Raw genomic sequence first — 57,671 nt, 5'->3', positions numbered from 1 at the left:
AGGTGACAGGTGTCCACGGCGGAGACACGAACCCCCCTCGTAGCGGGACGCCCGCGGCGGACGATCCCCACTGCGGGAGGAGATCCCCACTACGCCGAGGAGTGCGCATGTCCCGCTCAACCAGGCTGCTCGCGGCGGTCGCCGCCGCGACGCTGGCCCTGTCCGGCACGGCGGTCGCGCAGGTCGCCGACCCCGCCGTCGTGTTCTTCAGCCCCAGCACCCGGGTCGGGCTGGAGGTCGGCGTGCCCGTCCTCGTCACCGGCGCCACGGTCACCCCGGACACCGCCTCGGTCGTGGCCACCGAACTGACGTTCGACGGCGGCGCCACCTGGGTCCGGGCGACGCCGGTGCGGGTGCTCGGCGGCCTCCGCGTCGACTGGACGTACCTGTGGACGCCGGAGGCCGTCACCGACGCGGTGGTCGCCGGGCGCGCGGTCACCGCGGCGGGACCCGGCGCGGCGGGCGAGACGCTGGTGCTGCACGTCGGCGGCGAGACCGTGCCGCAGCCGGTGGACTGCGCCGTGCGCTGCGAGATGTACACGCCGTACGCGGCGGAGGTCCAGGACCACGACACCCTGCCGGTCGAGGTGGGGATCAGGGTCCGGGTCGACCGGCCCGGCCTGGTCCTGGGCGCCTCGCTGGGCCGGGGCGCCTACCGCGGGCCGATCCTGCTGCGCCTGTGGTCGGACGGCGTGCTGCTGGCCGAGCAGCCGTGGGACCACCCGGGCCGGATGGCCGAGATCGACTTCGCGACCCCGGTGCCGGTCGTGCCCGGTCAGGACTACGTGGTGTCGTACTACACGCCGCAGGGCGGGTACCTGGTGGCCGAGGACCACCTCACCGGGACGGTCGTGGACGCGCCGTTCACCGCGCCGCACGACGGCGTCCACGGCGCCGGCGTGTACCGCTACGGCGTGGGCGGCGGCTTCCCGACGGACAGCTACCGCGACAGCCACTACTTCGTGCAGCCGGAGTTCCGCGGCTGACGGGCGCGGGCGGGACCGCGCGGTCCCGCCCTCCCCCGCTCAGCCCTTGATCACCTCGCGCAGCCGGGTCGCGAAGCCCTCCGGGTCGCCGGCGAACCCGACGTGGTCGCCCGGGAACATCGTCGGCGCCACGCCGAGCGCGGCGGCCAGGGCCCGCGACGTGCGGTCGCACAGCTGGCCCGCGGACTCCTCGCCGATGCCGACCACGATCCGGGTCGGCGCGGCGCGCAGCACGTCCGTGTCGGGCACCCACCGGGTGGTCGGGACGAGCATGGCCGAGTGCTGGTAGTCGGCGTCCGCGACGTCCTGCGCGGACCGCTCGCCGCCGACCATGTGCCGGAACACCTCCTCGGGCAGGTCGATGTCCGCGAGCGCGAGGAACTCGCGGAACGCGCCCTCGTGGTCGCCCGCGAGGTGCGTGGCCGCGATGCCCGCGGTCCGCGCCCGCAGCTCCGCGCGCTCGTCGAGCAGCTCGTTCAGCGGCGGCTCGTGGGCGATGACGGTGTCCACGAGGTCCGGGCGGGCCTGCACGAGGGCGAGCGCGCTGACCGCGCCGCCGCTGGAGCCGAGCACGACGGCCGGGCCGGCGTCGACGTGCTCGACGAGCCGGGCGAGGTCGTCGGCGCGCAGCTCCGGCGTGGCGTCGCGGTCCCGGTCGTCCACCGCGCTGCGGTTGATGCCGCGCGGGTCGTGGTGAGCACGGTGTGGTCGGCGGCCAGCAGGTCGGCCAGCGGTTCGAACGACCGGGCGTCCATCGGCGCGCCGACGAGCACGACGAGCGGCCCCGTGCCGCGCAGCTCGTAGTGCAGGGACGCGTCCGGGACGCGCAGGGTGTGGGTGGTGGTCATCCGGTTCCTCCTGGTAGCGGGGGGCGGCAAGCCCGTTCGGGGTACTGGACTCCGTCCGTCGGGCAGAATCGTCGGTCGTGAGCGAAGTTTTTCGGCACCTGCCCCGGAGGACCCCGACGTGGACCTCGCGCGAGGCGGTGACGACGCCGCGTTCACCCGCCTGGTGCGGCCGCTGCGGCGCGAGCTGCACGCGCACTGCTACCGCGTGCTCGGCTCCGCGCACGACGCCGACGACGCCCTCCAGGACGCGCTGCTGCGCGCGTGGCGCGGCTTCTCCCGGTTCGAGGGGCGGAGTTCGCTGCGCACGTGGCTCTACACCGTGGCGACCCACGCCTGCCTGGACGTGGTGGCGAGCCGGGGGCGGCGCGCGCTGCCCGTCGACCTGGGCCCGGCCGCCGAGCGCCTGGTGCTGCCCGACGAGCCGCGCACCGACGTGGCGTGGCTGGGCCCCTACCCGGACCCGGTCGGGCCGGACGGCGCGGTGACGCGGCGCGAGGCGGTGGAGCTGGCGTTCGTGGCGGCGCTCCAGCACCTGCCGGGCAACCAGCGGGCGGCGCTGCTGCTGTTCCACGTCCTGGGGTTCTCGGCGGCCGAGGTCGCCGAGGCCCTCGGCACGACCACGACGTCGGTGAACTCGGCGCTGGCCCGCGCCCGCCGGGTGGTGGCGGAGAAGGCGCCCTCGGTCGGGGAGCAGCGGTCGCTGCACCGCGTCGGCGACGTGCGGCTGCGGGAGGTCGTCACCGGCTTCTGCACGGCGCTGGAGCGCGGTGACGCGGACGCGATGGTCGCGCTGCTCACCGAGGACGTCACCTGGTCGATGCCGCCGCTGCCGCACTGGTACCGGGGCGTGGACGCGGTGATGGACTTCGTCGTCCGGGTCCCGATGACCGGCTGCGGGTCGTGGCGGCACCTGCGGACGAACGCGAACGGGCAACCCGCGGTGGGGTGCTACCTGCGCAGGCCGGGGTCGTCCGGGCCGTACGAGGCGTGGACGGTGAACGTGCTGGGGCTGCGCGGCGACCGGGTCGCGGAGGTGGTGTCGTTCATCGGGCTGGAGCACTTCGCGCTGCTGGGCCTGCCCGTCTCGCTGCCCTGAGCCGGGTCGTCCGCGGCCGGCACGCCCACGATCCGCTCGTACCCGGCCCGGACCTCCGACGAGGACGACCGGTCCTCGTCCGGCGACCGCCGCGACGTCGAGGCGCCACCCGGGCGTCGCGGTCGGCCGCCTCGACGTGCCGGCGCGGCTCGGCCATGGCGTCGTCGTGGCGCACGGGCGGGTGCTATCCGGCCGGCGGCTCCCGGGCAGGACCACACGTGCCGCCGGTCCCGCCGCGTCACCTGCTCCACGGGGGCGAGCGCCCGCCCGAGCAGGCCCTTGGTCACGCGTGCGGGATCGATGCCCAGGAGTTCCACCGTGCCTGTTTTCCGGCGTGACCAGGCACTACGCACCACGACCAGGTGAGCCCGTGATCGCCCGATTGGGCTCTTCGAGTGAATCTTGTGTACGGCGCGTCGCAATGGGAACCCGGCCAGGTGGTTGTGCACCCTGGGGAGGCGGTCGTGCGCGGAGAGTTGGTTGCCTTAGCCGCGGTCCTGGGTCTGGTCGCCGCCGGGTGCGGCGGTGTGGGCGCCTCACCGGGCGACGCGCCCAACGCCCTGGTCACCATGGGGTTCGGCCTGCCCGACGAGCACGCGACGGCGCGCGTGGCGCTGTTCCGCGAGGCCAACCCCGAGGTGGACCTGAGGATCGTCGAGGGCGCGTTCGACGAGCAGCAGTTCCTCTCCGCGGTGGCGGCGGGCGAACCTCCCGACCTCGTCTACGCCGAACGCCGCAAGCTCGGCGGCTACGCCGCGCGCGGCGCGGTGGAGAGCCTGGAGGACTGCGTCCGGGAGCAGGGCGTGGACGTCGGGCAGTTCCGCGAGGCCGCCGTCCGGCAGGTCACCTACCAGGGGCGGGTGTACGGGCTGCCCGACTTCGCCGGCGTCCGCCTGCTCCTGCTCAACAACCCCGTGCTGCGCGAGGCGGGCGTGGACCCGGCGTCCGTGTCCACGGCGGACTGGGACGCGCTGACCGCGCTCACCGACCGGCTCGCGCGCCGGGACGGGCCGAAGCTCCAGCGCATCGGGTTCGACCCGAGGATGCCCGAGTTCCTGCCGATGTGGGCCGCCGCCAACGGCGTGCGGCTGGTCGGCGACGACGGCCTCGACGTCCGGCTGGACGACCCGCGCGTGGTGGAGGCGGTCCGGTTCACCGCGGACCTGGTCGAGCGGCAGGGCGGCTGGGCGTCGTTCAAGGCGTTCCGCGACACGTTCGACCAGTTCGGCGCGGCCAACCAGTACGCGACCGGTCGGCTCGCCGCGATGCCGATGGACTCCTGGTACCTCAACACGCTGGCCGCGAACTCGCCGGAGGCGGACATCGGCGTCGCGCCGTTCACCGACCGGGAGGGCCGGCCGGTGACCGAGCTGGGCGGGCAGGCGTGGGCGATCCCCAAGGGGTCGCGGCACCCCGACGCGGCGTGCCGCTTCATCGCCACGATGACCGCGACGGAGACGTGGGTGACCGCGGCGACGGCCCGCCGCGACGCCCTGGCCGCGGCCGGCAAGCCCTACGGCGGCACGTTCACCGCGAACCGGGCCGCCGACGAGCGGATCTTCCGCGACGTGTTCGACCCGAAGGGGAACCGCATCCTCGAACGCGGGGTGCCCGCCGTGCTGGCGTTGCAGGACGTGGCGTTCGCGGTGCCGCCGAGCCCGGCGGCGAGCGACCTCGTGCGCGCCTGGGAGGGCGCGGTGAACCGGGTGCTCACCGGGGGTCAGGGCCCGGCCGAGGCGATGGCCCAGGCCCAGCGGGAAGCCGAACGCGCGCTCAAGCGCGCGGGCGGGCGGTGACGCGGTGGCCGCGGGATCGGTGACCTCGCGCGAGGCGCGGGCCGGGTGGTTGTTCCTGCTGCCCTGGATCGTCGGCTTCCTGGCGTTCACCGCCGGGCCGATGCTCTACAGCCTGTGGCTGTCGCTCACCCACTACGACATGCTCAAGCCGCCCACCTACGTCGGGCTGGAGAACTACCGCGAGGCGGTCGCCGACGAGCGGGTCGGCACGGCGATGTGGAACACGGTGTTCTTCACCGTCCTGCACGTGCCCGCGCAGATCGCGCTCGCCCTGGGCCTGGCCTCCCTGCTGCGCCGCGCGGGCCGGACGGCCGGGTTCTTCCGCACGATCGTGTACCTGCCGGTGATGACGCCGCCGGTGGCGCTGGCCGCGCTGTTCCTGCTGCTGCTCAACGGGCAGAACGGCGCGGTCAACGAGTTCCTGTCCTGGTTCGGGTTCACCGGGCCGAACTGGACGACCGACCCCGCGTGGATCAAGCCCGGCCTGGTGGTGATGAGCCTGTGGACGGTCGGCAGCACGGCGGTGCTCTACCTGGCGGCGCTCACCCGCGTGCCGCTGGAGCGCTACGAGGCGGCCCGCCTGGACGGCGCGTCCCCGTGGCGGCAGTTCTGGCACGTCACGCTGCCGGGCATCAGCGGCACGGTCTACTTCACGGTGGTGGTGAACACGATCGCCTCGCTCCAGGTGTTCACCGAGGCGTACGCGATGTACTTCGGGGCGCGGGCCAAGCAGTCCGCCGAGGGCGACGCGGCGCTGTTCTACGTCATCCACCTGTTCCAGGAGGCGTTCGGGTCGCTGCGGATGGGCTACGCCTCCGCGCTGGCGTGGTTCCTGTTCGCCGTCATCGCGGTGGTGACGTTCGTGCAGGTGCGGGTGTCGCGCCGGTACGTCCACAACGAGGGTGAGCGGCCGTGAGGCGCGTCGGGGTTCTCGCGGGGCTGCTGGTCGTCACGCCGGCGTTCGGCTACCCGTTCTGGTGGTTGGTGAGCGCGTCGCTCAAGGACCGGGCGCACGTCTTCGACAACGCGCTGCTGCCCCGGCCCTTCTCACCGCAGAACTACGTCGAGGTGTGGCAGGCGGTGCCGCTGACGACGTGGATCGGCAACAGCGTCGCGATCGGGCTGGCCGCCGCCGCGTCGGCCACGGTGGCGAGCGCGCTGGTGGCGTTCGGCTTCGCGATGTTCCGCTTCCCCGGCCGCGACGCGTTGTTCGGCGTCGTGCTGGCGACCATGATGCTGCCCGCCGCGGTCACCATGGTGCCGGTGTACCTGGAGTGGCACGCGCTCGGCCTGGCGACCACGCAGGTGCCGCTGTGGGCGCAGAACCTGTTCGGCTCGGCGTTCTACATCTTCCTGCTGCGCCAGTTCTTCCTCGGCCTGCCGCGCGAGGTGTTCGACGCGGCCAAGGTGGACGGCGCGGGCGCGTGGCGGCTGTTCACCGGCATGGCCCTGCCGCTGGCCCGGCCGGGGCTGATCGTGGTCTTCGTGTTCGAGCTGAAGGCGGCGTGGACCGACCTGGTCAAGCCGCTCATCTACCTGCGCGAGACCGAGCTGTACACGGTGCCGCGCGGGTTGAAGGCCGTGCTGGACCGCTTCGGCGAGGGCGGCGAGGAGCAGTGGGAGCTGGTGCTGGCGGCGAGCACGATCGCGACCGTGCCGATGATCCTGCTGTTCCTGGTGGCGCAGCGGTACTTCGTGCGGGGCACCGTGACGCAGCACGTGGAGCAGTGAGGCGGCCGTCCACCTGGGACACGACGGTCACGACGCGTGGCCGGATGTGCCGGTTGCCTGAGGGGTCACCCGATAAAACGAGATGTTGATTACACCGCGTCAATGCATTGTCCGGACCTCTCGGTCAGCGAGGATGACAGGGTGACCAAGGCACAGAAGATCGCGGCGGCGTGGTCGGTCCTGCCCGCCGCCGATTTGAGCGACGAGGTGAAGCACCTCGTGCAGACGCGCGACGCCGGCGCCCGGGCCATCTGGGCCGCGGTGCGCGAGGACGCCGTGCTCGCCGCCCGCGTGCGCGGGTCGTTGGCGGGCCTCAAGGCCGAGTACCGCGGTCACCGGGACGAGGCCATGTGGTTGCTGTGGGTGAACCAGGTGCAGCAGCAGCTGGCCGTCCCGGCCACCGAGCCGGCGCCCGCGGCCGTGCCCCCGCGGGACGAGGCGCGGGACGACGAGCCGACCGCGGAGATCTCGCTGCCCGCCCCCGCCGCGCCGCGCCGGGCCGTGGCCGCGCCCGCCCTGCTGTTCCAGGAACCGCTGTCCTCCTGACGCGTGACGCCCGCCCCCCATCGGCGCCTGTGCGGCGCCGTCGCGCGCCCTAGGCTCGGCGGTGTTCCCGCGTGGAGGGAGGGCCCGTGGCCGAGGACGTGGCGCGCAAGGTCGACCGCGGTCCCACCGCGGTCGGCTGCCCGGTCCGGCACGACCCGGACGGCGTCTGGCGGATCACCGGTTACGCGGCGGGCCGTGCGTTCCTGCGCGCGGGCGACACCGTGCAGGCCGGGCTGGGCGTGCAGACCGTCGCGAGGATGCCGCCCCGCATCCGCCGCCCCGTGCTGTACCGCGACGGCCCCGAGCACCGCGAGGACCGCAGGCAGACCGCCCGGTTCTTCACGCCCCGCCGCGTCGACGAGACCTACCGGCCGATCATGGAGCGGGTCGCCGACGAGCAGGTCGCGCGGCTGCGCGCCGCGGGCGAGCTGGACCTGTCCGACCTGGCGTTCCGGGTGGCGATCGACGTCACCTCGGCCGTCCTCGGGCTCACCCGGGGCAAGCCCGGCATCCAGGCCCGGCTGGAGCGGTTCTTCCCCGAGAAGTTCGACACGCCGGGCTTCACCAGCCTGACCGGCGTCCGCACGTTCGTCCGGCACCTCACGAGCATGCTGGCGGTCTACTGGGCCGACGTGCGCCCGGCCGTGCGCGACCGCCGCGCCCGCCGGCGCGACGACCTGGTGTCCCACCTGCTCGACGAGGGCTGCACGGCCGGTGACGTGCTCGGCGAGTGCGTGACGTTCGCCGCCGCCGGCATGGTCACCACGCGCGAGTTCATCGTCGTGGCGGCGTGGCACCTGTTCACCGACGACGCCCTGCGCGCGACCTACCTGACCGCCGACGAACCCGGCCGGCTGGCCGTGCTGCACGAGGTGCTGCGGCTGGAACCGGTGATCGGCCAGGTGCGCCGCCGCACGACCGCGCCGGTCACCGTCGCCGGCGTCACCGTGCCGCCGGGCGCGGAGGTGCACGTCCACGTGGACGTCGCCAACCTCGACCCGGCCGTGGTCGGCAACGACCCGCTGTCGCTCCGCCCGGCCCGCCCCCTGGCCGACGGCGGCGCGGCGACCGGCCTGTCGTTCGGCGACGGCGCGCACCGGTGCCCGGGCTCGCACATCGCCGTGCTGGAGACGGACGTCTTCCTGCACCGCCTGTTCGCGGTCGACGGCCTCCGCATGGCCGGCGGGCCGGCCGTGTCGTTCAAGGAGGACATCGCGGGCTACGAGCTGCGCGGCCTGCGGGTCGCGGTGGACCGCTGACGCCGATGGGCCGCTGACGCCGACAAGCCGGCCGACACCGGTCCGGCGGCCGGGCCGGTCAGCGCTGCACGACGGTGGTCAGCTCGGTCAGCCCGCAGATGCGCAGCACCGGCAGCAGCAGGCGGCCGGCCACGATGCGGATCTGCCCGGCGTGCGTGAACAGGGCGTTGAGGGCCGCGCTGTCGAGGTAGGCGACCCCGGTCAGGTCGACGGTGAGCGGGGTGCCCGCCCCGACGCCCTCGGCCAGCGCCCCGGCGAACTCCGCGACGTTGGACAGGTCGATCTCGCCGGTCGCGGTGAGCGTCGGCGTCCCGTCGGCGTCCCGGGAGTTGGTCACGGTCAGATCGGTCATGAGATCCTCGTGTGCATCTCGACGGTGGTGCCGTCGGCACCGTGGTGGATGGCGACGTCCTGCATCAGCGCCCGGATGAGCCGGATGCCCCGCCCCCGGTAGGTGTTCTCGCGGGGCGCCCGCCACCGGCCGCCGTCCGTCACGGTGAGGCGCAGCCCGTCACCGGTGAGGGCCACCCGCAGCCCGACCACGCCGCCGCCGGACACCGGGTAGGCGTGCTCCACGGCGTTCGCGCACGCCTCGCCGGCCGCGATGAGCACGTTCTGCACCTCGTCCTCGGTCAGCTCGCAGCTGCGCAGCCAGGCTCGCAGGGCGTGGCGGACGGGGGCGAGCCGCGCGGTGTCCGCGGGGAAGTCCACCGCCAGCGGCGCGGGGTGGCGGTAGACGAGCAGGGCCACGTCGTCCTCGAACCCGCCGGGCGGGGCCAGGTCGGTCATCAGGCGGGTGGCCAGGTCGTCCACCGGCGCGGTCCGGGCGGCCCGCACGGCGGAGCACACGTCGTCGATGCCGTCGTCCAGGCCTCGGCGGCGGCGCTCGACCAGGCCGTCGGTGTAGAGAACGAGGGTCGATCGTCCCCGCACGACGGTCCGCGCCTCGGTGCGCGGCCGGTCCGGGCACACGGCCAGCGGGACGGACCGGCCGCCCTCGAGCAGGTCGGTGCCGCCGTCGCGGTGCACGAGCACGCCAGGCGGGTGACCGGCCGCCGAGTACACCAGTTCGCCCGTGGCCGGGTCGAGGACCGCGCAGAACACGGTCGTGGACAGCGCGCCGGGCAGCGTCGCGGCGAACACGTCCAGGGCGCTGAGCGCCTGGGCCGGCGCCGGGTCGCGCAGCAGCAGCGCCCGGCACGCGCTGCGCAACTGCCCCATCACGGTGGCCGCCTCCAGGCCGTGGCCGACGCAGTCGCCGACGACGATGCCGATCCGCCCGTCGGGCAGCCCGATCGTGTCGTACCAGTCGCCGCCGACCTTCAGCGGGCGCGTCGCGGGCTCGTAGCGCACCGCGAAGCCCTCGGGCAGGTGCGACGGGCCGAGGATCGCCCGCTGGAGGGCCAGCGCCGTCTCGCGCTGCTGGTCCATCCGGTGCACCCGGCGCAGCCCCTGTGCCAGGTGGCCGGCCAGCAGCGCCAGCAGCGTCCGGTCCTCGGCGGAGCACGGCCGGCTCTCGCCCAGGTCGACCCACAGCACCAGCGCGCCGCCCGGGTGGTCCAGCGCGATGCCGGCCGCCCCGGTGCCGCCGACGGTCAGCGCGGGTCCTGCGCCCAGGTCGAGGATCGCCCGGCGCAGCTCCAGCGGCAGGTCGTCCCAGTCGGCGGGGCCGTCGGAAGCCACCACCTCGGGCGGGTCGGCGGCCACCGCGACCGCCAGGACGCGCCGGGCGCCCCACAGCGACGCCAGCTCCTCCACCGCACCGCGCACCGCCTCGCCCAGGCTGTCCGCCCCGGCCAGGCGCACGCTGAGCGCCGCCAGCGCCAGGTCGCGCTGCACGGCGTAGTGCTGGGCGGTGACGTCGCGGAACGTGCCGACGACCATCTGGCGGCCCGTGTCCGGGTCCTTGACCCGGCTGAACGCGACGGCCACCCACAGCCGGTGGCCGTCGCGGTGGGTCACCGGGATGGTCGCGGTGCCCCGCCCGCCCTCCATCATCCGGTTGACGGCGGCGTCGGCGCGGGCCAGCGCCTCGGTCTCCGCGCCCTCCTCCAGCCACCACGGGTGGGGCGGCGGGTACGGCAGCCCGTCGGGCCCGTAGCCGAGGATGTCGGTGAACGCGGCATTGACCTCGACGACCGCGCCCCGCTCGTCGCAGACGAAGAAGCCCTCCTGCAACGAGTCGATCAACGCCGCGCGCCACGCCGCGTGGTGGTTGCGCAGCCGCGTCAGCTGCACGACCGCCCGCACGCGGGCCAGCAGCTCGGCCGCCGAGAAAGGCTTGACCAGGTAGTCGTCCGCGCCCGCGTCCAAGCCCTCGATGGCCGCCTCCTGCCCGGCGCGGGCGGACAGCAGCAGCACCGGCACACCGGCCGTGCGCGGGTCGGCGCGCAGCGCGGCGACCAGCCCGAGCCCGTCCAGGCGGGGCATCATGACGTCGCTGACCACCAGGTCGGGCGGGGCCGCGCGCACCGCGTCCAGGGCCTCCTCCCCGTCCACCGCGGTGGTGACGCGGTAACCGGGTGCGAGGAGCCTGCGCAGGTAGTCGCGCATGTCGGCGTTGTCGTCGACGACCAGGACGTGGACGGGCGCCTCGTCGCCGCCGGCCGGGGTGTGGTGCAGCACCGCGCCGTCCACCTCGGCCGTCGCGCCCGCCGTGTCGTCGGCGGGCAGCCAGCGCATGGCCTCCTGCACGAACGGCTCGGCCGTGGCGGAGACGACGGCAGGGCCGGCCCGGGGCACCAGGTCGTCGGCGGGCAGGTGCTCCTGGCCGAGCGGCAGCCGGACGGTGAACGTCGTGCCCTCGCCCTCGGCGCCGGTCGCGGCGATGGTGCCGCCGTGCAGGCCGACCAGCTCGCGGACCAGGGCCAGGCCGATGCCGCTGCCCTCGTAGGAGCGGGCGCGGGCGTTGCCGATGCGGTGGAAGCGCTCGAACAGCCGGAGCATCTCCGCCTCGGGGATGCCCACGCCGGTGTCGGCGACGGTCAGCACGGCGTGGTCGCCGTCCTGGCGCAGCGCGACGCGCACCGAGCCCTCGAAGGTGAACTTGAGGGCGTTGCTGAGCAGGTTCAGCACCACCTTCTCCCACAGCTCCCGGTCCACGTGCACCGGGCCGTCCAGCGGGGCGCAGTCCACCTCGAACCGCAGGCCCGCACGTTCCACGGCGGACCGGAAGACGCTGGCCAGCTCGGTGGTGAAGGCGGCCAGGTCGACCGGCTCGTAGTTCGCCCGCATCCGGCCGGCCTCGATGCGGGAGAAGTCGAGCAGGGTGTTGACGAGCTTGCCCAGGCGCAGGCCGTTGCGGTGCACGGCGTCCAGCTCCGCGCGGGCCGGGTCGTCGACGGGCACCCGCTCGCGCATGTCCTGCACCGGGCCCATGATCAGGGTGAGCGGGGTGCGGAACTCGTGGCTGATGTTGGAGAAGAACGCGGTCTTGGCGCGGTCCAGCTCGGCCAGCTCCTCGGCCCGCCGCTGCTGCGCCTCGTAGGCGAGCGCCCCGTTGACCAGGGACGCGGTCTGCCGCGCCACGAGCTGGAGGAACGACTCGTACGACTCGTCCAGCGCTCGCGCGGCACCCGCCGCCAGCACGATCGCACCGACCGGCCCACCCCCCGCGTCGCCCGGCAGCGGCAGCACGACGGCCTCGGTCGGCGGGCTGCGCCAGTCACCGCTCGGCAGGTCGCCCGGCAGGTCGCGCAACACGGCCGGCCTGCCGGTGGCCAGCACCTCCCGGATCGGCCACGGCTGGTCGACGTGCACGCCGGCGGGGCTCGTCGCCACCTGTTCCGGCTCGCCGTCCCGGACGAGGTGCAGCGCGGCGAACGGCACGTCCCGGCTCGACCTGCCCAGCACCCGAGCCACCATGCCGCACGCCTCGACCGCGCTGCGCTCCTTGCCCGCCAGCGCGCCCAGGTCCTGGAGCACGGCGAGCCGCCGTTCGCCGACGACCCGCTCGGTGGTCTCGCTGACGGCGGTGAACACGCCGCGCACCACGCCGTCGTCGTCGTGCAGGGGGCTGTAGGAGTAGGTCCAGTAGGTCTCCTCCCAGTAGCCGTGGCGCGCCATCGACAGCGGGAGGTCCTCCGACCAGGTCGCCTCGCCGGAGTCCATCACGGACCGCAGCATCGGGCCGATGGTGTGCCAGATCTCCGGCCACACCTGCTCGCCCGGCTTGCCCAGGGCGGGGTGCTTGTCCCCGAGCATCGGGCGGTAGGCGTCGTTGTGGAGGAACAGCAGCTCCTCGCCCCACCAGACGATCATCGGGAACCGCGAGGTGAGGCAGATCCGCACGGCGGTGCGCAGGGCGGCGGGCCACGTGCCGGGGTCCGCGCCGTCCGGCCAGCGGTGCGCGCGCATCCGCGCCGCCATCTCGCTGCCGCCCGGGAACAGCAGTTCGGCGTCGTGTGGCTCTCTGTCCGGCACCTCAGCATCTTCCCCGTTCCCGGGGAGATCCACACGGCGAACCGCCGCAGTCTCCACGACGGTGGGCGTCGCAGGAGGACCATGGCCCGCACGTCCTCCTGCGACGAACTGCCGGCGGTCCCGCGACGACCACCGGCGTGCCCACCGGGTGGCCCGCCGGCGCCGAGCCGGAGCGGCGGTACCGGCGGTGGTCGACGCCGCTGTCCGACGACGGGCCGGAGGCCGGCCGAACCGGGTGGTGACGGCTCGGCCGCCGAGCCGGCGCGGGTGGTGGCGTGCCGTCCGGGGGCGCGGGTACGCGGCGAGCGAGGCGGTGACCCGGCGGGTGGCACGCCCACCGCGACCGCGGCGCCGCTCGTCGCTTGCGCCTTCGGGGTGGTGGCGCTGGTCACGACGGCTGTCTCCCGTTGACCTGGCACCCGGCAGCGGTTATGCACGGTTGTGGACGTTGTCGGGAACGAACCCCGGTTCGGGTGGCGGATGCTGGGCGTGTACCTCGCCGCCCAGGTGACGATGGTGCTCGCGTCGGCGGTCGTGCTGCTGCCGTTCTCGACCGGCGATGCCTCCGGGGAGCGGCTGCCGCCGTGGCCGCTGCTGGTGCTGTTGGTCGTGCCGATCTCGCTGGCCGTGGTGGTCGTGGTGGCGGGCACCCGGTGGCTCGGCGCGGGACCGGCGCGCGGTCGGGCGGCGCGCGAGCTGGCCGCCCGGTGGGACTGGCGCGACCTGGGCGTGGGCGCGGCGCTGGGCGCGGGCGGCCTGGTGCTCACCCTGCCCGCGGCGGCGCTGTGGACGCGGTGGGTCGGCGCCGACGAGGCCGGTTCGGCGGTCGGCGACGCGTTCAGCGGGCTGACCTTGGAGCCGACGGCGGCCGTCGTGGCGTTCCTCGCGGTGTGGCTGATCGCGCCGCTGGGCGAGGAGGTGCTGTTCCGGGGCGCGCTGTGGCGGGCGCTGGAGCACTGGGGCTGGAACCGCTGGGTGGTGTTCGCGGTGACCACGCTGGTGTTCTCCCTGGTGCACCTGGAACTGCTGCGCACGCCGTTGCTGGTGGTGCTGTCCATCCCCATCGGCCTGGCCCGGCTGCTGACCGGGAACCTGCTCGCGGGCGTCGTCGCCCACCAGGTCAACAACTTCCTGCCCGCCGTGGCGCTGCTCCTGACCACCACGGGCGTGCTGCCGGCGGCCGGGCTCCCCTGAGCCGTCCGGTCACCCGGGCCGGCGACCCGTGCCGTTCCCCCGCGTGGACGTGACCGCCTCCGGGGCGACGGCACGGACCCCTAAGGGGCTCGTGGGGCCGTACCGGCGGCGGGTAGACACGGACAGCGAACCCGGTCCCGAAAGCCGAACGAGGAGATCACCGTGGCCACACGTCGGCCGACCACCCGCGGCCTGTTCCTCGCCCTCGTGGTGCTCTGCCTGGCGCCGGTCCCGGCCGCGGAGGCGGTGGCGGTGGCGGTGGCGGGACCGAAGTACGCGGTGGCCGGTCTGCACCGGCCGGTCGAACTGCTCGTCGACAAGTGGGGGGTGCCGCACATCTACGCGGCCGACACCGCCGACCTCTTCTTCGCCCAGGGCTTCAACATCGCCCGTGACCGGCTGTTCCAGATCGACACCTGGCGCCGCCGCGGCCTCGGCACGCTCAGCGAGGTGCTCGGGCCGTCCTACGCGGAGCAGGACCGGGCCGCCAGGCTGTTCCTCTACCGCGGCGACATGGACGCCGAGTGGGCGTCCTACGGCCCGGAGGGCAGGCTGGCCGCCACCCGGTTCGCCGAGGGCGTCAACTCGTACGTCGACTGGCTGGCGCGCAACCCCTCCGCGCTCCCGCCGGAGTTCGGCAGGCTCGGCTACCGGCCCGCCCGCTGGCGCCCGCAGGACGTGGTGCGGATCCGCACGCACGCCATCGGGGAGAACCTGATGTGGGAGGTCGCCCGCGCGAAGCTGGTGTGCCTGGCCGGCCCCGGCGCGAGCCGCTACCTGCGTTCCCTCCACCCGGCGCACGAGGCGGCGGTGCCCGCGGGGCTCGACCCGTGCTCGGTGCCGGACGACGTGCTCACGGTGTACAACCTCGCGACCGCCGCCGTGTCCTTCACCGGCGGGGGTGTCCGGACCAAGGACATCGCCGACGCGACCTCCGGCAGCAACGCCTGGGCGATCGGGCCGGGCCGCACCGCGTCGGGCCGGCCCATCCTGGCCAACGACCCGCACCGCGGCGCGGACGCCCTGCCGTCGGGCCGGTACGTCGCGCACCTGTCGGCTCCCGGACTGGACCTCGCCGGCGCGGGCGAGCCGTGGAACCCGGGGATCGCCATCGGGCACAACGGGCGCATCGCTTTCGGCCTGACCAACCTGCCGATCGACCAGACCGACCTCTACGTCTACGAACTCGACCCCGGCGACCACACCCGCTACCGCTACGGCGCCGGCTGGGAGCGGATGACCACGGTCACCGAGACCATCCCGGTGCGCGGCGGCACGCCGGTCGCCGGCGAGCTGTCCTTCACCCGGCACGGCCCGGTCGTCAAGGTCGACGAGGCGGCGCACCGGGCGTTCGCGGTCCGCACGGCGTGGACCCAGCCGGGCAGCGCGGCGTACCTGGGCAGCCTGAACTACCAGCGGGCCGGGAACTTCCACGAGTTCACCGCGGGCATGCGGAAGTGGGGCACGCCCGGCTCGAACCTGACCTACGCCGACGTGCACGGCGACATCGGCTACGTCCCGGCGGGACTGACGCCGCGGCGCACCGGCGCCGGCTACGACGGCCTGCTGCCCGTCCCCGGCGACGGGCGCTACGACTGGAACGGCTTCCACGCGAACAGCGAGCTGCCGGGACAGCACAACCCGGCGTCCGGGTTCTTCGCCTCGGCCAACGACTTCAACATCCCGCCGGGTCACCCGGTGGTGTCCAACTACGAGTGGCAGCTGCCGTACCGCAAGCAGCGCATCGACGAGCTGATCGGGTCCCGCCCGGACGCGACCGTCACCGATTCGCTCGCGCTGCAGAGGGACGAGAAGTCGTCGGTGGCCACGCGGCTCCTCGCGTTCGTGCGGGGCCTGTCCTCGTCGGACCCGGACACCGCGCGGGCGCTGGAGCTGCTCCGCGGCTACGACGGCGTCGCGTCGGTGGACTCGCCGGGAGCCGCGCTGTTCGAGACGTGGATCATGAAGTACCTGCACCGCGCGTGGGCGCACGCGGTGCTGCCGCAAGCCGCGGCGGACGCGCTGGTGCGCACCATCAACCCCGACTTCAGCCTGGTCATCGCCTCCTTCGAGGACCCTGCGGGGTGGCTGGGCCCGGACGGCGCGGCGGTGCGCGACGAGCTGGTCCTGGGCACGCTGCCGGTGGCGTTCCGCGACGTCGCCGGCAAGTTCGGCGCCGACACGTCGACGTGGCGCTGGGGTTCACTGCACCACCAGGAGTTCGCGCACCCGCTGGGCGGCCCGAACGTCGGCCCGACCCCGGTCGGCGGCTCGTACCACACGATCCACCCGTCGTTCTTCCACCCGCTGACCTACCGGCAGGTCATCGGGGCGACGTTCAAGATCGTCCTGGACGTCGGCGACTGGGACGCCTCGGCCGCGATCAACGCCCCCGGGCAGTCCGGCGACCCGCGCAGTCCGCACTACCGCGACCTCAACGCCCTCTGGGCCTCGGGCGGGTCGTTCCCCCTGCTGTACAGCCGGGGCGAGGTCGAGCGGAACCTCGACGTCCGGATCAGGCTGGAGCCGGCCGGGTGACGGGGGGAGTCCGTTCCCCGGCGTGCGGGACCGCCGCCGCGGCCTGGGACAGGCCGGGCACCGCGAGGACGAACGGGGCGATCGCCGCGGCGAGTCACCCGACCCGACGCGGCGATCGCTCCCGGCGGGGTGTCGCGGCCGAACCGGACCCGTCGTCCGGCAGGAGGACCGCGCCGCCGCCCGCACGACGCCGGGCGACCGGGCCGCTGGTCCTCCTGCCACGCCGGCCCCTGCCGGGCCGGTGCCGCGCGCTAGTCCTTCCAGGGCAGCTCGTCGCGCATGCCCTCGTGGATGGCGTAGGCGTTCTTCACCGCCGCCTTCAACGCGCCCTCCACCCACCGGCGGTGGCGGCGGTCGCAGGCGTCGTTGGCGAACCACACCCGGCCCACCGGGCGGACCACGTCCTCGTAGCTGCCCTCGCTCATCTCGAACGCGCGGAACAGCGGGCCGATGCCACAGGCGAACCAGTCGAGCGCCCAGTCCTTGTAGACGCCGAACTCGAACGTGTCCCGCGCCTCCGGGTGGATCTTGACCAGGTCCTCCAGCGCCTGCTGCACGCACTCCTCGCCGGCCAGCGGCGTGTACGGCATGCTGTCCTGCTCCCAGCAGTAGGACGCGATCATCACGCCCTTCTTGTACCGGGTGTCCTGGCCGGCGGGCGGGTAGACGATGTTGCGGATCGCCAGGTCGGTCACCGTCAGGCCGTGCGTGATGCCGTACGAGGTCTCCCACCAGCGCTCGCTGAACTGCATGAACAGCTTGTGCGCGCGGCCGTAGTAGGTGTTGCGGATCGCGTACCACTTGTCCGGGTCGAGGCCTTGGATCTCCATGTGCCGCAGGCTCGCGAACGGCACCGTGACGACCACCTCGTCGGCGACGACGGTGTGCGAGCGGCGACCCGAGCGGTAGTGCACGCGCGCCTCGCCCTCGGCCTGGTCGACCGCGTGCACCTGCGCGCCGAACCGGATGTCGTCCATCAGGTACGGCTCGAACGCGCGCGGCAGCGAGTCGGCCCCGTCCACGATGTACGACAGGTCGCCGAAGACGTCCTCGTAGTAGTGGGAGAACCACTCGACGAGCGAGAAGTGGTAGCGGCCCTCCAGGTTGAACAGCGGGCCGAGCATGGACAGCGCGCCGTCACCGAGGCCGCGCTCCTTGAGGTAACCGAGCAGGGTGTACTTGTCGTAGTCGATGAGGATCTTGTGCCACGCCTTGTCCGGGTCTTCGTTCTCCATGATGTCGACCAGCGGTCGCACGGTGTGCCGCAGCAGCTCGTGGGGCGTCTTGTCCGCCTCGCCCGGGGACAGGTCGAAGTCGAACGAGGAGCCGGTGAAGTCCTTGCGCCGCACGCCCCTGCCCTGGAGGTACACGAACGTGTCCTCGTCGTACATGGGGAACGGTTTCGTGGCGAGCTTGAACTTGTCCCGGATCAGCCACTGCACGAGCGGGTGCTGCTCGGGGAAGCGCATGGCGCCGAACTCGCCGTACATGTCCCCCGCGAAGTCCCGGTGGGTCAGGATGCGCCCGCCCAGCCGGTTCTGCCCCTCCAGGATCGTCACCTGGTGCCCGGCTTCCTTCAGCAGCAGGGCCGCCGTCAACCCGGCCATCCCCGCACCGACCACCACCACCCGCCGTCGCGGCGCCGAGCTCTCCGGCAAGCCGTCCTTGAGCAGGTCGAGCACGTCCAACACCATGACCACACCTCACACCGTCGGTCTGACCGTCCACTGGAGACAGGGGGTGGCCACCCGGTGACGACCGTAGCGCCGGGTGCGACCGCCGGCCAACGCCCTGATGGGGTGGTTCCGGCGAGCGCGGACCGGTGGCCCGTGGGCCGGCGGGTGCGGCCGAACGGGTCGGCGCGTCCCTCGTCCGGGTGTCGGACCGGCCGGGATTGTCGGACCCCGTCGCTAGCGTGCGGGTCATGGCGATCACGGGGGAAGCGGTGGCCGAGGACGAGGCGACGGCCCGGTTGCGGGCGGCGTGCCTGGCGCTGCCGGAGGCGGTCGAGGAACGGGCGTGGCGCGGGACGCGGTGGCGGGTGCGGGGCCGGACGTTCGCGCACGTGCTGGAGGTCGAGGACGGCGACCCGCCGTCGTACGCGCGGGCGGCGGGGACGGACGGGCCGGTGTGCGTGCTGACGTTCCGGGCGGAGGGCGCGGAGCTGGACGCGTTGAGCCACGCGGGGCACCCGTTCTTCACGCCGGCGTGGGCGTCGAACGTGGTGGGCGTCGTGCTGGACGGCGGCGTGGACTGGGAGGAGGTGGTGGAACTGGTGACGGAGAGCTACTGCGCGTCGGCGCCGAAGAAGCTGGTGGACCTGGTCGAACGGCCGTGACGGCGTGGGCGAACTTGCCAGGTCGACCACAAGACATCTAGAGTTCTAGATGTGTCAGTCGACAACGAGCCCGCCCTGATGCGGGCACCCGACGCCACCGGCCGCTTCGGCCGGTTCGGCGGGCGCTACCTGCCCGAGGCCCTCGTGCCCGCCGCGCGGGCGGTGGAGGCGGCGTTCCGCGAGGCGTGGTCCGACGCCGCCTTCACGACCGAGTACCGGCGGCTGCTCGCGACCTACGTGGGCCGGCCGACGCCGGTCACCGAGTGCGCCCGGCTGTCCGAGGTGCTGGGCGTGCGCGTCCTGCTCAAGCGGGAGGACCTCGCGCACACCGGGTCGCACAAGATCAACAATGTGCTGGGCCAGGCGTTGCTGGCCAAGCGGATGGGCAAGCGCAAGCTCATCGCCGAGACCGGCGCCGGGCAGCACGGCGTGGCCTCCGCGACCGCCGCCGCCCTGCTCGGCCTGTCCTGCACGGTCTACATGGGACGCACCGACGCGCGTCGCCAGGAGCTCAACGTCTTCCGCATGGAACTGCTCGGCGCGGAGGTCGTCACGGTCGCCTCGGCCGCCGGCACCGGCACGCTCAAGGAGGCCACCAACGCCGCGCTGCGCGCGTGGGTCGGCGAGACCGAGGACGCCCACTACTGCCTCGGCTCCGCCCTCGGCCCCCACCCGTACCCGTGGATGGTGCGCGAGTTCCAGCGGGTCATCGGCGACGAGGCCCGTGCCCAGTGCGCGGAGCGCCTGCCGGCCGCCGTGCCGGACGTGGTCGTCGCCTGCGTCGGCGGCGGGTCGAACGCGGCGGGCACGTTCGCCGGGTTCGTCGACACCCCGGCCGCGCTCGTCGGCGTCGAGGCGGCCGGCGGCAGCGCCGTCGACAAGGGCGTGCCCGGCGTGCTGCACGGGTTCCGCTCGCACTTCCTCCAGGACGAGGACAGCCAGGTCCTGGAGGCGCACTCGATCTCCGCCGGGCTGGACTACCCCGGCGTGGGGCCGGAGCACGTGCACCTCGCCGAGACCGGCCGCGTCCGGTACACCGGCGTCACCGACCACCAGGCGATGCGGGCGCTGGAGCTGCTCACCCGCACCGAGGGCATCCTGCCCGCCCTGGAGTCGGCGCACGCCCTGGCGTGGGTGGTCGACGCCGCCGCGACCGGCGAGCTGCCCGCCGGGTCCACCGTGCTCGTCACGCTGTCCGGTCGCGGCGACAAGGACGTCCAGCAGATCAGGGAGTACTTCCGATGAGCGTCGCCACAGCCGGCCTGGAGCAGCACCTGAGGGCGGCGGGGCGCCCGCTGCTCGTGCCCTACCTGATGGCCGGGGTGGTGCCGGACTGGCTCGACCTGGTGCGCGGCGTCGTCGACGCCGGGGCGGACGCGGTCGAGATCGGCCTGCCGTTCTCCGACCCGATGCTCGACGGCCCCACCGTGCAGCGGGCGGCGGCCGTCGCGCTCGACCGGGGCGCGCGGCCCAGGCCGCTGCTCGACGAGCTGGCCGGGCTGGACCACGACGTGCCGCTGGTCGTGATGACCTACGCGAACGTGGCCGAGACGCTGGTGCCGTCACGCGGCGTGGCCGGGTTCGTCGACCACCTGGCGGCGGTCGGCGTGCGGGGCGCGATCGTGCCGGACCTGCCGCTGGAGGAGTCCGCCGAGTACCGGGCGCGGGCCGCCGACGCCGGGGTGGCGGCCGTGCTGATGGCCGCGCCGTCGTGCGACGACGACCGGTGCCGCCGGATCGCGTCCGCGTCCGCCGGGTTCGTCTACAGCATGAGCTCGATGCGGACCACCGGCGAGCACGACGACCTGGCCGCCACGGCGGGCGCCCACTCCCGCCGCCTGCGGGCGATGACCGACCTGCCGGTGGTGACCGGTTTCGGCGTCTCCACCACCGAGCACGCGGTGCGGGCGTGCGCCGACGCGGACGGGGTGGTCGTCGGGTCGGCGCTGCTGCGGATGCTGGTCGACGGCGCGCCGGTCGCGGACGTGGTCGACGCGGTGGCCGCGTTCCGCCGGGCGCTATCCTCGGCCCGCCCGGAGGTGGCTCCGGGGGTGTGACGAGTCGGGTGTGACGGGTCGGGAGTGGCGTGGAGCGCAACGACCGCGGGTTCCGGGGCCGCGTGCCCAAGTACCTCGCGATCTACCGGGTGCTGGCGGAGCGCGTCGAGGCCGGGCACTACGAGCCGGGGACGCCGCTGCCCGCGCAGCGGGAGCTGGCCGAGGAGTTCGACGTCTCGCTCATGACGGTCCGGCAGGCGCTCCAGGCCCTGGAGGCGGACGGCCTGCTGGAGACCCGGCACGGCGTGGGCACGTTCGTGCGGCGGCCGTCGTTCTCCTACGGGCTGACCGGTCTGCGCAGCCTGTCCCAGGAGCTGGTGGAACAGGGCATCGAGCTGTCGACGGAAGTGCTGGGCGCCTCGGTCGTCCCCGCGCCCGCCGACGTGGCGGGTCGGTTGGGCCTGCCCGCCGACGCGCCCGTGCTGGCCGTGGAGCGGCTGCGCGGCACGTCCGCCGGCCCGTTGGTGCTCCAGACCTCGTACCTGCCGGCGGCCGTCGGCGCGCGGATCGACGTGGACGCGCTGGGCGGCCGGTCGCTGTACCGGCTGCTGGACGAGCTGGGCACGCCCGTGCGGCGGGCCAGCGAGACCATCCGGGCGGTGGCGCTGACCGACGCCGAGGCCGCGTCGCTGGACCGCTCCCCCGGCTCGCCGGCCCTGTTGAGCTGCCGGCTCAGCCGGGGTGACGACGACGTGCCGCTGGTCGACGACCGGGCGCTGCTGGTGGGCGACGACACCGTGATCACCGCGGAGCGCGCGGTGACGGGGACCGATCTTTCCTACGGGCACGTGACGCGCGGTCCCGAGCGGTAACGTGCCCCGGACACGGGACACGACGTACGGCTCACCGCGACGGCGGCTGCCGCGGGAGGAGCGCGTGGTGCGGTGGATCGGGAAGCTCGTCGCCCAGTGGATGGCCGCCGGGTACCTGTCGTTGCCGGCGGTGTACCTGTGGATGTCGCGGAACGATCCCGACCGGTTGGCGGGGAACGACTTCCTGCTGATCAACGCGTGCGTCGCGCCGGTGGCGGCGGTGTGGGTCGTGCTGCGGCACCGGCGGGTCCGGCTCGGGCCCTGGTGGGCGGCGGCGCGCGTGGTCGTGCTGCTCGCGCTGTCGGGCGCGGTGACGTGGTACGCGATGGACCCGATGCACCTCGGCGTCCACGAGGTGGACCCGTTCCGGATCTCCGCCGTGCTGGCGTTCCTGTGGGTGTGGATCATCGGGTCGCGGCTGCTCGACCGGGCCCTGGGCGCGCCCGGGGCGTCGCGAGGCGGCGGCGCGGTGGTCTGGCGGGGCGAAGCCGACCGGCCGGAGCGCGGCGAGGTCTGGTCCGCCCTGGTGCCGTTCGAGGAGGGGTCGTACGACGAGGCCGGGCAGCGGGCGAAGGACCGACCGTGCGTGGTGGTCAGCACGTTCGCCCGGCACGCGTACGTCCTCAAGGTCACCAGCGTGGACCAGGGCGACCGGCCCGGTTACCTGGCACTGCCCGCCGGCTGGCACCCGTGGTCGGAGAAGGCGAGCTGGATCAAGCTCGAACCGCTGGTCAAGGTGTCCTACCTGGACTTCCGGCAGCACGTGTGCGACGCGCCCGACCTGGCGTGGGCCGCGATCGAGGAGCGGTACCCGCCGGGCGCCACGGCCCAGCGGCACACGCCGAGCGTGAAGCGGCGCGCGGCGCGGCGGACCTCCCCCCGTCCCCGCCGGGGCGCCCGCACCTGATCCCGGCGCGCCCGTCCGGTCCCGTCACGCCCGCCCGACCGCGGCCAGCCACGTCCGCAGCACCGAGGCGCGGGTGAACTCCCGCACGTGCAGGCCCGCCCGGAGCCAGGCGACCGGGAACTCCTCCCCCGCGTCGCGCACCACCCGGCCGAACGCGTCGCGCTCGCGGTCGCGGGAGGCTGCGGCCAGGGCGGCGAGGAGGTCCGCGGTCGCGGTCAGCCCCGTGGCGCGCAGGGCGGCGACCTCGCGGCGCGCGGAGGCCACGGCGGCCACCGCCCGACCACCGAGGGTGATGCGGTGCAGGACGTTCTCCAGCGGGCGCAGCGGTGCGGGGACGCGGTCCACCGGGTCCGGGCGCGCCGGCAGGTCCGGGGCGGCCCCGCCGGCGACGTGCGAGCGCTGGAGCCGGTCCAGACCGAGGTCGACGTGGTGGGCCAGGTCGTCGGGCAGGGCCAGGTCGCCCGACGCGGCGAGGGCGGTGGCGGTGCCCGGGCGGTCGGGGAGCAGGCGCGCCACGACCCGGAGCCGCAGGCCGGGCGCACCGGCCAGGACGGCGAGGTTCTCGCGGACCAGGGCCGTGTGGCCGACCAGGTCCAGGTCGCCGTGCGCCGTGGCGAAGCGCAGCGCGGGACCGACCGCGCCCAGCACCACGCCCTCCGCGAAGAGCAGGTCGGCGCCCGCCGGGCGGTGGGTGTCCGGGACGGTGTGCGCGTGGAAGGCGCGGTGCACCTGGTCGGGCAGCGGTTCGGCCCAGTGGCGGGCGAGCGGGTCGTCGGTCCACGGGGTGGGTTTCGCGGCCACCGCGCGCACCGCCTTGCCCGCGCCGAGCCGGTGGTCGGGTGACGCGGTGCCGCCGGACAGGAGCAGCCCGGCGCGGCCCAGCGCGCGGTGGGTCAGGCCGGACTCGCCGACCGCCACCGGACCGCTCGCGGCGGCGGCCACCCGTTCCGCGCCGCCGGGGGTGACGGCGGGGACCGTCCAGAGCCGGCCCGAGTCGTCGACGAGGTGCGTGACGACGCCGCCGTAGCCGGAGGCGCTGACGACCGGTTCCGTGCACAGGCCGTGCAGGCGGAGGGCGCCGATCGACCGGTACTCGCGCCGGGCGGTGCCGCGCAGCAGGGCGGGATCGCCGATGCCGGTGCGCAGGTCGTGGCACAGGAGCATCAGGTCGACGAGTTCGGCGGTGAGCGCTTCGCGGTCGAACGACGAGTCGCCGGCGCGGGCGGCGGTCAACGCGGCGGCGACGCGCAGGCCGGCCGACGCGGCCCGGTGCAGGCCGGCGACCCGCGCGGTGTGGACGGCGCGCAGCAGACCGGCCCGGACCACCGCCCCGCTGCCGGAAGCGCCGGCGCGGAGGACGGCCGAGCACCCCTCCCACACCGCTCCGGCCGCCGCCCGCTGCTCCTCGGTGACGGGTACCAGGGCGGTGTCGGAGTCGGTGGAGGTGGAGTCGGTGGTGGGGCCGGTCGCGGCCGACACCGACGGATCGACCGGATCGGCCTGACCGGTCGGGTCGGCCGGGTCGCCGATCTCGGCGGCGGCGACCGCGATGCCCCGGTGCAGGCACTTCGGCGCCAGCAGGCAGGTGCAGGACAGGTCGTCCGCCGCCGCCAGCACGCCCGCGCGCAGGGTCCAGGTGAGCGTGGTCTCGGCGTCGAGTTCCGCGCGCGCCGCGTCGCCGTCCGCCGTGACCGCCCACGACGCCGCCCGGTCCAGGGCGGCGTCCACGCGCTTGCGCAGGCGCGGCGGGAGGGCGTCGAGCACGTCCGCCACCACGGCGGGGGCCACCGGGGGCACGGTCACGAGCGCACCTTCTCCCCCACCCAGCGGGCCAGCTCCTGCGGGCTCAGCGCGGCGATCGGCATGCCCGCCGCGACGAGGGTCCCGGCCACGGACGTCGAGTAGCGCGCCTTGCCCGTGTCGTCCAGGCTCGCGCACCCCAGCACGGTCACGCCCGACGTGACCAGTTCGCGCACCTGCGCGGCGAGCGCCCCCACCGGGCCGCCCTCCTCGAAGTCGCTGACCAGCACCACCATCGTCCTCTCCGGCACGGTCACCAGGGAGCGGGCGTGCCGCAGCGCGCCCGCGATGTGCGTGCCGCCGCCGACGCGCACCTCCAGCAGCAGCGACAACGGGTCGGCCACCCGGTCGGTCAGGTCGACGACCTCGGTGGAGAACGCCAGGAAGTGCGTGGTCAGGGCGGGCACCCCGGCGAACACCGCCGCGGTGAGCGCCGACCACACCGTGGACGCCTCCATCGAGCCCGACACGTCGACCACCAGCACCAGCCGCCAGTCGCTCGACCGGCGGCCGCGCGTGCGGAACACCGGGCGCTCCGGCACGACCACCACCCGGCCACGGTCGTCGCGTCGCGCGGTGGCCAGGTTGGCGCGCACCGTGCGCGGCAGGTCGAGCCTGCCGCCGGGCCGCCGGGTCGGCACGGGCAGCTGGATGCCGGTCAACGCGGGCCGCACCCGGTTCGCCAGCTGCGCGGTCAGCTCGCGCACGAGCCGCGCCACCAGCGGCCGCAACCTGGCCAGCGACTGCTCGGACAACCCGCCGGCCAGCGACAGGACGTTGCGCAGCAGCTCGACGGACGGCCGCACCGACGCCGGGTCGATCTCCAGCGCCGCCTCCAGCCGCCCTCCCTCGGCCGCCGCGGCCAGCACCTCTTCGCGGACGCCCTCGCCGAACAGCTCGGCCAGCTCCTCGGACCACTCCCGCACGTCGGGGAACGGGGACGACCGGTCGGCCCCGAGCCCCCCGGCCGCCGCGCCCTCCCCGCGCTCCGCCCCGTACAGCTCGTCCAGGGCCGCCGCGTACCGGACCGCGCCCGCCGGCCGGTCACCCCGCGCCCCGAGCACCAACCGCCAGCGCACGCTCGCGGCCAGTTCCCGCTCGGCGTGCGCCGGGGCCACCGGCGCACCGGGTGGCGCGGGCTCCTCGGAGCCCGGGTGGACGGCCGGTCGGGGCAGGTCGTGGGCGCGCAGGTCGTGGGCGCGCAGGACGTCGGCCGCGGCGCGTTCGGCCGCCAGCCACACCGCCAGCAGTTCGGGGTCCGGGACGCCGGCGGCGTCGACCCGGTCGCCCGTCCGCTCCTCGACCGCGGCGAGCACCCGGGCCCGGGCGGCCGGGCCGATCGAGGTGAACGCGCCGCGCAGGGCGGGCAGGCGGTCCAGGAAGTCCCGGTCCGCCAACGCCTCGACCCGCTCCAGCAGCGGGTCGAGGGCTTCGGGCGTCTCCAGCAGCGGACCGGCCGCCGCCAGCACGCCGGTCAGCGCCAGCTTCAGCGCGCCGCGCCGCTCGGGCGTGCCCGCACCGTCCACCCAGGACGCCACGCGCTCGCCCAGCGCCGACGCCGGCAGCAGTCCCGAGAGGACCCGTGCCGCGCCGGCCGCGCCCGCGATCAGCGGGGCGCCCTCGTCGGACAACCGCCGCAGGCAGGCCGCCAGCCGCACCCCGGTGCCGTGCGCGTCGTGCCGCCGGGCCAGTTCCACCAGCGCCCGCGCGTCGGCCACGTCCGTCGACCCGACCAGGCCGTCCAGCTGCGCGACCGCCGCCGTCTCCAGCTCCGCCGCCAGCAGCGGGTGCGCGTCCAGCACCGATCCCGGCGTGCCGGGCAGGTGCCCGGCGCGCAGGCGGTCCAGCAGGTCCAACGCCGCCAACAGCTCCGGCAGCGTCCCGGCGGACGGCAGCACCGACGCCGCGTCGCCCAGCAGGTCGTGCACGACCTCGGGCAGCCCGCACCGGGCCGCGTCGACCAGGTCGACGAGCACGTCGGCCGGGGTGTGCCCGCCGCGTTCCGCCCGCCGCGCCCGACGCGCCCGCAGACGCCCCAGGGCGGCCATCGGCAGCGTCGCGCCCCACAGGCCCGCCACCGGCAGGGTCGCCGCCGTCGCCGGGGTCCAGGCGACGGTCCACCGGGTGCTCAGGGCGTCACCGCCGCCCACGCCGGTGGTGGCCGCCTCCTCGCCGTACGCCACGCCCAGCACGGCCAGCCGCCGCAACGCCACCTCGCGGCGGGCGTCCAGCGCCGACCGCAGCGGGTCCAGCCGCAGCGTCGCCGCTTCGCGCGAACCCGGGCCGGGCAGGCGCAGGTCCGCCACCAGGTCCTCCACGGCCGGGGCCAGGCCGGACCTCGGCGTGCCCGGCGCGAGCACGCCGGTGCGGTGGCCGACCAGCACGTCCCCCGCCGCGCGGGCCACCACGCGACCCCGGCCCAGGGGTTCGGCGTGGGTCAGCACGGTCTGCACCGCCTCCACGACCTCACCGCGGCCGGGCGCGGGCAGGCCGCGCAGGCGGGCCAGGTCCCCGGCCAGGCGCAGCGCTTCCCGCGCCTCGCCGGGACCGGCCGGGTGGCCCAGTTCCCGGACGCGGACGCAGATCCGCACGATCGCCGACGCGGCGGCGGCCTCGATCGCGGCCGGGTCGCCCGCCGCCTCCAGCACGGCCTGCTGCCACTCGGGGTCGCGGATGCCCGCCGGGTAGCCGGACCGCTCGTCCAGCAGGGCGAACCCGTACGGCACGAGCGAGGTGACCACGTCCGACCCCGGCGGCGCCTCCTCCGCCGGGGCGCCGGACAGCAGCGCCGCCGCGTGGAAGGAGCCGATCACCGCCGCGCACGGCCGGTCGCCCACCTCCGCCACGACCCGCCGCATCCACGCCTCCCGGCGCAGGTCGAACGGGTCGACGTCACCCGCGTCCGCGCGCAGCGCCCAGCCGACGTACAGCGCGGCCCGCCGCACGGCCTCCGGTTCCTGCCCCGGTGCGGCGACCTCGACCAGCCGGTCCCACAGGTCGTCGCCGTCCCGGCCGGTCACGGCGCGGCGCAGCGCGTCGGTCAACGGCGCGGCGCCGCGCCCGCCCGCCCCGTGGCCGGGGCCGCGCAGCGCCAGCGGCAGGTCGCACGCGCGCACCTCCACGCCGTGCCGGAACGCCCACCGGATCGCCGCCAGCTCGGGTGAGAAGTCGGCGAACGGGTAGAACGCGGGCGCGCCGCCGTCCCGGTGCGCGCCGGACAGCGCGACCGGCGCGACGAGGTCGGGCGCGGCCAGGTGCGGCAGCCACTCCCCCAGTTCGGCGGGCAGCTCGACGAGCAGCACCTCCGGCTCGCACGCCTCCAGCAGGGCGGGCACCACCGACGCCAGCGCGGGCGAGTGGTGCCGCACCCCGATCAGGTGGGGCGTGCGGTGGCCGACCAGCAGCTCCAGCGCGGACCGGTCAGGCGTCGAGGACATCGCGCAGTTCCCACAGCCGCCGCCACGTGCGGGCGCCCGTCTCGGCCCTCCGCCGCACCGCGCCGTCCCAGTAGCCCAGCAGCCGGGCCGCGTCACCGGGGTCGTCCTTGCGGACCACGCCCAGCAGGTGCCCGGGCAGCAGGGACAGCGGGTCGCGGTCGCCGGGGAAGTACGCGTCGGCCAGGCCGAGCGAGGTGGCCACGGACACCGCCTCGGCCGTGCTCATCACGGTGGACGGCCGCTCGACCGCCCACCCCTCCTGCGACACCCCGTTGCGCAGGTCGCGGAACGCGGTGACCAGCACCTCCAGCACGACGTCGTCCACCGTGAACGGTGCACCGACGCGGTGCAGCGCCGCATCGGCCTGCCGCCGCACCAGGTCGGTCTCCGCCGCCAGGTCGCCGATCGGCCCGACGGCCTCGAAGTTGAACCGCCGCTTCAGCGCCGCCGACATCTCCGACACGCCCCGGTCGCGCAGGTTCGCCGTGGCGATCACGGTGAAGCCGGGGGCGGCGTGCACGGTCGCGCCGTCCGTGCCGGACAGCTCGGGCACGGCGATGCGCCGGTCGGACAGGATCGACACCAGCGCGTCCTGCACCTCGGGCAGGCAGCGGGTGACCTCCTCGACCCGCACCACGCCGCCGCCGCGCATGGCGGTGAGCACCGGCGACGGCACCAGGGCGCGCGGTGACGGCCCCTCGGCCAGCAGCAGCGCGTAGTTCCAGCCGTAGCGCAGCTGGTCCTCGGTGGTGCCCGCGGTGCCCTGCACGACGAGCTGGCTGCTGCCGCACACGGCCGCCGCCAGCAGCTCGGAGAGCATCGACTTGGCCGTGCCGGGCTCGCCGACGAGCAGCAGGCCGCGCTCGCCCGCGAGCGTGACCACGGCGCGTTCCACCAGGGCCCGCTCGCCGACGAACTTCTGGCTGATCACCAGCCGCTGCGGCAGGCCGGCGACCTTCTTCGGCAGCGCCAGGGCGTCGCCGCTGCCCATGACGAAGGTGACGACGGCGCGCGGGGTGAGCCGCCAGCCCGGCGGGCGGGGGCCGTCGTCGTGGGCGGCGAGGAAGGCCAGCTCCTCGCGGTGCGCGTCCTCGGCCGGCTCGACCTGCCTCGGGGCAGCGGTGGTCACCTGCGTCCTCCGGTCTTCAGTTCCTCGTAGGCGGGCGCGTCGCCGTCGAGCACCCGACGCCAGGCGCGGGTGAACAGGTCGGCGACCGGTTCGAGGGGCACGACGACCCAGCTCGGGCGGGTGGTGAAGCCGAACATCGGGGCCTTCCACGACTCGACCGGCAGGTGCGGCGCGCCGAGCGCGAGCCACCCGCCGGGCAGGAACAGCGACCGGCCGGCGCGGGCCCGCTTGGCGGTCAGCACCAGGTCGGTCGCGCCCAGCTCGGCGCGCGCCTTCTTCAACCGGGCGGGCTTCCACCCGGTCCACCGCGCCACGTTCGCGTCGGTCGGGTCGGGCAGCGCCAGCAGCTGGAGGTAGAGCGCGGCGGCGTCCTCGGACAGCGCGAACCGCTCCGCGACCTCGCCGACCAGGTACGGCACGGACACCGTCGGGTCCTGGAAGTACGCGGCCGGGTCGACGCCCTCGGGCGCGGTCACGGCGCACGCGGCGGTCACCGAGTCGTCGTGCAGCAGGCGGAGCTGGTCGAGGACGGAGGTGGAGCCGGTGGTCGTCAGCACGGCGGCCAGCTGCTTGCCGTCGCCGACGGCGAGCAGGCCGGGGCGCAGGCCGAGGCGGCAGTAGTGGTCGTTGACCCCGCACACCTCCAGCCACGGCCGGTGCCGCACGACCTCGCCCGGCGCGGGCTTGTCGACGCCGAGCAGCGCGGTCAGCTCGTCGGCCGAGGTGTAGTGGCCGACCTGCACGGCGAAGCCGGGGTCCTCGGTGCGGTCGCGGGCCAGTTCCAGCGCCCGGGGCAGCGCCGCGCGCAGCGGCGAGCCGGCCGGCAGGCGGTGCGCCAGGAACAGCAGCACCTGCGCGACCACGTTCAGGTGGTGCCCACCGAACCCGCCCCGGCGGTGCGCCTGCAGGGAGTTGTCCTTCCAGCGGATGTCCGCGTCGCGGGTCAGCCAGTCGGTCCGCTCGGGGTCGACGACGCCGGCGATGTGCTCGGACGCGCCGCCGGTGGCGAGCAGCTTCACCGCGTCGGCCAGCACGTCGTCCGGCACGGGCGTGCGCAGGCCGTGCTCGGCGACCCACCGGGCGGCGACGGCGTCGACGTCCGGGCCGCGGTCCCACAGGTCGGCCGGGTCGGCGGGCACCGCGGCGGCGAGCAGTTCGAGCCGGAGGTTGCGGTCCAGCCGCCGCAGCCGGTCCTTGCCCGCCTTGGCGCCCGCCGGGGAGAGGCCGACCTGGCGACGCTGCTCGGTGGTCAGCAGGGTGTTGCCGTACCGGGCGACGTTGGGCATGCCGGCCAGCAGCACGATCGCCTCGGCCGTGCTCAGGCCGGTGCGCTCGACGAGCGCGCCCACCGCGTCGGGCGACCACGGCGCCGGACCGCGTTCGGCGAGCAGGTCCGCGAACCGCCCGATCCGCTCCGCGCCGAACCCGTGGTCGACGACCGCCGAGGACAGGAGCCGCCAGTCCTCGGGCAGCGCGAAGTCCCCGCTCGGGCTGTACTGGAGGCCGCTGTAGCGGTTGCCGTCGGAGGACCAGTTGACCTCGGACAGGGCGGTGAAGCCGTCGCCGGCGGGCACGAGCCGGTGGTGCGGCGACTCGTGCTTGCCGGGCACCTTCACCGCGACCACGCGCCAGCGGCCGGGCGCGTCGGCCAGGCCGGAGCCGGCGACCCAGCGGAGCACCTGCACCAGCGGTCCGCGCTCGTCGTCCGGGGTGAGCGGGGAAGCAGCCCGGTAGGCCAGCGCGGGGAGGTGCGGCAGCGCCTTGAACCAGGACTCCCCGTCGATGGCGGGCAGCGCGCGCCGGGCGCGCGGCGGATCGGCGGCGGCGGCGGCCAGCGCGGCCAGCACCTCGGGCAGCGCGGTCGGCGTCCGGTTGTCGGAGTTGCGCCAGTGCTCGCCGATCCAGTCCAGCGCGGTGAGCAGCGCGGTCTCGGTGACCGCGGGCCCGGTCGGCGCGAAGGTCGACTCGACCGCGCGGGCGGCCTCGGCGACCTCGGCGTAGCGCCGGTAGGAACGCCGGACCTCGGCCGCGCGGCGGACCACGTCGCACACGCCGACGACGAGGGCCGGGTCGGTGAGGCCGGGCAGCGCGTCGGTGATGGCCCGGGTGTACTCGTCGTGCTCGCCGCGTCGCAGCGCGGCCAACCGGTCGACGGCGGCGACCGGCTTGGTGGCGTCGGCGGCGGCCATCATCGCCTCCACGGCCTCGCGGGTGACGGCGCGCAGCGCGGCCGACCCCGCCTCGTCGCGCGGGCGCAGGGCGTGCCACCAGTCCAGGGGCGGCACGAACGGCGTGCCCATCGCGTACGGCGGTCGCCGGGCGATCGCGGACACCGTCCCCCACACGGTCCCGTCACCGTCCTCGAACGACACGGAGTCGCCCCGGCCGGTCAGCGCGACCTGCGCGCCCGGGAGCCGCAGCAGGCCGACGGGTTCGCGCTTCGCCAGCCGCACGCGGCGGCCGTCGACGCCCTCGCCGGTCCACGAGCCGTCCGCCTCGCGGCGCACGCGCCAGCCGTGCAGGCCGTCCGCGACACCCAGCGGGCTGCGCTCGGTACCGGGCGCGGCGGGGCGCAGGTCGCAGCGGGACAGGTCGACGCGCGCGCCGTCCTCGGCGAAGTCCTCCAGGAACCGGGGCCTGCTCGCGCGGCCCATCGCGCCGGTCGCCGGGTCCACCTCGCGCCAGCGCGGCTCGCCGTCGTGGTCGGTGGTCCACACGGTCGTGCCGTCGCCGTGCGCGTCGCGCGCCTGCGGCAGCGACGTGTCACCGGGGTGCACGACCCGGGAGCCGCTGAACCGGCCGCCGCCGGCCAGCGCGATCGACGGGTGGGGCACGTTGGGCCGCCAGCTGTGCCGGTCCTTCCCCGTCACCGCGAAGATCCGCTCCGGGGCGTCGCTCCAGTAGCCCAGCTCGCCCTCCTGGGCGTGCCAGGTGACCAGCAGGACGCCGTCGAACCAGGAGGCGTTCGCGTCGCGCCAGGTCGGCCTCCGGTCGGCCGGGATGCGCGAGACGTGCTCGGCCAGGACGCCGTCCGGGCCGACGACGACGAACCGGTCGCCGCGGGAGAGCACCAGCGCCGGCCAGCCCTCCCCGGCGATGGCGATCGGCTCGTCCTTCACCCCGCCGTCGAGGAGCCGGCCCACCGCCTCCTCCAGGGCGGGCCAGCCCAGCTCGTCGAACAGGCCCGCGCGCAGCGTGCGGTGCAGCGCGGCGGCCACGTCGGTGCGGGCCACGGCCTCGGCCGCCCCGGGCACGTCGACGTACGCCTCGGGCACCTGCAACGGGGCCAGCTCGTCGAGGTGCCGGTACAGGTCGGGCAGCCCGGCGGCGGTCACGTCGGCGGCGCGCGCGGTGAGCCAGTCCCGCAGGGCGGTGCGCAGGCCCGGCACGGCGAGGGCGTCCAGCAGGACGTCCCGGTTGACGGTGACGGACCGGGCGTGCGCGCGCAGGTGGGCGGCGAGGCCCCGGCCCAGGCCCGGGCCGAAGCGCTCGGAACCGGCGAGCGCGACCAGGTCGCGGCGGCCGGGTTCCTCGTCCTTCACCCAGTCCCCCACGTCCAGCTGCTGCCCGCCGCGCTCGACGTCGGCGATCGGGACACCGCGTTCCACCAGCAGGTCGAGCAGGTCCAGCTCGCCCTGCCGCCAGTTCCGCAGCACCCGCACCGGCACGCCGTCGGCGACCAGCCGGTCCGCCATCCGCGCGGCCAGGTCCAGCAGGGTCGTCGAGCGGTGCACGCCGCGCCAGCCCGACGCGCGCACCTTGACCACGCCCGACAGCCACTCGGCCGGGTTCGCGCCGCTCGTCGGCGCGACCAGCTCCCCGGTCGCGCCGCAGCCCTCCAGGACGTCGAACCACGTGTCGAGCGCGGCGGTCGAGTCCGGCACGAACTCCAGCAGCCGCGCCCGCACGTCGGGCTCGCGCAGCGCCAGCGCGACCAGGGAGTCGCGGTAGGACTTCCAGAACCCGGCGCCCGCGCTGCCGATCGCGGTGCTGTCCAGCACGGCGCGCAGCAGGCGCTCGTCCTCCTCCCGCAGCACGCGCTTCGCCGCCTTGGCCAACCGGCGCAGGTCCTCGGGCATGCCGGTGTAGGGCGGCAGGCCGCCGCGGGTGCGCTCCACGCACAGCGTGAAGAACAGCTCGTAGGCCGCGTCGGCGTCGTGCTTGCGGGCCAGGCCCTTGGCGTGCGCGGACAGCGCCTTCGCGGTGAGCGCGCCGGCGAAGGCGAACTCCAGGAACACCTCGCGGGTGCGCTCCGGGTCGACGGCGAGGTCGTGCACCTCCTCCGCCTCGCGGGCCTTGCCGAACATGCTCGCCGCGTAGGTGGTGTTGCCGTGCTGGAGGAAGATCCGCCCGGCCTGCTCGTAGAAGGTGGGCAGGAAGTGCGGCGCGGAGCGGCCGAGCATGTCGCCGAGGACGGTGAAGCCGTCCTTCGCGGCGCCGGCGCGGGACTTCGCGGTGCGCGCCAGGCGTTCGACGTCCTTGACGAGGTTGAGCGCGTGGTGGGCGTTGGCGGGGTCGTTGACCAGGGCCCACGCGGGGAAGCCGAGGGCGCTGCGGCGGCCGGTGCCGACGTCGGCGGTGCGCACTGGCGCGTCGAACCCGAGGTACTCGCAGGTGAGGTCCTCGACCCCGCCGAGCACGGCGGGCACGAGCCGCACCACGACCCGGTCGTCGAGGGCCGGGTGGGTGTAGTGGCGGGCGGTGACGGTGTCCCGGTCCTCGCCCGGGGCGACCACGCCGGGCAGGACGGCTCCGGCGGCGATGAGCTGCTTCTCGTTCACGCGGGCACCGCTTCCTCGACGACGCGCCCGGCGTGGATCGCCGAGGCCATGCGCATCCCCTCGGACCACGCGACGGGTCCGACGTCGGTGAGGGCCAGCGCGGTTCCGTCCTCCAGCGCCCAGCGCAGCTCGCCGGTCCACGTCTCGCCCTCGGGGTAGTCCGAGCCGAGCCAGTAGCGGGCCTCCACGACCCGCCCGTCCTCGAAGGCGGAGTACACCGCGGAGCCGCCGCGCACCGGGTAGCCGAGCGTGCGGCACCGGCCGAGCGCGTGGTTGAGCTGCTGGAACTTCCCGCCCGAGAAGTCGTCCACGGAGGACTTGCCGGTCCGGGAGGCGGGCTCGGGCCGGTCGAAGGTCTGCCGGAACAGCTGCTGCACCTTCTGCTCCACGCCCAGTTCCGCGCCGAACTCGCGCAGCTCCTCCAGGTCGTCCAGCAGCACGGGGTGCGGGACGCGCACCACGTCGGCGGTGACGCGCGCGGTCTCGCCGTCGAGGGTGACCACGCCGAGCCCGCGCTCCGGGTCGGCGTCGCGCAGGAACCCGGTCTCGTCGCCCGCGGTGACCACCAGGTCGCGCAGCACCGCGGCCCACGCCGCGTCCGCCCACGCCTCCGCGACCAGGGCGACGGGCACCGGCAGCGAGCGCGTCATCCAGCCGTCCACCGCGGCCAGGCACTCGGCCTCGTGACGGGTCAGCCACTCGGCGAGCTGGCGCAACCGCACGACCTGCGCGTCGTCCTTCAGCGAAGCGGGTACGGAGGAGAGCAGCTTGCCCTTGCCGTTGCGGCACTGGACGCGCCCGTTCTCCCCGAGCCGCACCTGGTACCCGGATGCGGCGTCCAGCCAGCCCACGGTTCCTCCTGCGAGTCGATGTGCGACGGTGATGGCGGGAGGCTAACCGCGGGGTCCGACAAGAAGATCGGGTCGGGCGGTTCGCAATCGGGCCGTGACCGCCGGCGACTCGGTGGTCGCCGACCGCGACCACCGAGTCGCCGACCGCAGTTCTGCGGTCGGCGAGCCCATTACCTCAAGACTTGCCCAAATTCACTATTGTTGTGATGCGCGTCTCCCTAGCCTTGTGGCATGAGACTGCTGCTGTGGACCGCACTCACGTGCGCCCTGGCGGTCGAGGGGGCCATGTTCCTGCCGCTGCTGGCCGGACTGGTGATCGTCGGCTGCGCCGCCGAGAGGCCGACCCGCCACCGCGGGCCGCGTCACGCACGCCTGTGACCCCCGCGGGTTCGGCCCCGCCTCCGGCCACCGGCCACCGGTGGCCCCGCGCGGGGTGCCCCCGGAGGTGTCCGGCGACGACACGGGGGTGACGGCGCACCACGCGCGGAATCCACCGCTCGTGCCGAGCGGCTCGTTCCGTCGACCGTGACAAGTCCTGCCGGGTCGCGGCGTCCGAAAACTTGCAGCCGGTGCTGCGTCGATCAGCGGTTCCACCGCGCGCGGCGCTCCACGACGATCTGATCCCCGTCCGAAGCCCCGGAGGTCCCGATGCCGACCGTACCGTCACCCGCCTGGCGCGCGCTGCTCGTCACCACGACCGCCGCGGCGGCCCTCGTCGCCGCGCCCGCCTCCGCCTCGGCGGTCACGTGCAGCGCCAAGGCCAACGCGACCCAGTCCGGAGCCACCATCGTCGGCCGCGGCCACACCCTGTGCCGCGGCGTGCCCGGCGGCGAACCGGTCGTCGTCTACGACGACGAGGTCGCGGTCCAGCGCCTCGACCCGAACACCGGCGCCTGGCACGTGCTCGCGACCGGCGTGGGCACCGCCACGTACCCCTGCGCCGGCACCGTGACCAACACCTTCCGCGCGGTGACGCCCGAGCGCACGTCGCTTCCGGTCACGGCCTCCTGCGGTTAGCCACCGCCCTCCACCACGAGGTGGTCGCCGTCGCGGGAGCCCGCACCTTCGCCCGACCCGGTGGGGGCCCGCGGCGGGACCCGCGGGACGCGCCCGGCACGGCCTAGGCTCGGCTCGTGACCGACACCCGCCTGTACCGCGACGGCGTCCTGGAGGCCGAGGGGTTCCCCGTCGAGGAGGTGGCCGACCGGCTCGCCGACGACGTCACCGTGTGGGTGGACCTGTGCGGCCCGTCGCGCTCGGAACTGGCCGGCCTCGCCCACGAGCTGGGGCTGCACGAGCTGGCCGTCGAGGACGCCATGCAGGAGCACGAGCGACCCAAGTGCCACATCTACGACACGCACGCGTTCCTCACCACTTACGCCGTGCGCCTGGACCAGACCTCCGGCCGCCTCAGGACCTGCGAGGTCGACGCGTTCGTCACGCCCAAGGCGCTGGTCACCGTCCGCGCCGACGACCACTTCGACATCGGGGCCGTCACCGACCGCTGGGACGCTTCGGCGCACCTGGCGGGCAGCGGCGTCGGCTTCCTCGTGCACGGTCTGCTGGACGTCGTGGTGGACGGCCACTTCGACGCCGTGCAAGCCCTGGACGAGCACATCGAGGAGCTGGAGGACCTGGTGTTCTCCGAGCAGCCGAGCAACCGCGACGTGCAGAAGCGGGCCCTGGCGATGCGCCGCTCCCTGGTGACGCTGCGCCGCGTCGTGCTGCCGATGCGCGAGGTGGTGAACACCCTGGTGCGGCGCGACCAGGCCGTCGTGGACGCCACCATGGCCCCGTACTACCAGGACGTGTACGACCACGTGCTGCGCGCCTCGGAGTGGACCGAGTCGCTGCGCGACCTGGTGGCGACCATCCGCGACACCCAGCTCAACATCCAGGGCAACCGGCTGAACCTGGTCATGAAGAAGGTGACGGGGTGGGCCGCGATCATCGCCATCCCCACCGCCGTCACCGGCTTCTACGGGCAGAACGTCCCCTACCCGGGCTACGACCAGCCGTGGGGCTTCTGGGTGTCGACCACCGTGATGGTGGTGCTCTCGGTGGGGCTGTACGCGTCGTTCAAGCGGCGGGACTGGCTGTAGGTCCGCTCGAACTCTGGGCGTTCCACGGCGGGCGCGCGGCTAGCGTCCGCGACATGGCGAACCAAGTTGTGGTGACGAGGGAACTGGACGACTACATCCGCGTCACCTCCCTGCGGGAGGACGACGTGCTGCGCGAACTGCGGGAGGAGACGGCCCTCCTGCCCGCCGGGTCCGCGATGCAGGTGACCCCCGAGGAGGGGCAGCTGCTGCACCTGCTCGCGGGGCTGGTCGGCGCGGGCACCGTGCTGGAGGTGGGCACGTTCACCGGGTACGCGACGCTGTGCCTGGCGCGGGCGGTGGGGCCGGGCGGTCGGGTCGTCACGTGCGACATCACCGGGCGGTGGCCCGACGTGGGGCGGCCCTACTGGGAGCGCGCGGGCGTGGCGGACCGGATCGACCTGCGGGTGGGACCGGCCGGGCGGACCCTGGCGGCGCTGGCCGAGGAGCACGGGACGGGGTGGGTGGACCTGGTGTTCGTCGACGCCGACAAGGTCGGCGTCGGCGCGTACTTCGACGCGGCGGTGGAGCTGGTGCGCGACGGCGGGCTCGTCGTCGTCGACAACACGCTGTTCTTCGGCCGCGTGGTGGACCCGACCGCCCAGGACGCCGACACGGTGGCCATCCGGGAGTTCAACGCCTCCCTGCTCACCGATCCCCGGGTGGACATCTCGATGCTCCCCGCCGCGGACGGCATCACGCTGGCCCGCCGCCGGCCCCGCTGAGCCGCGGGCGGCTCCGCGTGGGACGGGAGCGGTGGACGGGCCTCGGGGCGACCCGTCCACCGCTGCGCGTCACGTCGTCCGCCGGGCGTCGGGCACCGGCGGACGACGGGGCTCATTCGGCGATCTTCGTCCGGTAGGACCAGGTGAACACCGGCAGGTGCTCACCGTCGACCAGCCTGCTCTCCTCGCTGCGCGTGAAGTGCTCGTGCCCCGAGGCGTGGGGGACGCGGACCTTCACGTCGACGCCCTCGGTCAGCTCCACGACCTCGCCGTCGATCGTCCTGGGGCCGCCGATCAGCAACGCCTTCCTGTTCTGCTGCACGATGTTCGCCCTTTCGCCGGGGTGCCGCCGCGCGGTGTGGAGGCGGACCGTCCGAAGTGCACACATCGAGTATGGCTTGGCAGAACTGGGGAATCCCCTGGATTCGGCCGTCAGCCCCCGGCCGCGGGAGCCGCGTCCAGGTCGGTCGACAGCAGTTCGGACAGCTCGGCCAGCGCGGTGTCCGCCTGGTCGCCCTCGACGGTGAGCACGACCTCCTCGCCGCCCTTCACGCCCAGCGACATGACCGCGAGGATGCTGGCCGCGTCGACCAGGGCGTCCTCGCTGCGGCCGATGCGGACCTTGCCGCCCTGCTTGCGCGCGGCCTCGACCAGGAGCTTGGCCGGTCGGGCGTGCAGACCGACCGGCGAACCGATGGTGACTCGTGTACTGGGCAACTCTGCCTCCTCCTCGCGGTGCGGGAACGGGCGTCCGAGCCGTTCCCGCCGGACCGGCCGGGGGAACCGGCCGGTCGACAACTCGACGTCGCGCGCGGGCCAGGGCGCGGCGGGCCGGCGCACGGGCTCCAGCGCGGAGCGGATGACGGACAGCACGCCCTCGGCGACGGGCAGCCAGCGCTCCCCCGCCTCGACCGGGCGCGCCCAGCGCAGCCGGGCGCCGCACACGGGCGTGGGTGGCAGCGGCACCTCGGTGGGCGCGCGCAGGAACACCACGCCCGCGGGCATGTCGCCCTGGCTCCACCAGCGGTCGTTGGCGTCGGCCAGGAAGACCACGGGGCCGTCCGGCCGCACGACGGCGGGCGCGGGCACGCCGACCGCGTCGAAGCGGGCGAGCACGACGGCGGCGAGGCCCGCGGGCACGAGGAAGCCCACCGTGCCGCCCGCGAGCACCAGCCTGACCCCGGCGGGGCCGGCCACCACGCGCCAGCCGAAGCGGCGCCCGTACCAGAGGCACGCCTCCCGCGGGTCGCGCGGAACCCGCTCCGGCGTCGCGGGGTGGGGCGCTGCGGGATGGGTGGCGGCGGGCACGGTGGGGACAGGCACGGTGGCGCGGTGGGCGGCGGTGCGGTGCGGCGGCGCGGGCTCCGCGGGCAGCGGGCCGCGGGACGGCGACCGGGACGGGACGGTCACGGGTGGTTCCTCCACATCGTCGCCCCGTCCCCGCGTCAGCCGAGCGCGCGGGAGCGCGCGGTGGCGGGGTCCGGGGCGCGGCGGACGCGCTCGGCCAGGTCGGTGCAGTCGTCCAGGGTCCGCTCGCGCAGCGCGGCCCGGACGGCGGGCACGGCGGGCGCGGACATGGACAGGCTGGTCACGCCGAGGCCCACGAGCACGGGCGCCAGGCCCGGGTCGCCCGCGGCCTCGCCGCAGACGCCCACCGGCTTGCCCGCCGCACGACCGGCCTCGGCCACCAGGGCCACCAGGTCGAGCAGCGCGGGCTGCCACGGGTCGAGCAGGGCGCCCAGCTCGCCGAGCACCCGGTCGGCGCCGAACGCGTACTGGGACAGGTCGTTGGTGCCGAGGCTGACGAAGTCGACCGCGGCGAGGATGTCGGCGGCGCGCAGCGCGGCGGCCGGGATCTCGATCATCACGCCGACGTTGCCGAGGCCTGCCGACCGCGCCAGCGCGACGAAGGCCCGGGCCTCGGCGGCGGTCGCGATCATGGGGGCCATCACGCGCACGTCGGTGCCGTGCTCGGCGGCGGCGTCGGCGATGGCGGCCAGCTGGTCGGCCAGCAGGTCCGGCTTGCGCCACGACACGCGGTAGCCGCGCACGCCGAGCGCCGGGTTGGGCTCGTCGTCGGCGTTGGCGAACGGCAGCGGCTTGTCCGCGCCGGCGTCGAGCGTGCGCACGACCACCGGTCGGTCGCCGAAGAGCCGGAACACCTCGCCGTACGCGCGGCGCTGCTCCTCGCGGGAGGGCGCGTCGGTGCGGTCGAGGAACAGGAACTCGGTGCGGAACAGGCCGACGCCCTCGGCGTCCACGTCGCCGTCGGTCGCGCCGCCCACGTTGAGCAGCAGCTTGACCTGGTGGCCGTCGGCAGTGGCCCCGGGGCCGCTGTGGCGGGCCAGGGAGGCCTCGCGCTCGGCGGCGGCCCGGGCGACCCGGTCGGCGGCGTCGTCGTCGGGGGACGTGACCACGACGCCGCGGGTGCCGTCCACCACGACCCGGTCGCCGTCGGCGAGCGAGTCGGCGTCGGCGCACCCGACCACGGCCGGGATGCCGAGGGAGCGGGCGAGGATGGCGGTGTGGCTGGTCGGCCCGCCCTTGGACGTGACGATCGCCAGCACCTTGGCCGGGTCGAGGGTGACCGTGTCGGCGGGCGCCAGGTCGACGCCCACCAGCACGAACGGCTCGTCGCGCACGGGGATGCCGGGTGTGGGCACGCCCAGCAGCACCGCGATGGCCCGGTCCCGCAGGTCGGCGAGGTCGCCGGTCCGCTCGGCGAGGTACCCGCCGAGCGCGGCCAGCGCCTCAAGGTGGACGGCGAACGCGTCGTGCACGGCCCAGGCCGCCGGGCGCCCCCGGTCGACGGCGGCGCGGATGCCGTCGACCAGGGCGGGGTCGTCCGCCATGGCGATCTGGGTGTCGAGGATGTCGCGGGCCTCGCCGGTCAGGCCGGCGGCCCGCTCGGTGAGGTCCGCGACCACCGAGCCGAGCGCGGCCGCGGCGGCGTCCACCTCGTCCTGCGCCGGTCCCGGCGCGGGCACCTCGGCGGGCAGCTCCGGCGCGGTGGCCGGCCTGGCCACCACGCCCACCGCCTGACCGGGGCTCGCCGGGTTGCCGGTCAGCTCCCTGGACCCGACCGGCTGGTCCGAGACCTCAGCCACCTGCGACAACTCCGCGCCTCCTCGTCCTCGTCGACCGTCCGTGCGGGTGGTGCGCGATCAGCCCGCGACGGGCTCGATCGTCACCTTGATGGCGGTGCCACCGGCGACCACGTCGATGGCCTCCAGCACCTTCTCCAGCGGCAGGTGGTGCGTGATCAGGTCGGCCACCGGCACGGCGCCCGTCGCGATCAGCTCCAGCGCCTTCTTGTTGTGGTCCGGGCTGGACCCGTTCGCGCCCACGATCGTCAGCTCGCGGTAGTGCACGAGGTTCGAGTCGCACGCGATGATCGGGTTGTCCTTCGGCAGGCCGCCGAAGAAGCTGATCCGGCCGCGGCGCGCGACCATCTTCAGCGCGTCCTCCTGCGTCTTGCCCGCCGCCGACGCGGTGATCACCACGTCCGCGCCGCGCCCGCCGGTGAGGTCCAGCACCGCCTGGATCGGGTCGACCTCGGCCGCGCAGATCGCCGCTTCCGGCTTGACCAGCTCGGCGGCCATGTCGAGCCGGCCGCGGTTGAGCTCCACCAAGTAGACGTTCTCCGCGCCGCGGGCGCGGGCCAGCCGCACGTGCAGGCAGCCGATCGGGCCGGCGCCGACCACCACGACCGTGTCGCCGTCGCCGACCCGGGCCAGCTCCTGGCCGTTGAGCACGCACGCCAGCGGCTCGGCCACCGACGCCTCCGCGTAGCTCACGCCGTCCGGGATGCGGTTGACGCCGTCCACCTTGAGGACGTTCGCCGGGACGATCATGTACTCGGCGAAGCCGCCCTCGAAGTGGTAGCCCATCGAGAGCTGGTTGGGGCAGATGGTCATCCACCCGCGCAGGCACTCGGGGCACTCCCCGCACGGGATGGCGGCGATGACCTGGACCCGGTCCCCCGCGGCCCAGCCGTTCACCTCCGAGCCCACCTCCACGACCTCACCCGCGATCTCGTGGCCGATCACGCGCGGCGGGTCGATGTGGTGGTGCCCGTGCCGGAAGATCTTGAGGTCCGTCCCGCACGTCGAGGTGTTGCGCACCCGCAGCTTCAGCTCGCCGGGGCCCGCGGTGGGCTCGGGCATGTCCTCGATGCGGATGTCGCCGGGCGCGTAGAACCGGGCCACCTTCACTGCGCTGTCTCCTCGTCCTTCTCGGTGTCCACCGTCCGCAGGATGCGCAGGACGGTGTCGGCGTCGGGGGCCTGCCGCAGCTCGGCCGCCCGTTCGGGGTCCATGAGCACGTGGGCCAGGGCGGACAGGATGCCGACCTGCTCGGTGCCCTTCGCCGCGATGCCGACGCACAACCGCACGTCCTCGCCGCCCCAGTCCACCCCTTCGGGGAACTGGAGCACCGCCAGCGAGGACCGGCGGACGTGGACCCGCGAGGCGTCCGTGCCGTGCGGGATGGCCACGCCCTCGCCGATGAAGGTCGAGACCGAGGCTTCGCGCTCGTGCATGGCGGTCAGGTACTCGGGGTCGACCGCGCCGAGCTCCAGCAGCGCGGCCCCGACCTGGTCGATCGCCGAGGTGCGGTCGGCGGCGGTCCGGCCGAGCCGGACCCCCTCCGCGGTCAGCAACTCAGCCAAGCTCCCCACCGTCCCGGATGGCGGCTTCCACCCGGTCGAACACCGGGTCGCCCATGAAGTTCTGGAAGCCGATGACGAGCGCGCCCGACGAGTTCTTCTGCGCCCGGGGCACCAGGCCCTGCTGGCACAGCACGACCTGCGCGTCGGCCGGGATCTCGTTGACCGGGCTGTGCTGCACGGCCACCTTGTACGGCTTGAGCCGCTTGGCCATCTGCGACGCCACCATGACGCTGCTGCCCATGCCCGCGTCGCAGGCGATGACCACCTTGGTGATGTCCTTGCCCTGGATGCTCATGCGTCCCTGTTCCTCTCGTCCGGTGTCCGGGGGCCCGACCGGTCAGGCCGTGACCGCGCCACCGTTGGCGATCTGCTGGTCCCGCTCCTCGCGGCGGGCGTCCCGGCCGAACTTCATCAGCGCCGCGGCCACCACGAACGCCACGACCGCCGCGGCCAGCACACCCGCGATGACCCCGAAGTGCCCGCCCTTCGGCGTCACGGCCATCAGGGCGATGATGCTGCCAGGCGACGGCGTCGCGACGAGACCCGCGTCGAAGATGCTGAACGTGAGCACGCCGGCCGCGCCGCCCGTGACGACCGAGAGCAGCAGCTTCGGGTTCGCCAGGATGTACGGGAAGTAGATCTCGTGGATGCCGCCGAGGAACTGGATGACGATCGCGCCGGGGGCGGTGGCGCGGGCCGCGCGGGGGCCGAACACGCTCAGCGCGGCGAGCACGCCCAGGCCCGGGCCGGGGTTGGACTCGATGAGGAAGTGGATCGCCTTGCCGTTCTCCAACGCCTCGGCCACGCCCAGGGGGCTCAGCACGCCGTGGTTGATGGCGTTGTTGAGGAACAGGATCTTGGCGGGTTCGACGATCACCGACACCAGGGGCAGCACGCCGACGTCGAGCAGCCACTGCACGCCGTTGCCGAGCGCCTTGGTGATGCCCTCGACGATCGGGCCGATGGAGAACAGGCTGCCGACCGCGAGCGCGCCGCCGATGATGCCGGCGCTGAAGTTGTCGACCAGCATCTTGAAGCCCGGCGCGACGTTGACGCCGACCTTCTCGTCCCAGAGCTTGATCAGGAAGCCGCCGAGGGGGCCGACGATCATCGCGCCGAGGAACATGGGGATGTCCGCGCCGACGATCACGCCGAAGGTGGCGATCGCGCCGACCACCGCGCCGCGCTGGCCGTGGACCAGCCGGCCGCCGGTGTACCCGATGAGGGTCGGCAGCAGGAACGTGATCATCGGACCGACGAGTTCGCCGATCGTCTCGTTGGGGATCCACCCCGTGGGGATGAACATCGCGGTGATCAGGCCCCACGCGATGAACGCGCCGATGTTGGGCATGACCATGGCGGCGAGGTGTCCACCGAAGCGCTGGATGCCTACCCGCGCGCGCTGGCCGCGGGATTGGGTGTCTTCAGGGGCCTGGGTGTCGTTGCTCGTCATCGTTGACACTTCCACTACTGCTGGAGGGACTGGGAGAACGCCGTCGCTGTTGCGGCGGGAGCCGGGCGTCGTCGCCCGGCATCGGCGACCGGCGGGTGCCGTCGGATCACTCGTCGATCCGGCGATCCCACTCGATGTCCGGGTGCACCACCACCCGGTGTGCGCGCACGTCTTCCGGGCCCGGCATGGTGCTGCCGGGCAACGAAACGGCCGCCGCTCCCCATGCGACGCCCGTGGCCAGTGCGGAAGGGCCAATTCCCCCTGCGGAGAGGAACCCGGCGAGCAGCGCGTCCCCGGCGCCGACCGAGCTGCGGGCTTCGGCCCGTGCCTCGGCGTGCCAGGAGCCCTCGCCGTCGACCAGCACGGCGCCTTGCCCGCCGAGACTGGCCAACACCGCCTCGGCGCCCAGGGAACGCAGTTCCCCTGCCGCGTCGACGACCTCCCGCAACGTCCGCAGTGGACGGTCGACCGCCTCGGCCAACTCCTCCAGGTTCGGCTTGACCAGGGTCGGTCCGGCCTCCACCGCGGCCAGCAGCGCGGTGCCGCTGGTGTCCACCGCGACCTTCGCGCCGGTGGGCGCGAGGCGCTTGATCAGATCGGCGTAGAACTCGGCCGGCACCCCCGGCGGGAGGCTCCCGGCGGCGACCACCCAGTCCACTCCGGACATGTGGGTCAGCACCGCGTCGCAGAACGCCTCCAGCTCGGGGCCGCTCAGCCGGGCTCCGGCCTCGTTCAGCTTGGTCACCGTGGCGTCGGGCTCGACGACGGTGATGTTGCTGCGCACCGGGCCGAGTGCGGCGACCCGCACGACCTCGATGCTGTACTCGGTGAGCAGGCGGATGAGCTGGTCGCCCTCCGCGCCACCGGCCGGCACCACGGCACGGGCCTTGCAGCCGTTGCGCACCAGGGCGCGGGCGACGTTGATCCCCTTGCCGCCGGGCTGCACGTGCACCCCGGACGCGCGGTGCAGCCCGCCCCTGGTCAGCCGGTCGACCTCGACTGTGCGGTCCACGCTCGGATTGGCCGTCACGGTCAAGAACACTTCACACCACCTCGAAGCCTCTCCGGCACCGCCACCAGTCAGGCGGTTTGGTTTGAGTGACTTTAGATCCGTTTGTGTTGTTTACACAAGGGCCACTTCACGGAAGCTGGCAGAACCCCTAGCGACACCACCGCTACGCAGCCGGAACGAAGCCACACGAACCAACACAGCGGGGTGGTACGACTACTTGACGTACTCGGGCAGCACCCGGGGCGGCCACGAACCGACGCCGAAGATGCCCATGGAGTAGGCCTTGGAGACCAGAGCCGGGCGGTTCTTGACCTTGAGCTTCCGCAGCAGCGTCGACACGTGGTACTCGACCCCGCCCCGGCTGAGGTACAGCGTCGCGGCGAGCTGCACCGTCGACACGCCGGCCGCCACGCCCTCCAGGATGCGGGCGTCCATGGCGGTCAGCAGCTTGGCCTTGCCGGACACCAGGTGGCCGTCGTCCGGCGACTTCTCCGGGCGCACGAGCACCATGACGCTGTCGACCCGGCCCGCCTCGCCGTGCACGGCGAACCCGGTCAGCTCCCCCGAGAGGGCACTGTCGCCGGGACGCAGGGCCACGACCCGGTCCGCGAAGCGCGGGCGCTGCCCGTCGGCCAGCCGGGACAGCTGCCGCCCCAGCCGCTCGCGGACGCTCGGGTGCAGCAGGTCGCAGAACTCCCGGTCGGACAGCTCCGCCGGGCCGCGCCCGAACTGCCGGTAGAAGTCCGCGTTGGCCTCCAGGATGCGCAGCGAGCGGTTCAAGTGGGCCACGCACATCCCGGAGCGCTCGAAGAAGGACCGGTAGACCCCGCGACCGCTGTCGGGTCGACCGCCGTCCGAGGGCCATGCCGGAAACGTCTCGTACACGTCCTGGATCGCGATGTCGGCCATATCCGTGCTCATCGGAAGACCATTCCTCCCAAGTTTCGAGACGAAGATCGACGGCGGGTGCCGAAGGATTTACCGGCACACGAACCGGAGGAAATCAACAAGTAACATGATATGGACCACACTCACGGAAATCAACAGAAGCGCAACCATACGGACTTAAAACCGTGGTGACCGGACAGGGTGGTTCGGACGTGCGGTGGCACCCGCCCGAGTGGTTCGGTACCCCCGGTCAGCGGGTGCGGACCCCGGCGAACAGGCGCGTGGACCGAACCTCGCCGACACCGTCGAGCCAGGTAGCTCGTGGTCGAAGGGGTGACCGGAGATCATCGGGCGTGCAGTCACGGACGGTGACAACACTGTGAACGATGTTGTGACGGCGGCGCTCAGCGCTCGTCGACCACGTGGGTTCCCAACTCGGGTACGAGCGCGCGCCACTGCTCCACCAACACGGAGCGACCGCGCACGCCGAGTTTCCGATAAGCACCCGTCAGGTTTTTCTCGACGGCCCGCCGGGTGACCCCGAGCGAATCCGCGATGCGCTGGTTCGTCCACCCGCGCACGACCATCGCGACGACCGACTGCTCGGTGCGCGTGAGTTCCGCGGCGCCGGACGCGCCGAGCCGGAGCACCGGCCCGTTCAACTCGGCCTCGTCGTTGCCCGCCAACCACACCCCGCCGGCGGCGCGGGCGATCCGGTCGGCCTCCTCGACGGCCCGCTGCCCCGCCGGGTCGCCCAGCCCGACGAGCCGGCGGCCCAGCATCGCCTGGGCGCGCCCCAGCTCGACCGGGTCGCCGCCGGCCCGCAGCCGGTCCACCGCCGCGCGCAGCGCGTCGACGCCCTCGGCGCCGCCGAGCAGCATGCCCCGCAACCGCAGCGCGCGGCCCACCGCCGTGGGGGCGCCCCACGCCAGGGCCGCCGCGTACTCGCGCTCGGCGAGCGCGGAGGCCCGGTCCAGGTCGCCCAACCGCTGGTGCAGCCCGGCCGCCCAGACCCGCCACGGCAGCGCGACCGGGTTGGTCCAGCCGAAGCGGGCGGCGCGCTCGCCGCAGTCCAGGAGCTTGTCCAGCGCCGCCACGACGTCGCCGCGGAGGGCATCCAGCAGGCCGCGCAGCAGGAGGTGCGCGAGCACCGGCCGCGGGTCCGCCGCGTCGTGCCCGGCGTCGAGCACGCGGCGCGCGAGTTCGCCGTCCTGGGCGTGCAGGGCGATCGAGGTGAGCGCCAGCGTCGCGGTCGCGGCGGACTCGGGCCACGACGAGGCGTCGCCGTCGAGCACGCCCAGCGCCAGCGCCCTGGCCCGACCGGGGTTGCCGGTGGCGGCCAGCACGGCGGCGTGCTGCGCGGCCACCGCGGACCGGACCCCGGCGGACTCCTGCCGCCGCGCCGCGTCCCACGCGCGTTCCAGCCACGGCGCGGCGACCCGGCCGGCGTCCGCGGCGACCATCGCGGTGATCGCGAGCGGCAGCGCGGTGTGCACGTGCGCGGGATCGGCCTGCTCGCGGTCGAGCAGGTTCGCGCCGAGGGCGGCGACCTCGGTGGCGGGCAGCGCGGCGGTGGCCGCGGCGGCGTGCGCGAGCACCGCGAGCAGTTCGCGCCCCCCGCCGGTGTCGAGCGGTCGGGCCACGCCGAACCCGCGCAGCCGGGCCACCGCGTCGGTCAGGCCCTGCTTGCCGAAGCGGTCCAGGGCGCGGCCCCGCGCCTCCAGGCGCAGCGCCAGGTCCGGGTTGGCGCCCGCCAGGTGCGGGTCGGGCGCGGCGGCGTGCGTGCGCAGGACGGCGGCCACCGACGGGCTGCGGGCGGCCAGCGCGAACGGCGCGGACAGCACGGCGACCGCCGCCTCCGGCACGCCGGGCAGGTCGGGCAGCGCCTGGGCGACGTGGCTGACCGACGACGCCGGGTCGGTGCCGCGCTCGGCGGCGGCCAGGTCCACCAGCAGCCTGGCCCGCTCCGGTCCGCCGGGCGGCCCGGCCAGGAGTGCGCGGCGCAGGTAGCGGACGGCCCGTTCCCCCGCGCCGCGCTCCAGCGCCGAGGCCGCCGCGCTGCGCAGCAGGTCCGCCTCCCAGCGCAGGTAGCCGCGGGTGACCCGGAGCAGCTGCTCGGCGACGCGCTCGGCGGGGTGGCCGGCGTCGTGCAGGACGGTGGCGGCGTGCCGGTGCAGCGCTTCCCGCTGCGGCAGCGGCATCGTCGCCTCCAGCGCGACGCCGACGGCGGGGTCGGCGAGCCGCGGCGGGTCCACCGAGGACAGCAGGCCGAGGCGGTCCATCGCGTGCACGGCGCTCTTGCAGCCCAACGCGTCCAGGCCCGCGACGTCGGCGACCAGGTCGGTGTCGGCGGTGTCGCCGAGCACGACGAGCGCGCGGGCCGCCGCCCGGACGGACGACGGCTGGGTGCTGAGGTGGAACAGCCTGCGCTCGCGCAGCAGCGCGTGGCTCGCCTCGGCCACCGACGCCGCGGCGGACGCCGAGGGGCGGACCGAGCGGGCGTGCAGGCCGTGCGCCACGGCCAGCAGCGCGGCCGGGTTGCCCCCGGTCACCGCGTGGCAGGCCGCGGTGAACGCCGGGTCGACCTCCTCGTCGAACTCGGCGGTCAGCACCCGGTGCACGCCGGCCGCGGACAGCGGGGCGAGCTGCACCGTGCGGCTCGCGGAGGCGGCGACGTCGTCCACCAGACCGGGTTCGCCCACCGCGTGACCGTCGGTCGAGGTGACCAGCAGCAGCACGCGGCTCTGCCCCAGGCGGCGGGCCAGGTAGGCGAGCCAGCGCAGCGAGGGCCGGTCGGTCCACTGGAGGTCGTCGACGGCGAGCAGGAGGGGGTGGTCGTCGGCCAGCCGGGCGACCAGGGCGTGCAGGCCGGGCAGGACGGCGTCGGCGGACGGCGCGGCGTGCGCGGCGTCGTCGAGGAACAGCGGTCGCACCGCCTCCGCGGCCCCGGCGAACCAGCGGTCGTGCTCGGCCGGGTCGGCGCCGGTGACGGCGGGGCGGAGGAGCTGCTGCACCACGCCGAACGGGAACCTCGACTCGGCGAGCGTCGCGTCGGCGCGGAGCACGCGGGCCGGCGCGACCCCGGCCTCCACCAGGTCCGCGGCCGCGGCGAGCACCGCGGAGCGCCCGGAGCCCGGCGCGCCGGTGACCAGCAGCAGCCCCGGCGAACCGGCGGCGGCCGCGGCGACCCCCTGCCGGACCGCGTCGAGGGCGTCCTCCCGCTCGGCGAGCACGTCAACGCCCCGGCGCGCGGGAGGGGGTGGGGAGCGCGGAGAGCCTGTGGTGCACCGCGCGCACCGGCACGTCCAGCAGCAGTGCGATCTCGCCCGCCGAACGCCCCGTGCCCGCCAGCACGGCGATGCTCTGGTCGGCGTCGTCGCCCGTCCGGACCCCGGTCGTCCTCTGTGGACAGGACGAGCCGCTCCCCCGGTCCACCCGGGACGCCCACAGGGAAACCTGCGCGAGGGTGCTCGGCGCGCCCCAGCGCACGGCCCGCTCCACGGCGTCGGCGGTGAGCGCGCGGGCGGCGTCGCGGTCGCCGAGGGCGGCGTGCGCGGCGGCGGCCAGCGACCGCCAGGCGGCGAGCGCGGGGTTCACCCAGCCCCTGGTCAGCAGCACCCGGCCGCAGCGGTCGAACCGGCGCAGCGCCGTCGCCGGGTCGCCGAGCGCCAGCGCCGCCTCGCCCCGCGCGCACTGCAACAGGCCCCAGGCCGCGCCGCGGTCGGCCTCGGCGGGTGGCACGCCGGCCATCTCCCGAGCGGCGTCGTCGGCCTCGCCGCGGGCCAGCAGCACCTGCCCGGCCAGGGCGGTGAGGGCGGGCACGAGGCGCGGGTGCCACGAGTCGGCGGGCAGGTGCGCGCGGGCCTGCGCCAGGTCGTCGCCGGCCTGGGCGAGGTTGCCGCGGCGCAGTTCGCACCAGCCCCGGTGCAGCAGCGCGTTGGCGGCCACGGCGGGCACGCCCCGGCGGCGCGCGTCGGCGACCACGGCGTCCAGGCCGACGACCGCCGAGGCGATGTCGTCGGCGTGCAGCAGCGCCCGGCACGCGTGCAGCCGGTGCCCGAACGGCGCGGGCCCGTCGTCGCCCGCGGCGAGGGCGCACCGGGCGAGCGCCCGGGCCCGCGCCCGGTGGTCGCCCCGCAGCGCCAGCGACCAGGCGGCGACGCCCGCGCCGACCGGTTCGCCCACCTCCGGCGAGTCGGTCGGCGGGTCGGGGAAGGCGCGCGCGGGGTGCAGCGCGTCGGGTGTGCAGTCGCTGTCGGCCAGCCAGCCGATCGCGGCCAGGGTGGTGGTGTCCACGCCGTCCGCCTCGCCGCGGGCGCGCGCGGTGGCGATCACGCGACGGGCGGCGAGCGCGTCGCCGTGGGCGTGGAGCAGGTCGGCGGCGAGGACCGCGGTCGGCCCGTCCGGCTCGGTCTCCAGCAGGGCCTGGCGGAGCCTGCGGTCGGCCGCGCGCGGGTTGTCCACCACCTCCAGCGCACCGAGGTCGACCAGCAGGCCGAGCCTGTGCTCCTCGCCCATCGGCTCGCGCAGCGCCGCGGCCAGCAGGGACGCCGCCGCCGCGTGGTCCCCGGCCGCGCGGCGGCGGGCGGCGACCTTGGTCAGCAGCGTGGCGGCCCACGCCTCCCCGACGGGCGGCGCGGCGAGCAGCAGGGCGGCGAGCCGGTCGTCCGGGACGGCCGCGCGGCGGCCGATCGCCACGGCGTTGCGGAGCAGGCGGTCCCGCTCGTCGGCCTCCAGGCCGGCCAGCGCGCCCGCGCGCACCCCCGGCCCCGCGGGGCGCGGTTCGTCGCCGCCGGTGATCAGCCCCACCTGGCGCAGCAGCCCGGCGGCGGTGGCGGCGGGCACGTGCCGCGGGCTGACCAGGGCGCACGTCAGGTCGAAGCCCAGGCCGTCCCCGCACAGCACGAGGGCGCGCAGCAGGGCGAGGGCGTCGGTCGGCAGGGTGCCGATGGCGTCGGCGGCGCGGTCGCCGAGGACGGCGGCGGCCGAGGCGGTCAGGTGCGGCACCTGCTCGGCGGCGGGCGGCAGCTGCGCCCGGGCCAGCCGGGACAGCACCTCGTGCAGCACGGCGGGGCTGCCGCCGGTCGCGGTGTGGGCCTCGGTGACGAACGAGCCGTCGACCGGACCGGGGTAGCGCGCGGAGATGACCTCGCGGACACCGGGTTCGCGCAGCGGGCGCAGGCGCATCACGCGCGCCGCCGGGTGATCGGGTTCGGGTCGCCACTCGGGGCAGCCGGGCTCGTCGAGGCCGTGCGTGCCGGCGCGCACCAGCAGGAGCGGAGCCTGGCCGAGGCGGCGGGCCATCGCGCGCAGCCAGCGCCAGGACGGTCCGTCGGCCCACTGGGCGTCGTCGAGCGCCACGACCAGCGGGTGCTCGTGGGCCACGGCGAGGAAGTCCGCGCACAGCGCCGGGATGACGGCCTCCTCGACTTGGCGCGCGGCCAGGCCGGTCGTGCCGCGCAGGATCGGGCCGACCGTCGTGGGAGCGCTCTCGGACAACGAGGCCACCAATTGGCGCACGATGCCGAAAGCCAGGTCGGACTCCGCCGGCACGCCGCGGGCCGTCGCGACCCGCAGCCCGGCGGCCCGCGCCTCCGCGACGAGGAGCGCCACCATCGCGCTGAGCCCCGTGCCGCTGCGACCGGTGACGGTGACCATGCCCGAACGACCGCGCCGGGCGAGGTCGGCGACCCCGCGGCGGAGCTGCTCGACCTCGTGGTCGCGGTCGACGAGCAGACCGGGTGCGTGGGGCGCCCACTCCGGCGCGGCGCCGGAGCGAGGGCTGCCGGGCCCGAACGCGGACCCGGGGTCTCGCGTCGTCCCGATCTCCATCACACTCCTCACTGACGTCGGAACGTGACCGCCGCCACAGCCGCAAGCATAGTTGGCGGGTGTTGGTTCGCCAAACAGGTGGCTTGGCTTTGGCTGCGTTGATCTGGTTTTACCTTTGTCGACGCGCGGAGTGTGCCTACTGTGTCCCAGACCGCACGCGAAGACACCCCGACCACAGGAAGACTGGAAGAAACCCGAGTCTTCGGCCGGCACCATCGGCCGATCAACGGGGGCGTGCCCGCCGACAGATCGAGTGCCATGAACAAGCGCCGCAAGAGCAAGCCTGCCGCGACCTCGTTCCACCCCCTCGCCTTCGGCGGTTGGAACGACTACGAGACGTGGGCCGCCAACGACTTCCGCCCCAAGCCCCTGGACCCGACCCCCGCACCGGCCGCCGTGCAACCGCTCCCGGAACCCCTTCCCGGACCGGTGGCCGAGTCCGGACCGGAGCGTGGGCCCGAACCGGAACCGGCCCCCGCGGAGGGGCCGACCGAGTTCTTCACCGCCGAGGAGCTGGCGGAGCAGCCGGCGCCCACGGCACGCCCGTACGTGCGCACCAGGGGACGCACGCGGGCGACCCACGAACTGCGCCTGGAGACCATCCTGTCGGCCGCGCCGGGCGCGCCGCCGGCCGCCGACGCGACCGCCCTCCGGCTGCACCGCATGTGCCGCGCGCCTCTGTCGGTGGCCGAGATCGCCGTGCACCTGGGCGTGCCGCTGGGCGTGGCCAGGGTCCTGATCAGCGACGCCATCACCGACGGCCTCGTGGTCGCGCACGACGACCGCGTGCCGTCCGCCGACGGCCCGTCGCTGGAACTGCTCCACCGCGTCCACGCCGGACTGCTGCGGCTGGCCTGAGCCCGGACCCGGTCCGCCGGAGTACTGGGGTTTTCCGGAGTCGCGCGCGGCTTGACTGGTGCTCCCCCGCCCCGACAGGAGGAGCGCGCGATGACGCAGACCCTGGACCTGCCCGCCGGCCGCGCCGTGCCCGACCCGCGCGACCCGGTGCGGCGACTGGAGCGGCTGCTGGACGCGGGCACCGCCGTGGTGACGTACCGGGAGCCGGGCGTGGGCGTCGTGGTGGCGCGCGGCGAGGTCGCGGGCAACCAGGTGGTCGTGTACTGCACCGACGCCACGGTCAAGGGAGGCGCGATCGGCGTGGACGAGTGCCCGCCCATCGTGGACGCCATCGACACCGCCGTGCGCGACGACGTGCCGGTCATCGGCGTGTGGCACTCCGGCGGGGCGAAGCTCGCCGAGGGCGTGGCGGCATGCACGGCATCGGGCGCATGTTCGCGGCCATGGTGCGCGCCTCGGGCCGGGTGCCCCAGGTCTCCGTCGTCCTCGGGCCGGCCGCCGGCGGGGCCGCGTACGGTCCGGCGCTGACCGACGTCGTGGTGATGTCCGGCGCGGGCCGGGTCTTCGTCACCGGGCCGGACGTGGTGCGCGCGGTGACCGGCGAGTCGGTCGACATGGAGGGGCTGGGCGGCCCGGAGGCGCACGGCCGCAAGTCCGGCGTCGTGCACGTCGCGGTGGACACCGAGGACGAGGCGCTCGACCACACCCGCGAACTGGTGTCGCTGCTGGCGGACCAGGGCGCGGTGGACACCGGGTCGCTCGGCGACGACCCCGACCTGCGCGCGTGCCTGCCGGACAACCCGAGGCGGGCCTACGACGTGCGGCCGCTGGTGCGCGGGCTGCTGGACAGCGGGCCGTTCGTCGAGCTCCAGGCGAAGTGGGCGCCCAACGTCGTGGTCGGCTTCGGGCGGCTGGGTGGTCGGACCGTCGGCGTGGTGGCGAACAACCCGCTGCGCAAGGGCGGGTGCCTGGACTCGCTGTCGGCGGAGAAGGCGTCGAGGTTCGTGCGCCTGTGCGACTCGTTCGGCGTGCCGCTGGTCGTGCTGGTCGACGTGCCCGGCTACCTGCCCGGCGCGGCGCAGGAGTGGAACGGCGTCGTGCGGCGGGGCGCGAAGCTGCTGTACGCCTTCGCCGAGGCCACCGTGCCGCGGGTGACGCTGGTGACCCGCAAGTCGTACGGCGGCGCGTACATCGCCATGAACTCCCGCTCCCTCGGGGCCACCGCCGTGCTGGCGTGGCCCGACGCCGAGGTGGCCGTGATGGGCGCGGGCGCGGCGGTGGACATCATCCACCGGCGCAAGCTGGCCGCCGTCGAGTCGCCGGAGGAGCGGGCCGCGCTGCGCGAGCGGCTGGCCGCCGAGCACGAGGTGATCGCGGGCGGCGTCGGGTTGGCCATGGGCATCGGCGTGGTGGACGAGGTCGTCGACCCCGCCGCGACCCGCGGCCGGATCGCCCACCTGCTGGCCGGGGCCGCGCCGGCGCGCGGCGCGCACGGCAACATCCCCCTGTAGGAATCCGCTCGCAGCCGGTCCGCCCGGTCCCCGTCAGTCCCGTTCGGACGGTGGTCGCAGGGCGGACCGGCCGGGCAGGTCGAGCTTGCGGTAGACGTTGGTCAGGTGGGTCTCCACCGTGCGCAGGGTGATCCGGAGGCGTTCGGCGATCTCCCGGTTCGTCACGCCGGCCGCGGCCAGTTCGGCGACCCGGCGCTCGGCGACGGTCAGCCCCTCGTCCGCGCCGCGGTGCAGGCGCCCGCCCGCGGCGACGAGGCGTGCCCTCAGCCGCTCGGCCGCGGCCCGGTAGCCGGTGCGGCCCGCCCGGTCCGCCGCGGCGCGGAACCACTTGCGCGCGCCGCCCCGGTCGCCGCCGCGCAACAGCGCCTCGGCGAGGTCCGCCTCGGCGTGCACGCGGTGCCAGGTGTTCGGGGTGCCGGCCAGCACGTCCACCGCGTCGGAGATCAGGTCGACCCCGGAGCGGTCGGCGGCGTGCCCCGCGGTGAGCAGTGCCAGGCCGCGCGACACGGGGGTGTCCCAGCGGTCGGCCGCCGCCCACGCCGCCGCCGCGGCGTGGGCGGCCTGGCGGGAACGGCCCGCGGCGGCGTGCAGGCGGGCGGAGGGCAGCCACCAGGGCGCGAGGACGGAGTTGCCCACGCCCAGTTCGGAGGTCTCGACGGCGCACCGGTCGAGGTGGCGCAGCGCCTCGTCCGGCCGCCCGGCCACCTCGGCCGCGTCCGCGCGCAGCAGCAGGCCGAGGGGCCGTCCCAGCACCGGGACGTCGGCGCCGGTGCCGGGCAGCGCGTCCAGGGCGGCCCGCGTGTCGCCCCGGCGGTGCAGGGCGATGGCCAGGACGACCCGGGCGGTGTCCACGGTGCGCAGCGCGTCGATCGCGGCGGAGGCGTCGGCGACCGCGTCCGCCGGGTCGCCGGTGTCGACGACGACCAGGGCGCGCAGCAGCGCCGCGAGCGCCCGCGTCCACCCGGTCGGGGCGGCGGTGTCCAGGACCCGCCCGAGGTGGGCGACCGCCGTGCCCGGGTCCCCGGCCGCGGCGAGCGCGAACGCGGCGGCGGCGTGCGGCCAACCCAGGTCGCCCGGTTCGGCGAGGGCCGTGCGGGCGCGAGCCGCGGCGGTCGCCGCCGGGGCCGCGCCCAGCAGGTCGGTGAACGCGAGCAGCGCCAGCACCACCCGCTCGGCGGGGGTGTCGCCCGCGGGCGCCTGGTGCGTCGACTCCCCCGAGACCTCCGCGGCGCGCGTCCAACTGGCCGCCAGGCGCGCCGCCCGGCCGCGCACGAGCAGTTCGCGGTCGGCGCCGACGAGCGGGCGCAGCGCGTCGTCCAGCAGCGGCAGCACCGGCTCCGCCCCGGGCACGGCGGGGGCGAGGAGCGCGAGTTCGATGGCCAGCGTGGCCCGCTCGTGCGGGTCGGTGGCGGCGTCCAGGCCCGAGCGCAGCAGCCGGTCCGCGGCGTGCGGGTCGCGGTCGCCGACGGCGCGCGCGTAGTCGACCAGCGCCGGGACGTCCTCCGGGAAGTCGGTGAGGACGCGGTCGAGGTAGCGCACGGTCGTGTCGTGGTCGGGCGCGACGCGGGCGGCGTCCCGCAGGACCACCCGCATCCAGCGCTGGGGCAGCTCGGGCAGGGCCAGCAGGTGGGGTGCGATCTCGGCGGCGGGACGTCCCGCGTCGCTGAGCATCCGGGCCGCGCGGGCGTGCCGCACGGTCACCTCCGCCGGGTCGAGGTCGGCGAACAGGACGGCCAGCAGGCGGGCCCGCGCGGCGAGGTCGAGGCCGGCGACGGCCGGTTCGGCGGCGCCCCGCCCGGCGGCGCGGGGATCGGCGGCACGGGGATCGGCGGCACGGGGATCGGCGCGCGGGAGGACCGCGCACCCGAGATCGGCGAGCACGGCCGCGGCCAGCCGTTCGGACACGCCCACCAGCGTCGCCACCGACGCCGGGTCGGTCATCCCGAGCACGGCGACCGCCTCGGCCACGGCCGGCGCGTCGTCGGGGCGGGTCAGGTGCGCGGGCAGCAGATCGGCCAGCACCTCGACGCCCGCGGCGACGACCGCCCGCGTCGACCCGCTCCCGGGGCGCACACCGGCGCGCCTGAGCCGGTCCAGCAGGAGCCGCAGGGCCAGCGGGTTGCCCGCGGTGACGCGCGCGCAGTCGGCGGCGAACCCCGGGTCACCCGGCACACCCCACTCGCGGCGCACGAGTTCGGCGACCTCCTGCTCGGTGAGCGGGGCGAGGTCCACCGCGTGCGACCGCGCCGCGGCCACGCCCCAGGTGCCGTTCGCCGACCGGGGCGCACCGCCGACGGCGGCCACCACGAGGAGCCGCGGAACGCGCCTGACCAGGAGGTCCAGCGTCTCGGCGGATTCGGCGTCGCACCAGTGCGCGTCGTCCAGCAGCAGCGCCAGCGGCGCGTCGCGGGTCAGTTCGCGCAGCCGCGTCCGGTAGCGGTGGGACGGCGGCGCGCAGCCCGCCGGGGACGCGTCCGGCACCAGCCCCGCCACCACCTCGCCCGGTGCGGCGCCCTCGGTGCAGCGCACCGACCGGACGGGCACGCCGACGAGCCCGGCGCACGCGTCGAGGAGCGCGGTCTTGCCGCTGCCGCGCGGTCCGCGCAGCACGACGATCCCCGCGCCGCCCGCACGCGCCCGGGCCACCGCGCGGCGCACCGCGGTCAGCTCGGCCTCCCGACCGAGCAGGCCCTGCGGCATGAAGCCCCCTCCCGACAGCGCTGTCGCACCCGCGGGGACCAACGCTATCCGCCGATCGCGCGCGGACGACCGCCCCTTGTCCGTTTCTAGTGATTTGCCGGTCGGGCGAACTGTTCACTGGCAACGTGAGCACGACTCGCGTGACGACGCCCGCAGACACGACCTCGACCGCCTGGCTGCGCCGGTACCACCCCGGCGGGAACAGTCCCGTCCGGCTCGTGTGCTTCCCGCACGCGGGCGGGTCGGCCAGCTTCTACCACCCGCTGTCGGCCCGCTTCGCGCCCGGCGCGGACGTGCTGGCCGTGCAGTACCCCGGTCGCCAGGACCGACGCCGGGAACCGTGCCTGGACGACATCGGCACGCTCGCGGACCGCGTCGTCGCCGAACTGGCCGCCCTCACGCCCCGGCCCACCGCGTTCTTCGGGCACAGCATGGGCGCGGTGCTGGCGTTCGAGGTGGCGTGGCGGCTGGAGCGCGCCGGGCTGCCCGGCGCGCCGGCCGCGCTGCTCGCCTCGGGCCGCCGCGGTCCCTCCACGCACCGCGACGAGACCGTGCACCGCCTCGACGACGAGGGGGTGATCGCCGAGCTGCGGCTGCTCAACGGCACCGAGGCCGCCGTGCTGGGCGACGAGGAGATCCTGCGCATGGCGCTGCCCGCGATCCGCGGCGACTACCGCGCGATCGAGACCTACCGGTGCCCGCCCGGCCGCGTCGTGTCGTGCCCGATCACCGTGCTCACCGGTGTCGACGACCCGAAGACGACGGCGGCCGAGGCCGAGGCGTGGCGGGAGCACACGACCGGCGCGTTCCGCGTGCGGGAGTTCCCCGGTGGGCACTTCTTCCTCATCGGGCAGCAGGCGGCGGTCGCGTCGGCCATCGAGGTCGAGCTCGACCGCGTTGCCGGGCTCGGATGACCGCGACTAGACTTCCCGGGGTTCCGCGCAGGGGGTGGGGTAGGACGTGTACGCGGAGGAGCGCCAGCAGGTCATCCTCGACCGCGCCCGTGCCAAGGGCCGGGTCGACGTCGCCGCGTTGGCCGAGGAGTTCGCCGTCACCACCGAGACGATCCGCCGCGACCTGACCGCGCTGGAGCGCCACGGCGTGCTGCGCCGGGTCCACGGCGGCGCCATCCCGGTGGAGCGCCTCGGCTTCGAACCCGCCATCGCCACCCGCGAAGGCGTGATGACGGCCGAGAAGGAGCGCATCGCCAAGGCCGCCCTGGCCCTGCTCCCCGACGAGGGCACCATCCTGCTCGACGCGGGAACCACCACCGCGAAGATGGCCGACCTGCTGCCCCTGGACCGCGAACTCACCGTCGTCACCCACTCGGTGAACATCGCGCTGATGCTGACCAGCAGGCCCAACCTCACCGTGATGCTGGTCGGCGGCCGACTGC

42 protein-coding genes and 1 pseudogene (1 of these 43 only partly in view) are annotated in these 57,671 nt (G+C 75.3%); 22 read left to right on the top strand and 21 right to left on the bottom strand.

Annotated elements, in window-relative coordinates; translation table 11 throughout:
- Positions 1-107: 107 nt before the first annotated feature.
- Positions 108-986: a DUF4082 domain-containing protein gene (locus tag CKY47_RS21335; RefSeq protein WP_306747692.1), complete on the top strand. Its 879-nt coding sequence runs from the start codon at positions 108-110 to the stop codon at positions 984-986.
- Positions 987-1,025: 39 nt separating this feature from the next.
- Here the strand turns inward: CKY47_RS21335 and CKY47_RS21330 are convergent, their stop codons facing one another.
- Positions 1,026-1,649, bottom strand: coding sequence for an alpha/beta fold hydrolase (locus tag CKY47_RS21330; protein ID WP_306747691.1), 624 nt, complete (start codon positions 1,647-1,649; stop codon positions 1,026-1,028).
- Between the two features lie 303 nt (positions 1,650-1,952).
- Between CKY47_RS21330 and CKY47_RS21325 the strand changes: the two genes are divergently transcribed.
- The 6 genes from CKY47_RS21325 (at position 1,953) to CKY47_RS21300 (ending at position 8,262) form a co-directional block, all read left to right on the top strand.
- Positions 1,953-2,930 carry a sigma-70 family RNA polymerase sigma factor gene (locus tag CKY47_RS21325; RefSeq protein WP_306747690.1) on the top strand — a complete coding sequence of 326 codons (978 nt, stop codon included), beginning with the start codon at positions 1,953-1,955 and terminating at the stop codon, positions 2,928-2,930.
- 476 nt (positions 2,931-3,406) lie between these two features.
- Positions 3,407-4,726: an ABC transporter substrate-binding protein gene (locus CKY47_RS21320; RefSeq protein WP_306747689.1), complete on the top strand. Its 1,320-nt coding sequence runs from the start codon at positions 3,407-3,409 to the stop codon at positions 4,724-4,726.
- Positions 4,727-4,730: 4 nt separating this feature from the next.
- On the top strand, positions 4,731-5,642 hold the full coding sequence (locus CKY47_RS21315) for a carbohydrate ABC transporter permease (protein ID WP_306747688.1): 912 nt from the start codon (positions 4,731-4,733) through the stop codon (positions 5,640-5,642).
- Entirely contained in the window at positions 5,639-6,457 is an 819-nt protein-coding gene (locus tag CKY47_RS21310; RefSeq protein WP_306747686.1) for a carbohydrate ABC transporter permease, read from the top strand. Before CKY47_RS21315 ends, CKY47_RS21310 begins: the two co-directional genes overlap by 4 nt.
- Positions 6,458-6,598: 141 nt before the next feature.
- Complete coding sequence (locus CKY47_RS21305; RefSeq protein ID WP_306747685.1) at positions 6,599-7,003, top strand: hypothetical protein; 405 nt, start codon at positions 6,599-6,601, stop codon at positions 7,001-7,003.
- Between the two features lie 86 nt (positions 7,004-7,089).
- Complete coding sequence (locus tag CKY47_RS21300) at positions 7,090-8,262, top strand: cytochrome P450 (protein ID WP_306747684.1); 1,173 nt, start codon at positions 7,090-7,092, stop codon at positions 8,260-8,262.
- A 58-nt stretch (positions 8,263-8,320) separates the two neighbouring features.
- Here CKY47_RS21300 and CKY47_RS21295 read toward each other — a convergent pair whose 3' ends face one another.
- On the bottom strand, positions 8,321-8,614 hold the full coding sequence (locus CKY47_RS21295) for an STAS domain-containing protein (RefSeq protein WP_306747683.1): 294 nt from the start codon (positions 8,612-8,614) through the stop codon (positions 8,321-8,323).
- Positions 8,611-12,684: a SpoIIE family protein phosphatase gene (locus CKY47_RS21290; RefSeq protein ID WP_306747682.1), complete on the bottom strand. Its 4,074-nt coding sequence runs from the start codon at positions 12,682-12,684 to the stop codon at positions 8,611-8,613. Before CKY47_RS21290 ends, CKY47_RS21295 begins: the two co-directional genes overlap by 4 nt.
- A 441-nt stretch (positions 12,685-13,125) precedes the next feature.
- On the opposite strand from CKY47_RS21290, the gene CKY47_RS21285 reads away from it, so the two are divergent.
- Both CKY47_RS21285 and CKY47_RS21280 read left to right on the top strand, forming a co-directional pair.
- Entirely contained in the window at positions 13,126-13,878 is a 753-nt protein-coding gene (locus tag CKY47_RS21285) for a CPBP family intramembrane glutamic endopeptidase (protein WP_306747681.1), read from the top strand.
- A 162-nt stretch (positions 13,879-14,040) separates the two neighbouring features.
- Positions 14,041-16,416, top strand: coding sequence for a penicillin acylase family protein (locus CKY47_RS21280; RefSeq protein ID WP_306747680.1), 2,376 nt, complete (start codon positions 14,041-14,043; stop codon positions 16,414-16,416).
- 251 nt (positions 16,417-16,667) lie between these two features.
- On the opposite strand, the gene CKY47_RS21275 is transcribed toward CKY47_RS21280, so the two are convergent.
- The gene (locus tag CKY47_RS21275; RefSeq protein ID WP_306747679.1) at positions 16,668-18,110 is read right to left on the bottom strand and encodes a flavin monoamine oxidase family protein; all 1,443 of its coding nucleotides are present in this window, start codon (positions 18,108-18,110) and stop codon (positions 16,668-16,670) included.
- Positions 18,111-18,340: 230 nt separating this feature from the next.
- On the opposite strand from CKY47_RS21275, the gene CKY47_RS21270 reads away from it, so the two are divergent.
- From CKY47_RS21270 to CKY47_RS21250, 5 genes are all read left to right on the top strand, one after another.
- Positions 18,341-18,754, top strand: a complete 414-nt coding sequence (locus CKY47_RS21270) for an MmcQ/YjbR family DNA-binding protein (RefSeq protein ID WP_306747678.1) — start codon at positions 18,341-18,343, stop codon at positions 18,752-18,754.
- A 78-nt stretch (positions 18,755-18,832) separates the two neighbouring features.
- Entirely contained in the window at positions 18,833-19,999 is a 1,167-nt protein-coding gene (gene trpB / locus CKY47_RS21265) for a tryptophan synthase subunit beta (RefSeq protein ID WP_306747889.1), read from the top strand.
- Complete coding sequence (trpA, locus tag CKY47_RS21260; RefSeq protein ID WP_306747677.1) at positions 19,996-20,811, top strand: tryptophan synthase subunit alpha; 816 nt, start codon at positions 19,996-19,998, stop codon at positions 20,809-20,811. Before trpB ends, trpA begins: the two co-directional genes overlap by 4 nt.
- A gap of 29 nt (positions 20,812-20,840) precedes the next feature.
- A complete protein-coding gene (locus CKY47_RS21255; protein WP_306747676.1) occupies positions 20,841-21,623 on the top strand; it encodes a GntR family transcriptional regulator in 783 nt (260 codons plus the stop codon).
- Between the two features lie 67 nt (positions 21,624-21,690).
- Complete coding sequence (locus CKY47_RS21250) at positions 21,691-22,530, top strand: type II toxin-antitoxin system PemK/MazF family toxin (RefSeq protein ID WP_306747675.1); 840 nt, start codon at positions 21,691-21,693, stop codon at positions 22,528-22,530.
- A 24-nt stretch (positions 22,531-22,554) separates the two neighbouring features.
- Here the strand turns inward: CKY47_RS21250 and CKY47_RS21245 are convergent, their stop codons facing one another.
- The 5 genes from CKY47_RS21245 to CKY47_RS21225 are packed head-to-tail and all read right to left on the bottom strand — an operon-like array spanning position 22,555 to position 34,528.
- Positions 22,555-24,333, bottom strand: a complete 1,779-nt coding sequence (locus CKY47_RS21245; protein ID WP_306747674.1) for a hypothetical protein — start codon at positions 24,331-24,333, stop codon at positions 22,555-22,557.
- Complete coding sequence (locus CKY47_RS21240; RefSeq protein ID WP_306747673.1) at positions 24,330-27,767, bottom strand: DUF5682 family protein; 3,438 nt, start codon at positions 27,765-27,767, stop codon at positions 24,330-24,332. The genes CKY47_RS21245 and CKY47_RS21240 overlap by 4 nt, the downstream gene beginning before the upstream one ends.
- Entirely contained in the window at positions 27,751-28,896 is a 1,146-nt protein-coding gene (locus tag CKY47_RS21235; RefSeq protein ID WP_306747672.1) for an ATP-binding protein, read from the bottom strand. Before CKY47_RS21235 ends, CKY47_RS21240 begins: the two co-directional genes overlap by 17 nt.
- On the bottom strand, positions 28,893-33,677 hold the full coding sequence (locus CKY47_RS21230) for a hypothetical protein (RefSeq protein WP_306747671.1): 4,785 nt from the start codon (positions 33,675-33,677) through the stop codon (positions 28,893-28,895). The genes CKY47_RS21235 and CKY47_RS21230 overlap by 4 nt, the downstream gene beginning before the upstream one ends.
- On the bottom strand, positions 33,674-34,528 hold the full coding sequence (locus CKY47_RS21225; RefSeq protein WP_306747670.1) for a DUF4132 domain-containing protein: 855 nt from the start codon (positions 34,526-34,528) through the stop codon (positions 33,674-33,676). Before CKY47_RS21225 ends, CKY47_RS21230 begins: the two co-directional genes overlap by 4 nt.
- 231 nt (positions 34,529-34,759) lie before the next feature.
- On the opposite strand from CKY47_RS21225, the gene CKY47_RS21220 reads away from it, so the two are divergent.
- From CKY47_RS21220 to CKY47_RS21205, 4 genes are all read left to right on the top strand, one after another.
- Positions 34,760-34,906, top strand: coding sequence for a hypothetical protein (locus CKY47_RS21220; protein WP_306747669.1), 147 nt, complete (start codon positions 34,760-34,762; stop codon positions 34,904-34,906).
- 270 nt (positions 34,907-35,176) lie between these two features.
- Entirely contained in the window at positions 35,177-35,545 is a 369-nt protein-coding gene (locus CKY47_RS21215; RefSeq protein ID WP_306747668.1) for a hypothetical protein, read from the top strand.
- 116 nt (positions 35,546-35,661) lie between these two features.
- Positions 35,662-36,630, top strand: coding sequence for a magnesium transporter CorA family protein (locus tag CKY47_RS21210; protein ID WP_306747666.1), 969 nt, complete (start codon positions 35,662-35,664; stop codon positions 36,628-36,630).
- Positions 36,631-36,683: 53 nt separating this feature from the next.
- The gene (locus tag CKY47_RS21205; RefSeq protein ID WP_306747665.1) at positions 36,684-37,352 is read left to right on the top strand and encodes an O-methyltransferase; all 669 of its coding nucleotides are present in this window, start codon (positions 36,684-36,686) and stop codon (positions 37,350-37,352) included.
- A 112-nt stretch (positions 37,353-37,464) separates the two neighbouring features.
- Here CKY47_RS21205 and CKY47_RS21200 read toward each other — a convergent pair whose 3' ends face one another.
- The 11 genes from CKY47_RS21200 to CKY47_RS21150 form a co-directional block, all read right to left on the bottom strand.
- Positions 37,465-37,674 carry a DUF5988 family protein gene (locus tag CKY47_RS21200; RefSeq protein WP_306747664.1) on the bottom strand — a complete coding sequence of 70 codons (210 nt, stop codon included), beginning with the start codon at positions 37,672-37,674 and terminating at the stop codon, positions 37,465-37,467.
- 110 nt (positions 37,675-37,784) lie between these two features.
- The gene (locus tag CKY47_RS21195; RefSeq protein ID WP_306747663.1) at positions 37,785-38,762 is read right to left on the bottom strand and encodes an HPr family phosphocarrier protein; all 978 of its coding nucleotides are present in this window, start codon (positions 38,760-38,762) and stop codon (positions 37,785-37,787) included.
- A gap of 35 nt (positions 38,763-38,797) precedes the next feature.
- Positions 38,798-40,459, bottom strand: coding sequence for a phosphoenolpyruvate--protein phosphotransferase (gene ptsP, locus CKY47_RS21190; RefSeq protein ID WP_306747662.1), 1,662 nt, complete (start codon positions 40,457-40,459; stop codon positions 38,798-38,800).
- Between the two features lie 57 nt (positions 40,460-40,516).
- Positions 40,517-41,566, bottom strand: a complete 1,050-nt coding sequence (locus CKY47_RS21185; RefSeq protein WP_306747661.1) for a zinc-dependent dehydrogenase — start codon at positions 41,564-41,566, stop codon at positions 40,517-40,519.
- Positions 41,563-42,021 carry a PTS mannitol transporter subunit IIA gene (locus CKY47_RS21180; protein ID WP_371320714.1) on the bottom strand — a complete coding sequence of 153 codons (459 nt, stop codon included), beginning with the start codon at positions 42,019-42,021 and terminating at the stop codon, positions 41,563-41,565. The genes CKY47_RS21185 and CKY47_RS21180 overlap by 4 nt, the downstream gene beginning before the upstream one ends.
- Positions 42,014-42,316 carry a PTS lactose transporter subunit IIB gene (locus CKY47_RS21175; RefSeq protein WP_306747659.1) on the bottom strand — a complete coding sequence of 101 codons (303 nt, stop codon included), beginning with the start codon at positions 42,314-42,316 and terminating at the stop codon, positions 42,014-42,016. Before CKY47_RS21175 ends, CKY47_RS21180 begins: the two co-directional genes overlap by 8 nt.
- 42 nt (positions 42,317-42,358) lie before the next feature.
- Positions 42,359-43,474 (bottom strand): mannitol-specific PTS transporter subunit IIC, encoded by a 1,116-nt coding sequence (mtlA, locus tag CKY47_RS21170; protein ID WP_306747658.1) that lies wholly within the window; start codon positions 43,472-43,474, stop codon positions 42,359-42,361.
- 106 nt (positions 43,475-43,580) lie between these two features.
- Positions 43,581-44,516 (bottom strand): 1-phosphofructokinase, encoded by a 936-nt coding sequence (gene pfkB, locus CKY47_RS21165; protein ID WP_371320713.1) that lies wholly within the window; start codon positions 44,514-44,516, stop codon positions 43,581-43,583.
- Positions 44,517-44,699: 183 nt separating this feature from the next.
- Entirely contained in the window at positions 44,700-45,407 is a 708-nt protein-coding gene (locus CKY47_RS21160; RefSeq protein WP_306747657.1) for a helix-turn-helix transcriptional regulator, read from the bottom strand.
- Between the two features lie 371 nt (positions 45,408-45,778).
- Positions 45,779-48,607, bottom strand: coding sequence for an ATP-binding protein (locus CKY47_RS21155; protein ID WP_306747656.1), 2,829 nt, complete (start codon positions 48,605-48,607; stop codon positions 45,779-45,781).
- A gap of 1 nt (position 48,608) precedes the next feature.
- Positions 48,609-51,206, bottom strand: a complete 2,598-nt coding sequence (locus tag CKY47_RS21150; RefSeq protein ID WP_306747655.1) for an AAA family ATPase — start codon at positions 51,204-51,206, stop codon at positions 48,609-48,611.
- A gap of 234 nt (positions 51,207-51,440) precedes the next feature.
- Here CKY47_RS21150 and CKY47_RS21145 point away from each other — a divergent pair, with 234 nt between their 5' ends.
- Positions 51,441-52,064, top strand: coding sequence for a DUF742 domain-containing protein (locus CKY47_RS21145; protein ID WP_306747654.1), 624 nt, complete (start codon positions 51,441-51,443; stop codon positions 52,062-52,064).
- Positions 52,065-52,154: 90 nt separating this feature from the next.
- Positions 52,155-53,575 (top strand): annotated as a pseudogene (locus CKY47_RS21140) (acyl-CoA carboxylase subunit beta).
- Between the two features lie 33 nt (positions 53,576-53,608).
- Here the strand turns inward: CKY47_RS21140 and CKY47_RS21135 are convergent.
- Positions 53,609-56,275 (bottom strand): AAA family ATPase, encoded by a 2,667-nt coding sequence (locus tag CKY47_RS21135; protein ID WP_306747653.1) that lies wholly within the window; start codon positions 56,273-56,275, stop codon positions 53,609-53,611.
- A 125-nt stretch (positions 56,276-56,400) separates the two neighbouring features.
- Here CKY47_RS21135 and CKY47_RS21130 point away from each other — a divergent pair, with 125 nt between their 5' ends.
- A complete protein-coding gene (locus tag CKY47_RS21130; RefSeq protein WP_306747652.1) occupies positions 56,401-57,189 on the top strand; it encodes a thioesterase II family protein in 789 nt (262 codons plus the stop codon).
- 46 nt (positions 57,190-57,235) lie between these two features.
- On the top strand, positions 57,236-57,671 hold the 5' portion of the coding sequence (locus tag CKY47_RS21125) for a DeoR/GlpR family DNA-binding transcription regulator (RefSeq protein ID WP_306747651.1). Its footprint extends 326 nt past the window's final position; only the first 436 of its 762 coding nucleotides appear in the window; the start codon lies at positions 57,236-57,238; the stop codon falls past the right edge of the window.

It is taken from the genome of Saccharothrix longispora, from assembly GCF_030852425.1.
Classification (GTDB): Bacteria; Actinomycetota; Actinomycetes; order Mycobacteriales; family Pseudonocardiaceae; genus Actinosynnema; species Actinosynnema longispora.
Note: the sequence above shows the minus strand (reverse complement) of the source record. Positions and strands in the feature narration are given on the sequence as shown.

What these genes read in the sequence shown, in the direction of transcription:
- CKY47_RS21270 (WP_306747678.1), top strand. Translation starts at nt 18,341, where the DNA reads ATGGCGATCACGGGGGAAGCGGTGGCCGAGGACGAGGCGACGGCCCGG.
- CKY47_RS21150 (WP_306747655.1), bottom strand. Translation starts at nt 51,206, where the DNA reads ATGGAGATCGGGACGACGCGAGACCCCGGGTCCGCGTTCGGGCCCGGC.
- CKY47_RS21160 (WP_306747657.1), bottom strand. Translation starts at nt 45,407, where the DNA reads ATGAGCACGGATATGGCCGACATCGCGATCCAGGACGTGTACGAGACG.
- CKY47_RS21135 (WP_306747653.1), bottom strand. Translation starts at nt 56,275, where the DNA reads ATGCCGCAGGGCCTGCTCGGTCGGGAGGCCGAGCTGACCGCGGTGCGC.
- CKY47_RS21175 (WP_306747659.1), bottom strand. Translation starts at nt 42,316, where the DNA reads ATGAGCATCCAGGGCAAGGACATCACCAAGGTGGTCATCGCCTGCGAC.
- CKY47_RS21220 (WP_306747669.1), top strand. Translation starts at nt 34,760, where the DNA reads ATGAGACTGCTGCTGTGGACCGCACTCACGTGCGCCCTGGCGGTCGAG.
- CKY47_RS21240 (WP_306747673.1), bottom strand. Translation starts at nt 27,767, where the DNA reads ATGTCCTCGACGCCTGACCGGTCCGCGCTGGAGCTGCTGGTCGGCCAC.
- mtlA (WP_306747658.1), bottom strand. Translation starts at nt 43,474, where the DNA reads ATGACGAGCAACGACACCCAGGCCCCTGAAGACACCCAATCCCGCGGC.
- CKY47_RS21215 (WP_306747668.1), top strand. Translation starts at nt 35,177, where the DNA reads ATGCCGACCGTACCGTCACCCGCCTGGCGCGCGCTGCTCGTCACCACG.
- CKY47_RS21295 (WP_306747683.1), bottom strand. Translation starts at nt 8,614, where the DNA reads ATGACCGATCTGACCGTGACCAACTCCCGGGACGCCGACGGGACGCCG.
- CKY47_RS21205 (WP_306747665.1), top strand. Translation starts at nt 36,684, where the DNA reads ATGGCGAACCAAGTTGTGGTGACGAGGGAACTGGACGACTACATCCGC.
- trpA (WP_306747677.1), top strand. Translation starts at nt 19,996, where the DNA reads ATGAGCGTCGCCACAGCCGGCCTGGAGCAGCACCTGAGGGCGGCGGGG.
- CKY47_RS21335 (WP_306747692.1), top strand. Translation starts at nt 108, where the DNA reads ATGTCCCGCTCAACCAGGCTGCTCGCGGCGGTCGCCGCCGCGACGCTG.
- trpB (WP_306747889.1), top strand. Translation starts at nt 18,833, where the DNA reads ATGCGGGCACCCGACGCCACCGGCCGCTTCGGCCGGTTCGGCGGGCGC.
- CKY47_RS21275 (WP_306747679.1), bottom strand. Translation starts at nt 18,110, where the DNA reads ATGGTGTTGGACGTGCTCGACCTGCTCAAGGACGGCTTGCCGGAGAGC.